Here is a 57,671-nt window from a genome sequence, read left to right as displayed (position 1 = left end):
ATGTCCGAATTGCAGAAACAAAAATATCAGCTCGATATTTTGAGCAGTTCAAATGTGGAGAATCCTCCGTTTAACCGCAATGTGTTATCACATATTCCGAATCTGCGCTTGGCTTCAAAAGCTGAACGTCCGGCTGATCGCGACCGAGAAATCAATGATTTATGGCTGCAACATTTTACCCAATTCACCCAAAAGAAAGAACCGTTTTTTGGCTTTTTGTTTTATGACTCAGCCCACGGATTTGATTATCCGAAAGATTATCCCATCGTTTTTAAACCATCGCTTACCGAGGTCAATTATCTCGAATTGGATGATGATTACAATCCGACCCAGCTGATCAATCGCTACAAAAACTCGCTGCATTATATTGACAGTTTGATTGGTCAAGTGCTGCAACAGCTCGAACAAAGCGGTCAATTGAACAATACGATAGTCGTTATTACCTCAGATCATGGGCAAGAATTTAACGACAACCACAAAGGATATTGGCAACACGGCGGTAACTTTACCGATTACCAAATCAGAACGCCAATGATGATTTTTGATGCTTCCAAAGCACCTCAAAAGCAAACCGCGCAAACGTTGCATTACGATTTAGCACCTACCATCATGCAACATTATTTAGGCGTCAAAAATCCGATTTCAGCGTATAGTTTTGGCTGTGACATGTATCAACCAAAAGTCAGAAAAAGCTTTATCTGTGGTTACAACCAAAGATTTGCAGTCATTCAGCCCAATCAGATTACCAATATTTATCCGTCGGGGTTGTTTGATGTGACCGATAAAAAGCTTCAACCTTTAACCGATGAGCAAATCGATTACGAACTGGTGACCCAAGAAATGAAAAACCTCAATCGATTTTTTAAGAAGAAGTAATTATTTGAACAAAAATTTAAACCATTGTCCAAAATTCTTGAGTGCAATAAAAGTTTTGGTGATTTTTAAATTCGCAGAGCCGGCCATAAAATTCTTGATTTCGGCAATATCATGGGTCGGAAAATAACTGAGTTTCTTCCAACGTTCCGGTTCAATATAATAATAATCGGTCATTTGCTCATAATTGGTTTCGTCAACTTGGATCCATTTATCTAAAAAGTCCGGATTCACATCAACATTGTGCGACCAATTCTCAATTTTGAATCTCAATTCTGATTCCGACCTCGCCACAGATTCATGCAAAACCAAGCTATCTACATAAATAACGCGTTCACTGGTTCTGCGCGCTTGGGTATAATTTGGGTAATTAGTAGCAAAAACGGCCTTTTGCGGCTGATCAACATACAGAATTCCGTTTTGGGTGTATTTGTAAATAATGAGCCAAAAAGCAAAAATCTGAATCTTATTTTTCTCAGGGTTGTCCAGATAATGATCGTATTTTCTGAGGTCGGCCACAAATTTTTTAAAGTCGATAAAATACTCATCAGAATCAACTTGAATCAGCCAATTGCCAATGCCCATTTTTTGTGAAAGCATTGTTCGCTCGCGGGTGTCATTCTCCATGGTGGACAACTCCGGAACATAAAAATCATCTTCGTAAATCTCAATTTTATCATCAACATCAAAAGCTTTGAGCCAATCGTAAAAAGCCGAATCAATTGTAAAGGTTTGACCTTTCCAGGTTCTGAGTTCTTTATCTCGGGCCAAGAAAATTCGATCGGCATCTTGATAAACCGTTGGCAATGATTTTTTGAGCAATTCATAATCATAAGACAACAAAAAACCGACGTGTATTTTCTTCATAATAAAAGACTTAGAAATTAAAATGAACGATTAAAACCATTTGGCCAAACGCTTGATTCTGCGCAAGATAAAATTGGCTTTGATGCGTTTTCCGTTGAACAAACCTTTGCTGATGCCTTGCGGTTGATAATGCTTATAATCAATACCATAACTCTCAAACCAATAACCAAACTTAATAGGATTTTCAGGATTGATGGTCGGAAAAACATAGTCATCATCGGTCAAAATTGTCATCAGTTCTTCATGACTTTTCGGAATCACCGCGCAATCAAGGCTCTCATAAGCCGCCCGCCCAAGCAAAACCACTTTTTTACCGGCAAAAGCTGCCTCAATACCCACCGTTGATGTAAAGACAATAATAATATCGCTTTTGTTTACGAGTTCATAACTGTCAACGGTATCTTCGGGCGGAATAATCTCTAGATTTGAATTCTTGAGTTGGTTATTAATAAAACGGTTTTGTGTATTGTCAATGCCTTTGAGGTTCGGGTGAACACGCATATACACTTTGATGTTCGGATGCGCTTTGAGGCTTTCGCACAACTGCAAAATACCGTCGTTGTCGTTTGGATAAAACTTTGGTCCAAAACCCGACAAACCTTCGTATTCATCTAAAGACGAATTAAAAATCGTGATGATTTTTTTGTCTTTGTTCTGCTCAAAACTCGCCGGAAGCTGTCCGTATTTTTGGTTTTTAGTAAACGAATACCAAGCATCTTCTACCCTTTTGACGCGTTTGTTGTAAAAATGCGCGCCAATCTCATCGCGTTTCGGGTCGTTTCTTTGCCAAAGCGTTTGGATTTCTTCAGCAATGGCTTCAAACGAATGCGGAATCGAATTGAATCGGAACAAAAAGTTTTTCATTTTTCCGCCGCGTTCATGCGTCGCATAGCGAATATTCTTGTGTTCACAAATACGCAACAACGGACGGTTTTCAATAAATCTACCGTTGAATAAAATAACCAAATCGGGTTGGATTTGATCAGTCACCAAATCAAAAGTGTCGTATAAATAGGCGCCGGTCAATAATCCGCGCTGAATAAAATCTTGGTGTTTGCGCAAATCCGGGCGATGGTCACGCGTAAAAGAAACCAGTGATGACATCGTCGCCAAACCATTGTCATAGTTTTTGTATTGATGCGTTTTGAGTGCATCAATTGAATCAAAAGACAAACCATCCGGATAACCTTTCGTTTTAAAATCAGCCAATTTGAGGTAATCGCGATAATGAATAATATGCAAATTCTGATGGTTCTCAATGCTTTGCTTTAAAACGCGAGCGCCTTGATTTACCCGTGAATGACAAACCTGACAATGCATGATTTTGTGCTGCGGATTGTGAAAGCATGTCTGAAAATCGCCTTGACAAATCATCCAATAAATGGTGTTTCCTTGCTCGAGCAAACGCTGCATAATTTCGAGTTCGGTTTCCAAATGTGGCGTCGGGTGATTCGAAGTCTGAAGGAGAATTTTTTGATTTTGGATGCTTTCTATAGACATAAGACTAAGCTATATTTTGGTAAGAATAAGAATATTGTTGGATTTGTTGCGCGTATTCAGGTAAAATACTTTGCGCATCAAATTTGGCATACGATTGCCCAAACATGCTGTTGGTATATTGAATCTGAAACAACAAACGCTCGCCGTGTTCGAGTTCTTTACCTTTGTGAAATCCTCGCGTATCAACAGCCATGATGGTTCCTTTTTTACCGGCCAGTTCCAAAACATTTTCGGCTCCGTACACCGCCGACATTTCTTCGTCTTCAAAACGACCGTCGCGATCAATTGCTGAAGGCAAAGTCTGATGCGAACCTTTAACATAGCAATGAGGTCCGGTATGCGTATCGACATCGGTGAGATAAAAAAAGAATTTGATGAACTTGATTCTGTCTAAATCAAAATGATACATCTGTGCTGCAGCATTCTTGGCTTTACCGCCAAAAGGGGCGCTCCACCAAAAAGCCACAATATCTAAAATGGGTTTGCATCCCAAATATTCCTGGGCAAAAGCCAGTAAAGAAGTGTCAAAAATAAGTTTTTGTAAAGGCGCGCAAGCCAAAACTTGTCGGTCATTGAATTGATAACGAGGTGAAACCGGTTTTTTCGGATCAAATAAAATCTGCTCTTTTGTATAAGCTTGGCCGGAATGATTTACGTCAATATAACTGGCCGGTGTTTGTTGTGCGTAGCGATAAATTTCTTCAATAACCGCTGCATCAAGCTTTTGTTCAAAAATATAAAAACCGTCTTTTTGCATTTGCGCCACCGCTTTTTGAAGCGATTCACCCGTAAAGTTTGCTAAAATTCCATCCAACGAAACCTCAGGATATTTGCCTATTTTTTGGTTGATATCTGCCGAAAGCGCATCGTTGCTTTTTCCGCGGGTGAGCACGAATAACTTTCTGAAAGCCGCATAACCTTTGGGCGTATGAGCCTGATGTTGTATGAAATTCTTGTATTCGCTTGAAAACCTTTTTTGGTATTTAGCCTTTTTGATCCAACGGGCAATAGGTGCTATCATAAATGAGTTCTTTGGTTTAAAAATAAGCTTTTATCCTTCAAATCGATCGCCTTTGTGATAAGAACGCGAGGCTGGTTTGCCGAGATAATCTTTGAGGTATTTCGGATGCATTCCAAAACCCGGGCGCACCGAACGCAAATTTTCCTCCGTAAGCATATCGCCTGCTTTGACCTCTTGTGCAATGTATAGAGAACGACTAAAATCTCTGCCTTTGGCTTGCTTTTCGGTCAATTCATAATCAACGATACCGATGGCTTTTTCGGTCTCGCGGACCGCTTGAACCATCGCAGTAAATTCAGCTTCATTCATCGAAAAAGAAGCATCGGGGCCACCAATCGATCGATCTAAAATAAAGTGTTTCTCAATGATTTTGGCACCAAAAGCCGTGGCTACAATCGGAACCGTGCTGCCCATGGTGTGGTCCGACAAACCAGTAATCACGCCATATCGCTCGGCTAAATCGCGCACCATAACCATATTGGCTTCTTCAATCGGAGCCGGATAACTCGAAGTACATTTGAGCAAAGCAATCTCGTGGTTACCCATTCTGTGGCAAGCATCCAAGGCCAGTTCAATATCTTCTTGACGGGCAATTCCGGTTGAAATGATCACTGGTTTTCCTTTGGATGCCACGTATTCAATCAGCGGAATATCGGTAATTTCAAACGAAGCAATTTTATACGCCGGCGAATGGAGCGATTCAAGCAAATCAACCGCTGTTTTGTCAAAAGGCGAAGAAAAGCACACCAAACCTTCGGCAGTAGCGGCCTCATACAATTGCTTGTGCCATGCCCAAGGCGTGTAGGCTTCTTGATATAATTCGTGTAATTTTCGACCTTCCCAAATGGTTCCTTTGATCAAAAAATCTTCTTGATCAGAATCTAAGGTAATGGTGTCGGCTGTATAGGTTTGCAACTTGATACAATCGGCGCCAGCTCTTTTGGCCGCTTTGATGGTTTCGAGCGCATTTTCAAGACTTCCGTTGTGGTTGGCAGAAAGTTCGGCGATGATAAAAACCGGACTCTGCGCATTGATGTTATGATGGGCTATTCTCATAGACTTTTGGTGTATTGTTCGCTGGGAATTTGCTGATAATCCAGCGTTTTAAACAAACTAAATCCCGCTTTTTGAAAGGCATGTGCCGAGGCCGGATTCGATAATTTTATATAAGCATTGATCACCGCTGACGGATTTTGTTGTAAGAAATAATCGGCAGCTTGGGCAATCATTTTGCTGGCATAACCTTTTGCGCGGTGATGAGCATCAACCGAAATACCAATAACGGCTTGTTGCTCAGGATTGTTTTGAATTCTGACTTGCCCAACGGCTTGCTGTAGATGATTTTCAAAGACCAGCATCAAACAAGTTGGATCGGCGCATTTTTGGGTAAACCAAGCCAAATGGGTTTCCCAATCAATGGTTTGAGATTGATACGAATGTGCTCGAACACTGGCATCATTGGCCCAATCAAAATACAATCGCGCATCAGATTGAGTTGCTCGTCTAAAATGTAAATTTCGGTTGATTTTACCGTGATAAACCACATCATAAAAGCGATTTTCAAACCAACAATGTTCGGGCAAACGCGCTTCTGGCTTAAAACCGCACGATTCTAAAACCGGATACAAATGCGGACGCAAATCAAAAGCGTAGGTAAAAATCTTGTGAAAATTTAATGCTTCAAAAGCCACTTGCTCAATGAGGTTTAGATAATGAGTCCAATAATGAGCAAAATGTTCTTTTTCTAACTCAGTCTTCATGACAAATGAAATCTCAGCGTTCAAATCAATCCAATTGATGTGCACCAATCCGCCATAGCCAATAAACACATCGTTTTCAAAAAAAGAAAAAAGCAATTGCGAAGGCTTTTCTTGCTTAAACAAATCTGCTACAACCGTCGAGAAATAATGCGCTTGTTTTTCGGGCGTTAAAGGTTCGGCCTGACGCAAATGATACAATTGTTCGTTGCGAATGTTCATAATCGCCCGCTGATCTTCATCGCGAATAGGCTCAATATGAAAAGCCTGCGCGCTAAAAATGGATTGATTTAAACATTTGTATGGTCTCATTTTAGGTTCTGATATTTGAGTTCTGCCAATTGCCAATCTGATTCGCTGTCAATATCTTGTGCGTGGTTTTCGTCAATTTCAATAGCGATGGTATTTTCTGTTCTGAGAGATCGGGTTTGTTCAAATCTGGCCACATCAAAAAAGTAAAACATACCTGCATCGTGAAAAGCCGATTCTAAATCTTGGGTTCTGGTTTGTGTATAACCGTCCAAAAGTGAACTTATTTTTCCGGCTGCATCTAACTTTAAAGCTCTTTGAATGGGATGTCCGTAGCGAATCACCGGAAAAACAACATCGGCTTGCTGTTGGGCTAAAACCCTCGAAGCTTGCAGGAGCAAATCAGCGGTGACAAAAGGTGCACACGGATAAATACAGGCTGCTTGTTGCCAAACGATGTGCTGTTTTTTATAGGCATCCAAAACTTCTGATATTACATCGGCTGTAGTTGCGGTATCATTGCTGTTTTGAGCACTGCGTAAAAAAGGAGTCTCTGCTCCGAAATTTCTAGCAATTTCAGCAATTTGTACATCGTCGGTTGACACAATGACTTGGTCAAACAAGCCACTTTCAAGAGCAGCTTCAATGGCATAAGCAATAATGGGTTTTCCGAGAAAATCTCGAATGTTCTTGCGCGGAATTCGTTTGCTTCCGCCACGAGCCGGTATGATGGCCAGTCTAGGCATAAAAATTCTTGATGGATTGAATCACAAAATCCTGTTGCTCATCCGTCAATGTTGGATACATCGGCAAACTAATACAATGTTTGTAATATGTTTCAGCCATTGGCAAATCGCCTTCGTTCCAACCTAAATCACGGTAATAAGGCATCAAATGACACGGAATGTAATGAATCTGCGCAAAAATTTGTTGTTCGCGCAAATAGTTGTACAAACCCAGGCGATTGGGAACCTCAATCACATATAAATGATAAGCATGTCCAGCAACCACACCTGATTGTCCTTGAATGAAGGTTTTATTTTCAAAAGCTTTTTGATAGCGCTCAGCAATGGCGCGACGACGAGCAATTCCCTCATCGGCACGCGATAATTGGCTAATGCCCAGAGCTGCCTGAAAATCGGTAAATCGGTAATTATAACCCAAAGTTTGCATTTCCATATACCAACCCGGAAAAGATGACTGCTCATCAACAGGCTGGCCGGCTGCGAAAGATTTTGAATTTTTGAACTGAGCGGTATCACGCGTGATTCCGTGGGTGCGCAACTCGAGTAATTTGCGGTATAATTTTTCGTCGTTGGTGGTAATCATTCCACCTTCGCCGGTAGCAATATGCTTGACCGGATGAAATGAAAAAATAGCCAAATCAGCAAACTGACCATTGCCGCAATTTTGAGGCTGGCCATTGCCGTCGGTAAAAAAACCGCCGGGCGCATGACAAGCATCTTCAAGCAACCACAATCCGTGCTCGTTGGCTAATTTTCTGAAAGCCTCGAGATCAACAGCATTTCCGGCAAAATCAACCGGAACGATTCCGTGGTATGTTCCGCGCGGAGCAGCTTCTAACAAAGCTTGAACTTTTTTAATGTCGAGCAAATACGTTTTAGGATCAATATCGGCAAACACGACTTCACCACCACAATAACGAATACAATTGGCCGAAGCAGCAAAAGTTATGGGCGAAGTAATGATTTTTTGACCCGGCTGAACATTGAGCGCCAAAGCCGATAAATGCAAAGCGGCTGTTCCGTTGGCAACCGCCACAGCATATGCACAACCAATGTATTTTGAAAAAGCTTGTTCAAATGCCAAAATGGTTGGCCCTTGGGTGAGAAAATCACCTTGAAGCGCCACACTTACCGCGTCAATATCTGCTTGTGTAATATGTTGTTTTCCGTAGGGTATCATAACGATTACTTCGGTTGAAAATCAGGATATAAATGTTCTTTTATTTGGCTGCGCATCGAGTCAACGGTTTCCCATTCGGTGTTGTCCCCCGATGTATAGCTGAATCCTTGCGGTACCAATTGCGCATTGAATTCTTTTTTGTAATCTTCTAAATTCCAATTGGTTACTTGCGGCAAAATCACATAGTACTTTCCTAAATCATAGGTCGTAAACGAGTCTGAAGCGGTAATCATTTCTTCGTGAATTTTCTCGCCCGGACGAATTCCTACCACGCGATGTTCACAGTTGGGAGCAATCGCCTGAGCCACATCTAAAATTTTATACGATGGAATTTTGGGTACAAACAATTCGCCACCCCAAGCCTGATCAAGTGCATGCAAAACCATATCAACACCGCCTTGAAGCGAAATATTAAAACGCGTCATGGTCGGATCGGTAATCGGCAATACGCCTTCATCGCGCTTGGCCATAAAATAAGGAATCACCGAACCATTTGAGCCCATTACATTTCCGTAACGAACTACCGAAAAACGAATATCTTGATGGCCTTTGATGTTGTTGGCCGCAATGAACAATTTGTCTGAAGTAAGTTTGGTCGCACCGTACAAATTGATCGGTGCGCAAGCTTTATCAGTAGACAAAGCCACTACTTTGGTCACATGAGATGAAAGAGCCGCTTTGATCACATTCTCGGCACCTCCGATATTGGTTTTAACACATTCATCCGGATTGTACTCAGCAATGTGCACATGTTTCATGGCTGCTGCGTGAATCACATAATCAATACCGTTGAAAGCGCGTTTGAGGCGTTCTAAATCACGAACATCGCCAATAAAATAACGAATTGCAGCATATTTTGACTCAGGAAATTCTTGAGCCATTTGATATTGTTTTTGTTCATCACGTGAATAAATGACCAATCGCTTTACATCGGGCCATTTTTGCAGTATAGTTTTGGTGAGTTCTTTTCCGAGTGAACCGGTTCCTCCGGTAATGAGAATGGATTTGTTACTGAGCATTTGTTCAATTTTAATGAGCAAATATACTCAAAAGAATCATTTTTTTGGCCTTAAAAAAAACAGCTGTTTATTATCTTTGCACAAATTTTTACTATGGATATCAATACCGAAGTTCACCATGCTTTTGAGGTGATTCAGAATGGCGGAATCATCTTATACCCGACTGATACCGTCTGGGGTTTGGGTTGTGATGCCACCAATGCAGAGGCTGTTCAGAAAATATACCAACTCAAACAACGCGAAGAAACCAAAAGCATGATTTGCCTGATGAACGGAGAACGCATGATGTATCAGGTTTTTAAAGACATTCCGGAAGTAGCTTGGCAAATTTTAGATTTATCTGAAAAACCTACAACACTGATTTTAGACGACCCCAGAAATGTAGCAGCCAATTTAATTGCCTCAGACAAAACCTTGGGCATTAGACTTGTCAAAGAACCGTTTTGCTATAAACTCATGGAACGCATGAAAAAGCCATTGGTTTCAACTTCGGCCAATATATCAGGGCAACCCACGCCACTTTCATTCAAAGAAATTTCACCCGAAATTATCAAGGGTGTTGACTATGTAGTAAATTTGCACCGCGATAAAACAGCGTCAAAGCCGTCAACTATTATCAAACTGACCCAAGATGCACAGGTTAAAATTATTCGCCCGTAAATGAAAGCAAATTACCCCAACGCCTTACAACATCCGATTTTTGAAGTCGTAGCAAAAGCTTCAGAGCAAATGAACCTCAAAAGCTATGTGATTGGTGGTTTTGTACGCGATTTTTTATTGCAAAGAAATTTCAAAAAAGACATCGACATTGTCACGGTGGGCAGCGGCATTGATTTGGCGCTCAAAGTAGCTGAACTTTTACCCAACAAACCCAAAGTTCAGGTTTTTAAAAATTACGGAACAGCCATGTTGCGCTTTGAAGATACCGACATTGAATTTGTGGGTGCGCGCAAAGAAAGTTACTTTTTTGAAAGCCGTAATCCGGTGGTTGAAAACGGGAGTTTAGAAGATGATCAAAATCGACGTGATTTCACCATCAACGCACTGGCAATTTCTTTAAATCCAGATTCTTACGGAGATTTACTTGACCCGTTTAATGGCTTGGAAGATTTGAAAAATAAAATCATTCGAACGCCACTTGATCCGGACATTACCTACTCAGATGATCCGCTCAGAATGCTGCGCGCAATTCGATTTGCCAACCAACTCGGTTTTGAAATTGAAGAAAAATCACTTGAGGCGATAAGCCAAAACAACGAGCGTATCAAAATTATTTCGGGAGAGCGCATTGTTGAAGAACTCAACAAAATTTTATTGACTGATACGCCATCGCTGGGTTTTTTATTGTTGTACAAAACCGGTTTGTTGCCGATTATTCTGCCTGAACTTACCGCGCTGAATCAGGTAGAAGAAATTGAAGGACAAACCCATAAAAACAACTTTTATCACACCCTTGAAGTTGTAGACAACATTTGCCGCAACACCGATAATTTGTGGTTGCGCTGGGCTGCACTGTTACACGATATTGGCAAAGCGCCTACCAAACGCTTCAACAAAAAACAAGGTTGGACTTTTCACGGGCACGAATTTTTAGGCGGAAAAATGGTCAAGAAAATCTTTGAAAGATTACATATGCCGCTGAATCAAAAAATGAAGTTTGTGCAAAAAATGGTCATGATGAGTTCGCGTCCGATTGTGCTTTCGCAAGATTTGGTGACCGATTCAGCGGTGCGCAGATTGGTTTTTGACGCCGGCGAAGATGTGGAATCACTGATGATTTTGTGCGAGGCAGACATCACGACAAAAAACCCGATTAAGTTTAAGAAATATCATAAGAACTTTGAAATCGTGCGCCAAAAAATAGTCGAGGTTGAAGAACGCGACCATGTGCGCAATTTTCAGCCGCCTATTACCGGTGAAGAAATCATGGAGATTTTTAATTTGCCGCCATCGCGCGAGATTGGCACGCTCAAAGAAGCCATTAAAGAAGCGATTCTTGAAGGCGACATTGCCAATGAATACACCGCGGCTTATGAGTTTATGATGCGCAAAGCCGACCAAATGGGTTTAAAAAAAGCAGCTACATAAACCAAACGCTGCTGCCCTAGCCCCGATGATTTGATATTAAGAGGAGGAAGCCCAGTGGGCTTCAGGTATTTTGCTTCAGCAAAACACTTAGAAATCAAACAGCGGGAAATAGCTTCTAAAAAAGCTCAAAAAAAAGAAATCAAACAGTCTCAAATATCATGAAAAAAGCAAACAAATCTGTAATTATCTGGCTGCTCAGCGGCTGTGTTTTGGTGTTTATAATGGTTATTGTGGGTGGTATTACGCGCTTGACCAATTCTGGGCTTTCAATGACCGATTGGCATTTGGTGACCGATACTTTTCCGCCGATGAGCGAGGCCGCTTGGCAACACGCTTTTGCTGAATATCAGAAGTTTCCTGAGTATCAAAAAATCAATATTCACAACCATTTTACGCTGTCTGATTATAAGTTTATTTATTTCTGGGAATGGTTTCACAGGCTTATCGGCCGTGTGATTGGAATGGTTTTCATCATCCCGTTTGCTTATTTCTGGTATAAAAAACAATTCGATAAAAGCACGCTGCAAAAGTGTTTTGTGCTTTTGGGCATGGGCGCTTTACAAGGTTTCTTTGGTTGGTTTATGGTGAAAAGCGGATTGGTAGACAACCCAGACGTAAGCCATTTTAGACTTTCGCTGCATTTAACTTTTGCGTTTTTGACCTTTGCTTACACACTTTGGGTGGCGTTGGATTTGGTTTATCCAGAGCGAAAACTTCCCGTTAGTGAACTCAGAAAAATAGCTCGATGGGCACTGGTTGCCTTGATATTTCAGATTATTTACGGTGGTTTTGTGGCCGGTCTCAATGCCGGACTGATGCACAACCATTGGCCGCTGATGAGCGACGGACAACTCATTCACGACAGCGTTTGGATAGAACAAAAAAGCGTATTGCTCAATCTAACTGAAGGCAAAAGCGGCGTGCAATTCGTACACAGAACTTTTGCTTATATCGTAGCTGGGTTGATAATTTGGCTGCTGGTAAAATCGCGTAAATTTGGTTTAGACGCGCAGCAGCAAAAAGGTATTTATGCCATGAATGTTATGGTGGTTATACAGTTTGCTTTGGGTGTTTTTACGCTTTTGAATTACGTTCCGATTTCGCTCGGATTGCTGCACCAAGTGGGCGCTTTTATCTTGCTGAGCTTTACCGTTTATACGTTGCACAGATTGAGTAAATAACGCCAAAAAAAAGATATAGATAATTTCTATATTGAAAACTTAAATTATTCTTTTCTAGAAAATTAAATATCTAAACTTCATTTCATGAATGAAGTTATTTATCCGATCCAAGTTTTAAAATCTGATACGCGTTCGCGGCTCACAATTACTTCATCTTCGCGATAAGTAGGCAAGATTAATTTGAGTCTTGAATTGGTATAAACCGTGATTTCGCGGATGGCCTTGAGCGGAACAATAAACTTGCGACTTACCCGAAAAAACTGTTGCTGATCCAACTCATTTTCGAGCAAATCAAGCGAGGTTTCAAGCAAGTAACTTCGGTTGTCAAAAGTATGCAAATAAGTGCCTTTGTTCTCGCTGTAAAAACACTCAATATCATCTACCGGAATCACTTTGATCTGTTGCCCAACTTTTACTGTAAAACGCTTTTTAAAACTAGGCTGCTGGGCGCTAAACATCTGCCTGATTTGTTCAAAATCTAAAGTTGATGAAACGGTTTGTTGACGCGATTGATACTTCTGAACCGCGGCTTCAAGTTCTTCTTCATCAATCGGCTTGAGCAAATAATCAATACTGTTGAGTTTAAAAGCCTTGAGCGCATATTGGTCATAAGCCGTGGTAAAAATAATCGCGCTCTTGATTTCAATGGCCTCAAAAATCTCAAACGACAAACCATCTGAAAGCTGAATATCGAGAAAAATCAAATCCGGATGCGGGTTTTGCGCAAACCACACGATCGCTTCTTGCACCGAATGCAGCATGGTACTCACGCCCAAACCGAGCTTTTCAAGCTTTCGTTGCAGCAAACGCGCCGCGGGTTTTTCGTCTTCAATAATTAAGGTTTGCATGTTGTTTATTTGATGATGATTAAAACTCTTTTGTTTTGGGCGTGCCCCTGCGGGTCGCGTTTTACGCAGTGCACGGCACTTAGCTCCAACCGCTCACGCGGGCGGCTGCTTGCTGAATATATCGTTTAATTTTTGAAGCATGGCTGTAAAATAGACACGCTCCGCTTTAGGACAAAAGAGATTGTTGTCATTGAGGCAGATATTTTAGGTTTAGTTCAACAATCAACATTCTTCAATCACTAATCTTTCAGCTGCGTGAGATTTGAAATTAAAAGGAGGAAGTCCAGTGGACTTCAGGTATCTTTTAAAGTTTCATTTTAGATAAATGTCTAAATAATAAACTGTACGCGTGAGGGATGGCAGTGAAAATCCTTTTTTGAGGAACGAAAAAAAAGATTGCAACGAACAGCCCGACAGCGGCGCAGCGCAGCGCAGCCGGTGGCACGCCCTAAAAAGACCAATAAGCTACGCCTTTAGACCGTTGCGCTATACTTCTTAAACATTTCTCTGCTCTTCGCGGCGCATCAATTCTTTGATCTTGTTTTCTTCCCAACGCTTGCCTAAAAACCAATCTTGGCCAAAAACCGAGAACGCATGCATAGCGAGTCCGAAACCCCAAAAGAACACCACCGAGAAATTCTCAAAGCTCCAAAAAGTAAGGTTTTCTTCGGCAGAATCAGGGCTTTGACGAGCAATCATAATGAAAATATTGACGATAATATATACCATTAAATGCGTGTAAAAACTCTTGAGCTTTTTGACTCTTTTGTACGCCCATTGATATTCTGTATCCATCTGATTTTGCTGTGATTTGAGATGATTATTCATGATAGATTTCATTATATTTTTTGCTTTTTTCGAGCTCTTCTTTCATAAACTCACGAATCTTGCGTTCTTCCCAGTCTTTGCCAAAAAATGGGCTGAAATTAAAGACGCGCATGGCATGAAAAGCCAACCCTATGCCCCAACCAATCAAGGGCCAAATAAACCAGATTTGCTCAGGCGACGTGACCAAATTCAGCACGATGAGCCCGGCATTAACCACTATGTATGAAGCCAAATGGCCGTAAAAACCTTTGAGTTCTTCTACTTGCTTTTGAGCGCGTAGGTATTGATCTTGTTGGTTAAAATTTGTTTCCATAACTGTATTATTTCCAAGTTTTATATTGTTGATTTTGATGCATGATTTGTCTGATTTTGCGTTCTTCCCATTGACCTCCGTAACCAAAAACCTTGAAGGCATGCCCAATCAAACCAAAACCCCAGCCGAACAACGAAAACCAAAACCATTGAAATTGAGGCATAAAATAGAGGTTTACGATAATCAAAATAGGTATGACGATGCAATACGAAATGAGATTTCCGTAAAATCCTTTGAGCTCATCTACGCGTTTTTTAGCTCTGTAATAAGCTGTGTTTTGTTGCTGAAGTGATAGTTCCATACCGATGACTTGTTTGGTTAAAATAGGAATGCGTATTGCAAAATGCTCTTGGGTTTGATTGACCAAAACTTTTCTTTGAGTAATGATGCCATAACGGCTGGCTATGTTGTCTAAACCGACACCTTTTCGGTCTTGAAGCACTTCTTTTTTCTGATAATTGTTTTCAACCACCAAATAATCGCCGTCTAAATAAATTTTGATATGCAAAGGTTTTTGCTCGCTTACCACGTTGTGCTTGACGGTATTTTCTAGCAACAATTGCAACGATAACGGAACCACCTTGGCTTCAGGATCAATTTCTTCAATCGGTAACTCATAGAACAAACTGTTTTCAAAACGCATTTTGAGCAGGTTCATATAGGTTTTGGCAAAAGAAAGTTCTTCAGATAAAGGCACGAGTTCTTTGTCTTTTTGCTCGAGCACATAGCGATAGATTTTTGAGAGCGAAGTGGTAAACTTCTGCGCGCTATCGGGGTTTTCTTCAATGAGTGAACTCAAAACGTTGAGGCTATTGAACAAAAAATGCGGATCAATCTGGTTTTTTAAACTTTCAAACTGAGCGTTGGCTGTACCTGCGATGATTTTTTGTTCTTTGACCTTTGAATCTTGATAGGCTTTGTAAAAGTAAAAGGAGTATAAAGACAAAGTCACAATTAAAGTAATCACCACTGATACTATGTAATTCGAGGCGCGTTCTTTGGCCAGGAACTCATTAAAATCTTGTTGATCAACCAAAACGGCTTCCAGAAAATGCAATAAAAAAATAACGATGAGCGTCACCACAAATGACCCTAAAAAACCTACAAACAATCGTTTTTTAGAGAATCTATCGCTTTTAAACCATTTATCTAAAGCGACAAAAATAAAAGCATTGGCAAAATAAAGAGCATAGGTATATAAAACCGTGTATCCAAAATTAATCAACAAACCGCGGTCAAAATGAACTTGATGACCCAACATCATATTGATCATGACCATAACTGCAAACACCAGACAAGCCAGTAAACCAACTCTGAAGGTATGTGAGAATGCTTTCATTTTTTTTGAAATACGGTTTATATCAAATTACTTTTTACAACCTTTTTGTGATTCTAATGCGCGATCCAAGCCCCAATTTGGTGAGAAAGGTGTTTCTGGTTTGAACTTGTTGAAGAGTTCAATTGAACGATCAATCTCAGCGCACATCGGTTTGGTATCGCTGCCAAAATATTTAGCCCCGTTGAGTTCATATTCGGCTTTTCCGAACACAGCACGCGGATTCTCAGGCGATAATGCCTGTGCTTTTCCGTAGGCTTCCATGACTTTTCCGGTGAGTTTCATACCGTTGGTCATCGGATCATAAACCACCCACGCTGTGTAAATCATCGCTTGCATCACCCAAAGTTCTGAGTTGTTTGGATCTTTGGCCAATTCAGTATCAAGGGCGTTTTGTGCTTTTGCAAGTTGAGCGCTCACTTTTTCTTTGTCTTTTTCCATGAATGAAGCCGTGGTGTTGACCAATGAAACATAATAGTTGGGCAACCAGCTTCCTTTTTCGGCTGAGGCAATGCGCTCAAACAAATCTGAGGCTTCTTTGCTTTTTCCTTCGCCCCATAAACCAAAGGCTTTGCCCATTCCTTCTTCAAATTTTCCGGGTTGAGCTTGGACGAATCCAGTAATCAAAATAATTGCGAGTGTGATGATTTTTTTCATGAGTTTGTTTTTATGATTTGTTATTAATTTCTAATTCAAAAGTAGGTTGAGTGTTTTAGCTGTACAATTTTAAACTACCGAACTGTTGATTTTTGAGGATGAATTGCAGCTTATAAATTATTGAGTTGATTGTCTTTTTTATTATCGCTGATGGTCCAGAAAAATCCAACAAAGAAAAATCGGTCAGCCGTGGGTGTAATCGCACGTCTGTTGTAATAACCAGTACTGTTGGGTTGATTGGCATATTCATAACCAAAAACGTTTTGCGTTCCGAGCACGTTAGACACTGAAAAATACAAAATCTTCTGTTGGCTCAGCAAATACGCCCAGCTAAAACTCAAACTGCTGTATGATTTGGTGCGTTGGTTTAAAAATCCGCCTTCATTCAGATTGGTATACGGTCTGCCCGAAGCGAATGATTGCGTTAAGCCCAACTGCGAACGCCATTTTTCAATCCAGTATTTAGTAACAACCGATAAACTGTGGTTGGCTACAAAGCTTGGTGTGGTTTGGATTTTATAATTTTTATAATTGCGCTCGGTGTTGATGTACGAATACGACACCCAATATTCTAAGTTTTTAAAAGTGTAACCATCCCGCCAAAAGCAGTCGATTCCTTTGGCATAACCGCTACCGGCATTGCTGAATCTTGCATCGTATTGAATTTGATCAGTATCGTATTTAATTAGATTCTGATAATCTTTATAATAACCTTCTAAACGCAACGTCTTTTTGTTTTTGGCGTATTGAAAATTCAAGATATAATGTGCTGCTTGCTCGTTCTCAAAGCGGTGATATTTAGAAAACTTTAGATAAGCTTGCCCGGGCGTTTGCTCAAAAGTTCCGTAGGCCAGTGAAAACTGCGATGATTTATTGAATTTATAAGCCACCGAAACCCGCGGCGTAAGCGCTGAAGTTTTAAGCAAATCATTATAAGACCAACGAACACCGATTTTGGCTCCGAGTTGTTTCGACAAAAATAATTCACCTTCAGTATAACCGGCAAAAATGCCCGAATGATAATCTAAAAAGTTGGTATCTGCTTGATAAGCTTGATAGGATTCAGAGAATCGCGTCAAGAAGTAATCACCGCCAAACGACAACTTAAATCGATCCGAAAAACCTTTGCGCAGTTTGAGTTTTAAGTGCGATGTATGCTCATCATTACGCACCTGGTTTTGATCAATGTAAATCAAATTATGCGCATAACCATAACCCAAGCCAGTGGTGAGTTGCCATTGCCCTGAATAATTGGCTTTGTAGGATGAATTCAGATAAAAATTGTTGTTTTCAAGATTGAATCTGATTGGGTTGATTGAATTGATACTTTCTTGATTGATGTCAAAACGCGCGGCATCAAAGGCGGCGTAGAGTTTAAAAATTCCACGCTCGGTATTGTATCGGTAAACGGTTTCGCCCGATAAGGATTGATACGGTCGATTCCAATCAACATCTTGCGGAATCAAAAGCTGATAAGGCGCTAAATCGATATAAGCCGTGTTGAAGCTGAGTGAACTTTTCTTCCATTTTTGCGTATGTCCAACACCCAAACCAACGGTCATCAGTGAAACATCAGTTTTGTTCTGATCGGCCTGATCTTGCGTGTTGAGCAATAAAACACTTGATAAAGCTTCACCGTATTCTGCCGAATAACCTCCGGTTGAGAATGAAATTCCGCTAAACAAAAACGGTGAAAATCTACCGCGTGTTGGCACATTGTTGGCCGAAGCTCCGTAGGGTTGCCCCACGCGAATTCCATCCACAAAGGTTTGGGTTTCATCGGCCTCGCCACCGCGTACAAACAAACGACCATCCTCGCCTACGCTTTGCGTTCCGGGTAAAGTTTGCAAAGCTGAAATGATGTTTCCAGCCGAACCAGCGGTGGTGACAATATCGAGTGGCTTGAGCACCGAAACACGCGCTTTTTCACCAGTTTCCATAGTTCCGGCGGTAACAACAACTGCATCTAATGAATTGACGCTTTCGCGCATTTTGATGGTTTTTTCTTTAAAATCAGCCACATTAATCATGAGTGTAGTGGTTTCAAAAGTCAAGAAACTTACCACCAAAGTTTGATTTCCTGTGGTGGTTGTGGTGAATGAGAAATGGCCTTTTTCATCGCTCGAAGCACCGTCATAGGTTCCGTCTAAATAAATATTGGCGCCGGCAATCGGTTTTGATTTGTTGTCCGTAACCGTTCCTGAAATGGTTTGTTGTGCCCAGATGGTTGTTCCTAAAAACAATAAACAAAAAGTAATAAAGGTTTTCATGTTATAAGTTTAGTGCTCCAAAAGTATAGTGCTTCTGCTCAGAAAAAAATTATTCGCTACCGAATTGTCATTTTTTGAGGATGAATTGTTTCTACCCTATAATAATTGCTATTTTTGATACCGACACAAACCAAAAAAACATGAACACCCGCGATATCGATTTGCTCAATGTTATACTAATTATTGTATCCTTATTTTTAGCGTTCCATGTTCCGTACGAAATGTTTTTATTCTCATATGCTTTTCTGGGTCCGTTGCATTATTTAACTGAAATTAATTGGCTTAAAGAAAAAAACTACTTTTCAAAAAACACGAAATGGATTTGGTTATTTGTGGGTTTATCATTGGTAGTTTCACTTCCGTTTTTACAACGGATAGACGCCTTTAGTTGGGCAAAAGCAAGTGCTGCAAAAAGTTTTTTTGATTGGATTGTTGCATCAACCGATGAGATATTATTGATTTCTCTGTTGTTTGCCATCGGGCTTATTCACTTTAAAAACATGAAATACTTGTGGCTCTTTTTAGCCGGAAGTACCGCAGTGGCCATACCAACGATGTACTTTTTACCTCATTTTTCACTAGGAGTATTGATTTTTGTACCTACTTTGATTCACGTTTATCTTTTTACTTTTTTGTTCATGATATACGGAACCATGAATTCTAAAAGCCAACCCGGAATCATCGCTATTGTCTTGATGTTTTTAGTTCCGGTGATTATTTGGATGAGCAAAATCAATCCGGTTGAATATTACAATTTATCCGATAAAAATTTACAGTCTTTTCAAGACAGTGGATTCGCTGTAGTCGGTGGAACTTTGAGTGATTTTATCAACGGACAAAAATCAACTCAGTATGCATATATGTCAGTTATGGGCATCAAAATACAAATCTTTATCGCTTTTGCTTATACCTATCATTATCTGAATTGGTTTTCAAAAACATCTATTATTGGTTGGGGGAAAAACCTAAACGGAAACAAGCTCAAAACTATTTTAGCCATCTGGGCTATTAGCTGCGGGCTTTACATATACAACTTTAAAATTGGTTTTATTGCTTTGAGTTTTTTGAGTTTGGCACATGTTTTCTTAGAATTCCCACTCAATATTACATCTATTAAAGGCATTTGGCTCAAACTCAAACCAAGTCGCTAAAACCAATTCTTCTTTTTAAAGTAAAATACCATTCCTAGCACAATCATAAGCATACCTCCTAAAACCATAAAATAGGCAGGTTTGTAATGCAGTTCAGGCATAAATTCAAAATTCATCCCGTAAACACCTACGATAAAAGTCAGTGGCATAAAGATGACTGAAACGGCGGTAAGCAATTTCATGATTTGGTTCATTCGGTGGCTTTGTGCCGAAAAATAAAAGTTGGATGCGCTGTCTAGCGTGTTCATGTCGTACTCAATTTGCTCAAGAATTTCAAGAGATTTCTGGTGCAAGCGAGCAAAGAAAACATGATTACTGTGCGCAATCGCTTTGATATCATTGGTGCTGTGCTCGCTTTTGAGATTGAGTAACGCATCGCGCAACGGAAGCAACGATCGCTTGAGATAATTGAGCTCGTCACGTGTTTTTTCAATGCGCACCAAAACATCTTGATTTTCGTTGGTTTTTGATTCAGTTACCAAGACATCAATCAAACCTTCATAATATTCTAAAGTGATGTAGAAGTTTTCCATCACAGCGTCAAGCAACAAATAAAGCAGATAATCATTGCCCTTTTTACGTACAATTCCACTGTGGGTTTTGATGCGTTCGCGAATGTGCACAAAAAAATCGCTCTTTTTTTCTTGAAATGAAACCAGTAAATTATCTTTTAAAACAAAACTTAATTGCTCAACACGCAGCTTCTTATCGCGATCTGGTAAAATTGATTTGATACTGAAAAACAAAATCTCGTCGAGTTCTTCCATTTTCGGACGACGAGTAACATTGAGAATATCGCTCACCACAAAAGGTTCTAATTGTATAATTTGTCCAATTTCTTGAATCTTTTCAACCTGATGTAGCCCGTGAATATTGAGCCATTTCACATCATGAAGCTGATTATCATCTTGAATTTCTTTTTGAATACGATCTACCGAAACATGGTCATACTGTTCATAACCTGTATCATTATATACAAACATTTGCATATCAACCGGATCAGAATTATGCATACCTGTGTAAACAAAATACTCAGGTTGTACTTTTCTGACCTTGTCGTATTGAACTTTTTTCATTGAGAATTATTTGTGACTAAATATAGGAGTTTTTAAATTTCAATTTACATTTACCAAAAAAACCAAATGCTCACACTTATCATAAACATCCGGGAACTTTTGCAAATCAGAGATGCTAAAGTTTTAAAAGTTTCTGGCGCTGAAATGGCGCAATTGCCATCCATCAAAAATGCCTATTTACTGATTGAAAATGATTTGATCAAAGATTTCGGCCTGATGGAAAATTGCCCAAAACATGACACTGCCAAAGTTATTGATGCCCGCGGAAAAACGGTTTTACCTGCTTGGTGTGACAGCCATACCCATATTGTTTATGCCGGAAATCGTTCGCAAGAATTTGTTGATCGAATCAACGGACTTACTTATGAACAAATTGCCGAACGCGGAGGCGGAATTTTGAATTCGGCGGCCAAATTACAGCAAACCTCTGAGGATGAATTATTCATGGAGTCAAAAGCTAGACTTGAAGAAGTGATGCGCCTGGGAACCGGAGCCGTTGAGATTAAATCAGGTTATGGGCTCACACCAGCAAACGAAATCAAAATGTTACGGGTCATTAAGCGATTAAAAGATAACTATCCAATAGCCATCAAAGCCACTTTTTTGGGAGCACATGCCTATCCAACTGAATTTAAAAACAATCACCAAGGTTATATCGATCAAATCATCAACGAGATGATTCCACGCATTGCTCAAGAAAATTTAGCCCAATACATCGATGCCTTTTGCGAAAGTGGCTACTTTTCTACTGAAGAAACCGAGCAAATTCTACAAGCCGGGCAAAAACACGGATTGATTCCGAAAATTCACGTTAACCAATTCAATGTGATTGGCGGCGTGGCATTGGGCGTGCAATACAACGCTTTATCGGTTGATCATTTAGAATTGGTGAGCGATAACGATATTGAAGCTTTGAAAAATTCCAATACGATGCCTGTTGCTTTGCCTTCTTGTTCCTACTTTTTGAGCATTCCGTATACACCGGCCAGAAAAATGCTTCAGGCAGGTTTACCCTTGGCTTTGGCTACTGATTTTAATCCGGGTTCAACACCTTCGGGCAATATGAATTTTGTAGTGGCAACAGCTTGTATCAAAATGAAGATGACGCCCGAGGAAGCCATCAATGCAGCCACCCTCAATGGTGCTTATGCTATGGGCATATCAAAAACACACGGAAGCATTACTGTTGGAAAAAAAGCCAATTTAATTATTACCCAACCCATACCGTCATTCTATCAATTACCCTATGCATTTGGCAGCAATTTGATTGATCAGATTATCCTAAACGGTAAAGTATTTGCATAAAAAAAGGGAATCTTAATCGGATTCCCTTTTAATTTTATAGTGATTGAATATTATCTCAAACTAAAGCTTGATTTTGAAACGAGTTCGCCTTTGTCAAATACATTCACAAAATAAGTTCCTTTTTCGAAGCTTTTACCGGCTAAATCTTGAGAAACATTTACCGATTTATTTTCATACTTAACCGTAGTTTGGAAGCTGTATGTCAGCGAATTATCTCCAAAATTCTCAGTTTGTTTTTCACCTAAAACATTGTTTTTACTGTCAATGACTTGAATGTAATAGGTTTTATCACCCTGTTTAGCTACTTTATTCTCGGCAATGGTAAAACTAATTTTCAAGATGTCAGCTCTACGCGCTTTATCAGTCTCTATTTGTTTTCCTGAACTTCTGAGTTTGTAGGCAGCTGTTTTTAAATTGCTGATGGTTAATTTCTGAGCAATTTCAACTGTTTTTGACAATTCTTCATTTTGTCCAACTAAAACTTCGTTGTATTTGCGCGCTTCGCCTAAAACGGTTACGGTACTATCACGTTGGGTGGTTAACTTAGCGTTGTCTTTTTTGAGCGCTTCATTCTCGGCCATGAGTGTTTTCATTTTGCCTTCAAGCTCATTGTACATTTTTTTGTACTTGGCCATCGAAGCTGCATCGCCTTTAGATTTTTTCAAATCAGCCATCAAATTAACTACTTTTTCACGCTCAGCGATTAATTCGTCTGACATTGAAGTGTTTTCAGCTATTGCTGCATCGTATCTGGCTTTAAGTTCTTCTAAATCTTTCATTACCGAAGCTTTATCAGATTTAGTTTCAGTCAGTTCGGTTTGCAAAGCTTTGGCATCTGAAGTCATCTTAAAGATGTATACAAGACTCCCTACCAAAAGCAAAGCCAACACAGCTATAACAGCTTTTAAATTTGAATTGCTTTTTTGATTTTCCATAATTTTACATTTAATTTGAACAAAAGTAACAATATTTGGGTTTATAACGTAAGTTTGCCAGAATATATTTTCAGGGATAAAAAAGTTTTTATGGATAAACTCATACCGTTTAGCAACCTAGATTTGGCGCGGGTTACCAACCATCGAATAGGCGAAATTAAGTTTGGAGAAAAGATGCAAGTGGTTCCCAAAGGCACAAAATCAATAGCAACTTTTTTACAACAATCATCTGCTCGTTACGTGCTCTTGGGCATCCCTGAAGATATCGGTATAAGAGCCAATTTTGGACGCCAAGGTGCACATTCTGCATGGGAAAGTGCCATCAAAAGCATCGCCAATATTCAATTCAATAAATTCTGCAAAGGAAGTGAGCTTTTGGTCTTAGGTCATATAGATGTTACTGAAGAGATGTCTGAGGCCTCAACCCTAAACTACCACAACATAACCGATCGCAAAAAATTCAGCGATTTGGTCATGCGTATTGACAAAGAAGTATCGCATATCATTTCGCTCATTGTTAAAGCCGATAAAATTCCGATTGTTATTGGCGGTGGTCACAACAATGCCTACGGAAACATTAAAGGAACAGCATTGGCCAAAGGAAAACCTATCAATGCGGTTAATTTTGACGCACATACAGATTTTAGAATTCTAGAAGGGCGTCACAGCGGAAACGGTTTTTCATATGCTTACGAAGAAGGTTTTTTAAACAAATATTTTATTTTTGGAATTCACGAAAATTATACTTCTAAAAAAGTCCTCACGCGCATTAAGAAAATAAATTCACGTGTGCGATTTAATACCTATGACGAAATAGCTGTTCGTGGAGCCAAGAATTTTCAGAACGAACTGCAAGTAGCACAAAACTTCATCAAAGACAACACCTACGGAATTGAAATTGATTTGGATGCAATTCCGGGTATTGCCAGCAGCGCTATGACTTTGAGTGGATTTTCGGTTGAGCAAGCACGACAATTTATTCATTTTTTTGCCGGTCATCAAAACGCGGCTTATTTGCATATTTGTGAAGGCGCTCCTGAACTAGGAGAAGAAAAAAACAGTCATTTGGTGGGTAAACTCATTGGTTATTTGATTACTGATTTTATGAAAGCCAATGACCCAAAACCACAAATGATTGCCAAAATGGAAGTGAACTTTACCGAAGTAAAATCTGCTTCAATTAAATAACCTATCTTTGCACGGCTCTGAACAAACTAAGTATCAAAGCCAAACTTATATGTTATTTGAAGATTTACTCATCTCTAAAAGTATACTGACCGCAGTTACTGAACAAGGATATACCCAACCAACACCTATACAAGAACAAGCGATTCCCGTAATCTTAGACGGTCGTGACTTAGTTGGCTGTGCACAAACAGGCACCGGAAAAACAGCCGCTTTTGCCATTCCGATCATACATCACTTACACCGAATTGTCGGATCAAACAAAAAAAGAAAGCTCATCCGTGCGCTCATTGTTACGCCTACCCGAGAATTGGCGCTGCAAATTGGTGAAAATTTTGACGCCTACGGAACATACACCAACGTAACCCAACTGACCATTTTTGGCGGAGTTTCACAGAATCCGCAAGTGGAAAAACTCAAAAAAGGAGTTGATGTTTTGATTGCAACTCCCGGCCGTTTGCTTGATTTGCACAAACAAGGCTTTATTGACTTAGACCATTTACATACTTTGGTTTTGGACGAAGCCGATCAGATGCTCGATATGGGTTTTGTAAATGATGTAAAAAAGATTGTAAAACTTACTCCTGATAATAGACAAACACTTTTGTTCTCAGCCACCATGCCGCTTCCGATTCGCGAACTGGCCGAAATGTTTTTGACCGATCCGGCTACTGTAACGGTAACTCCGGTTTCATCAACAGCTGAAAAAGTTGAACAGCGCATTTATTTTGTTGAGAAAACTGAAAAAAGAAATTTGTTGTATCATTTAATTCGCAATGAAAACTTAGCCAACGTATTGGTGTTTTCAAGAACCAAACACGGCGCCGACAACATTGTTCGTTCTTTGCGCAAACGCGGTGTCGCTTCTGAAGCCATTCACGGCGATAAAACCCAAACTTCGCGTCAGCGCGTGCTTGATGCTTTTAAAAACAAAGAAGTGAATGTGCTTGTGGCTACTGACATTGCAGCGCGTGGAATTGACATAGAACAGCTTCCGTATGTCATTAATTTTGATTTGCCTAATATTCCTGAAACCTATGTACACCGAATTGGCAGGACTGGTCGAGCAGGTAATGGCGGCTTAGCGATTTCATTTTGTTCAAAAGACGAAGCACCTTATTGGAAAGACATTCAGCGACTCATTAAAGTAGATGTCAAAACCATCGCCGACCATCCTTATCCTTGGAAAGAAGAAGAAAAACCAGTTCAAAATCGTTCGGGTGCCACACAGCCGGAAGCCAAGGGCCAACAACGCAGCGGAAAAAGCAATAATTCCAGAAAATCTTCGGGTTCTAAAAAGAATAAAAAACGCTGGTATTAATTTACTTCAATTAACTGTTTTTGAATGACTTCAAATAATTGATTTGCCTCAAATGGTTTAATCATGATATCGTTCATTCCGCTGGCATATACTTCTGATTTAACCTCGTCTTTATCAAAAGCTGTCAGCGCAATGATGGGCGTTTTTATACCTATAGCTCGCAGTCTTTTGGTCGTTTCGTAACCGTTCATGCCGGGCATATTGATGTCCATCAAAATCACATCGTAACTACGTGTTTCAACTATTTTCAAGGCTTCAAAACCATCGGCTACGATATCACATTGCATATGGTGTTTGTCCATGATTTTTTGGGTTACCAACTGATTGATTTTATTGTCTTCAACTATGAGGATTTTGTTGTGAACTAAGTCAGAATATGATGTCTGAGTTGGAGTTACAAGAATTTCTTGCTCAGATTTTTCAAAACCAATGCAAAAAGTAAAAGTAGTTCCTTTGCCCAAACTGCTTTCTAAATGAATATGGCCACCAAAAAGGGTTACCAACTTCTGAACAATAGCTAAACCCAAACCGGTTCCTTGATAATCTTCATCGCTGCGACCCACTTGCACAAACATGTCAAAAATCTTGCTCTGATCATTAGGCGAGATCCCCACACCATTGTCTTGAACTGAAAACTGAATTTCATATACAGAACCTCTGACATCTTTAAGTTTTGCCTCAACTTTCACCCAACCATCTCGGGTAAATTTGAGCGCATTTGAAGTCAAATTCATGATGATTTGTGACAAACGCAACTTATCGCCTAAAAGTCGGGCAGGAATATTTTGATCGATGTTGATGATCAACTCATTGTTGTTGTTGGTGGCGATATATTGTACCGAATTTCGGATAATCTCTATCTCATCAGTCAAAACAAAAGGCACTTTTTCAAGATTAATTTTCTTTTCTTCTATCTTGTTGAGTTGCAAAATATCATTGACCAGTGAAAGTAGATATCGCGCTGAAAATTTGAGCGAATTCAGGTGTGAACTGTCTTTGAGTTCCGGATGCTCATCGGCCAACATATCAGTAATACCGACAACCCCGTACAAGGGTGTTCTAAGTTCGTGGGTAATGGTCGATACGAATTGTGTTTTGAGCTGTGATGCCTCTTCGGCTTTTTCTTTGGCGGCTTTAAGTTCTTGGTTGGCCAAGAGTAAATCAGCGTTGGCTTTTTGACGAAAACGATTGGTTCTGTAAAGCGTAAAAACCAATATCAACAAGGCCAATCCCAACACTAAACCCAACCACAAAACCGTTTTGGATTCTTGCAGTTTTTGAAGTTGCTTTTCATTTTCGAGCTCAATTCTGTCAAGCTGAATTTTGTATTCATCCATTTGAATTTGCGTTGCCGATTGATTGAGCATCGCTTTTTCTTCTTGTGAATACAACTCATTTCTGAGCGCTTTTGATTTGGCTCTATATTGTTTTTCTAAATCAAATTGCTCATATACTTTATAATGTTCCGCAATGTTGTCATAAGCATTGACCAAAAATGATTCAAGCTTGTATTTTTCGGCAATAGCTACCGCCTGATCATATAATTTGAGCGCCAGTTCAGGTTTTTCTATATGTGTATTGTAAATGCCCGAAAGCGAAGTAAAAGTAAACCGCATTTCGGGTATACCGCGACGTTTGACAAAACTTTCAGAATCTTTTAAATACGCAACGCCATTTTTAAAATCATTAATTGAGATATAGGCACTAGCCAAATTGAGTTTGCCAAAGGTAATTTGGGTACTATCGTTGATTTTTTGGGCATAAACGAGTGCTTTTTTGTAGTAATCAATGCCTTTTTTGACATCAATTTTATTGAAATAATAAACACTACCTAAATTACTGTATATCCAATCTTTAAGCGAATCATTTTCAATCTTAAGCGCATGTTCGAGTGCTTTATTGTAAAAAGACAAAGCATATTTAGCTTCTGAAAACTCATCATACACAACACCAATAGCATTGTAAGCGTGGGCCAAACAATAATCGTCATTGATTTTGTACGAACGCTTGAGGGCCACTTTTGACATCTCGAGCGCTCGTGCATAATCACCTTGATTGAAATAATTTCCGGCTTTGTTGATTTGTTCTTCGATGCTTTTTCGTTCTGAAACCTGCTGCGCATAACCCAGCAACGGAAGCAAAAGCATCCAAACCAAAATCTTCTTCAAATCGCTCATGTAATTTGCTCTATATGAATTTGAATCAGATTAATTGCGGATGAGTTTTCTGTATTTGATGCGTTTAGGAGTTAAATCGCCACCCAAACGTTTTTTCTTGTTTTCTTCGTAATCTGAGAATCCGCCTTCAAAGAAATACACTTCAGAGTTTCCTTCAAAAGCCAAAATGTGGGTACAAATTCTATCTAAAAACCAACGGTCGTGCGAAATAATCACCGCGCAGCCGGCAAAGTTTTCAAGTCCTTCTTCAAGCGCACGCAGGGTGTTGATGTCTAAATCATTGGTAGGTTCATCAAGCAATAAAACGTTGCCTTCTTCTTTGAGCGTCATGGCCAAATGCAAACGGTTGCGCTCACCACCTGATAAAGCGGATACTTTTTTGTTTTGATCGCTTCCGCCAAAGTTGAATCTTGACAAATAAGCGCGCGAATTGACTTGTCGTCCGCCCATCATGATGAGTTCTTGACCATCGCAGAAGTTTTCCCAAATGGTTTTGTTCGGATCAATGTTACTATGCGACTGATCTACATAAGCAATCTTTACGGTATCGCCAATCGTAAAACTTCCTGAATCAGGTTGCTCTTGCCCCATAATCATTTTGAAAATGGTTGATTTACCAGCGCCATTCGGACCAATAATACCCACAATTCCCGCTTGCGGAAGCGTGAAGTTAAGGTTGTCATAAAGCAATTTATCGCCAAAAGCTTTGGCAACAGTGTTGGCTTCAATAACGTTGGTTCCTAAACGCGGACCATTCGGAATGTAGATTTCGAGTTTTTCTTCGAGTTGTTTTTGATCTTCGTTGAGCAATTTATCGTAGTTCTGCAAACGCGCTTTTTGCTTGGTCTGACGCCCTTTGGCACCTTGACGAACCCAATCTAACTCGCGCTCTAAAGTCTTGCGGCGTTTTGAAGCCACTTTTTCTTCTTGCTCTAAACGTTTTGATTTTTGATCGAGCCATGATGAGTAGTTTCCTTTCCACGGGATACCTTCGCCTCTATCGAGCTCTAAAATCCAACCGGCCACATTGTCTAAGAAATAACGGTCGTGCGTTACGGCAATGACGGTTCCGGCATATTGTGCCAAGTGTTGCTCTAACCACAAAACGCTTTCGGCATCGAGGTGGTTGGTGGGCTCATCGAGCAATAAAACATCGGGTTGTTGCAACAATAAACGGCACAAAGCCACGCGACGACGCTCACCGCCCGATAGATTTTTAATCGGTGCATCGCCTTCCGGTGTGCGGAGTGCATCCATAGCGATTTCAAGTTTGGTATCAATTTCCCAGGCACCCAAAGCATCAATTTTGTCTTGCAATTCAGCTTGACGATCCATGAGTTTTTGCATCTTATCGGCATCTTCATAAACCTCAGGCAAACCAAACATATCGTTGATTTTGTTGAATTCATCCAAAACAGCCATCGTCTCAGCTACGCCTTCACGGACAATTTCAATCACGGTTTTGCTATCATCTAGTTGCGGTTCTTGCTCTAAATAACCAACGGTATAACCCGGGGCAAATACCACATCGCCTTGGTAGCTTTTATCAACTCCGGCAATGATTTTGAGCAAAGATGATTTACCTGATCCGTTCAGACCGAGGATTCCGATTTTAGCTCCGTAAAAAAAGCTTAAGTAAATATTTTTGAGGACTTGCTTGTCACTTCCTTGATAAGCCTTACTGACTTTTTGCATCGAGAATATGACTTTCTTATCGTCTGACATAACTGTATTGTGATTTAATTAATGTGAATTTTATAGAACAATGTCTGCAAAGATAATTGATAATAAAAAGAATACAAGCGATGAAAATAGAATTCTGAGCATAAAAAAACGCTCCAGAAATATGAAGCGTTTGTAAAATATTTTGCAGTTGATTTTAATCGATGAGGATGATTTTACTTTCAGAAGAATGTTCAGCAGATACTTTGACAATGTAGCTTCCCTTTTTCAAATCAGAAACATCGTACTGATTTTGCTGATTGAATGATTTAACCAATTGCCCAAGCATCGAATAAACCTCAACTTTTTGAATGGGCGCAACAGCTGATAATTCAAACTGACGATGAACCGGATTGGGATAAAGTTGGATATTAGATGCATTTAAAGTTATTTCATCTACAGATAGATTGGTGTTGTCTAATTTGGTCAAAAACATTTCTGTGGTTGAAGTATTGCTTCCTTGATTGACCAATAATGCAGAACCAAAAGTCAGAGATTCACTCACAAAATTACCTATTACGTGACAATTACCCGACGGGCCCAAAGCAATACGAGTTCCGTAATCATCCAAAGAGTTTCCTACTGAAAGAGCCCAAACTGCAGTTCCGCTGTTGTTATATTTAGCAATGTAAACATCTCGGTTCCCTACATTGGCTAAAGTGTTGGTTCCAAAAAGGATGTTAGCCGTTGAAAAAGCCCCGGTAATATAGCTATTCCCGCTGTTATCAATAGCCAAACCAGCGCGACTCAATGTAGCAACGCCACCTGTCGGACGAGTCACCCAATTCACATTTGCATTGGTATCATACTTGACCAAAAACGGAGTATATATTGAAGATCCGGCATTATTGATATTGGTAGTTCCCAAAGTTAAGGTCGGACTATTAAAGCAACCTAAAACATAAAAATTCCCGTTAGCATCAACCTTGGCTGACGATGGAGAAACATCATTGGTATTACCAACCAATTTAGTCCATGACAAAGTTCCCGCTGCATTGTATTTGGCCAAAAACATATCTACACCGCTAACATTGGTGAGTGTTGTTGTCCCTAAGGTAATTGAACTACTGTCAAAAGTCCCGGCTACATATATATTTCCTGAGGAATCAACCGAGATATTATCGGCCTGATCAGTTCCGGTTCCTCCGGCACTTTTGGTCCAAAGTACGGCTCCGTTGGGCGATACTTTATCAATAAAAATATTTCGCGAACCAGAAACCGAGTCATAATATCCTCCAGCCAAATATATATTCCCCGAAGCATCCACATCGAGATCAAAAATATAATCGTTTCCAAATGCTGTCGGATACCATTTAGCTCCCCAAAGCGCATTACCAGAAGCGTTGAGCTTGATCAAAAAACTGTCTTGATAAGTGGTTGAAGCATCGGAGTTGGTTAACGTAGTTCCGGCAAACGTAAAAGACGAAGCATAAAATGAGCCTGCTAAATATATGTTTCCGCTCGCATCAACTTTTAAAGAACTACTGGCAATTCTATCATCGTTTTGCGCTGATTTGGCCCAAAGAACGTTTCCATTAGAATCATATTTTACTAAGAACATTCCGCTACCTGTTCCTGCATCGAATGTATAAGATCCAAAAGTGACAATTCTGTTGAAGACCCCGGTGATGTAGCTGTTACCGCTCACATCAACAGCCACAGCCGAAACCGAAACGCCCCAAACCGTATTGCTTTTTTTGGCCCAAACAAAATTGGGTGCTTGTGCTTTTGCCTGATGTGCTACTGAAAGCAAAGTCAGTATAAAAATTGAGTAGAGTATTTTTTTCATTTTCATCATCTATAATCGGCTAATTTACCATTAATTATCCAAAAAGAAAGTTTGAGCAGATAAGTGTGCATCAATCTAACTTAACCGCATTAAATCTTTTGATAACTGATTAAAAAAACCGGCCAGAATTGCTTCAAAGCCGGTTGGGTGGTTATGTGGTAGGTTATAATTTTAAAAAGTCACTGTATTGACCGTAGCTGATGCCGAAGATGTAAAGGTTTTCTTGAGTGTGGCTCCGGTGAGCGAATAACTTCCGCCGGTATACAAGCCCCAGCCGGTGGTTCCGCCTACGTAACTTCCGCCGGTATAAGAACCGCCAAAATAAATATTGTAGCCCGTGTTTTGTGTCAGTTCAGGTCTTGAGAAATGGAAATAATACACCGCATTTTTAGGTTTAAAAGTGATTACTTCATTCCCCGCATTATCGCGAATATGCAACAATGATGTGGCTGCTAATTGCCCCGAAGATTTAATGTACATGCTCACTTGGGTTGATGTATTGGCCATGGCTTTAGTCATATTTGAATTTGATCCTGCTGAAATCAACAAACCGCCGTTCATCAAAAATGTTCCGTTAAAATCTAAACCTTCTTCAGGCGAGCTCGTTGGGCCGTTGACAATGGTAGTTCCGCCGGTAATGGTAATATTTCCGTTGCTGTCAATCGCATCTTTTCCGGCCACAATGACAATTCCACCGGTAATATACAAATGGCTGTTGTCATTCGATTCGGTTCCGCCGGCCACCGTTCCGAAGGTAGCATTGATTCCGTCGTTTGAAGAAGTAATATTGGTGACCCCGCCATTGAAACGAATAATCGGAGCCTCAACGCCTTCGCCCATTCCTTGCGTGGTTGAATTGGCATTCACCACAATATTACCGCCATTCACTACTACTGTAGCATCTGAGTGAATTCCGTCGTCTGAAGAATTGATCGTGATGTTTCCGTTGTTGATGGTGAGTGCGCCAACACTTACCAAAGTTTTCGGGTGGTTGTAATCAGAACCTGATACGGTAAATCTGTTGCCTGTAGTAGTAATGCTAATCGTCGGATTGCCCGTATCAGAACCAATCGTAATGGTTCCGTCTGATTTTAAACCTTTTCCGCCGTTGCCAGAACAACTGGTGGTCACAGTTCCGCCGGTAATATTCAAACCGGTATCGGCCGAGAAAGCAGCCGAACTGTATGAATCAACTGCATTGGATGCATTGGTAAAAGTAGCTCCGGTGCCCGAAGAGGTAACATTTACAATACCGCCAATCATGTTGATGTTGTTGGCCGAAACGCCTTTAAAAGCAGCCCCGGTTCCTGAAATAGTTACGTTGGTTCCGGCTAAATTGATGTTGGTATCTGATTTGAGTCCGGCGCAATAGGATGGAATATTTCCGGTTCCTGAAGTTTCTAAAGCCACTCCTCCGGTAGCAGTAATGTTGATGGTTCCACCGCCAAGGTTCATATCGCCTACTGATTTCAATGCTTTTGATTGATTTCCGCCCACCGTACAACCGATGGTTCCGCCATTGACATGAATGGTTGCATCTGAATCAATACAAACGCTGTTTTGATTGGCTACTGAAAGCGTCAACTGACCATTAACTATATTTACTCCGGTGGTTCCTTTGATACATTTAGGCGTTACATAATTGGCGGTTGCCGAATTGTTCGTGCCCGATACCAAAAATCTCGAAGCAGTGTTGGCGATGGTCATATTGGGTCCTGTGGATACGTTTCCGATGTTGACCAAAGTATCGGCTGAAATTCCTTTTCCACCGGCGCCTGAAATGTTCAGATTGAATGTTCCTCCATCAACTGATATAGCAGCATCTGAACTAAAACAAGTTACTGAATAAGCATCGACCGCACCAGTCGCGTTGGTGTATGTAGCGGCACCTCCGGCAGCAGTCATAGTAAAATTACCTCCGCTGATGTTGATGCCTGTAGCGCCAGAAAAACCTTTGGCTCCGTTGGCAGTTGCAGCCAAGGTAACATTAAAAGTTCCGTTAGCAATATTGATGTTGGCATCGGTTTTAAAAGCAGTAGCATATGATGGATTGAATCCGCTTGCTTCAGCTACTAAAACCGCGGCACCTGATATATTCACGGTAAAGCTTCCACCGCTAATGTTGATATCGCCTTTGGCACTCACCGCTTTTGATTGTGCTCCGGAAACATTCAGCGTAAAAGTTCCACCGTCGATATTAATGACATTGGTTCCGGTTTTAATGGCTTTCACATCTGCAGAAGTCGAAGTAATAGTTATTGTTCCGCCATGAAAAGCCACAAGTGCATTTCCTGCATCAATGCCATCGCCCAATGAAGTAATGTTGAGCGTTCCTGAATTCATCAAGAAACCTTCGCAGTGTATGCCATCGGTCACCGCCGAAGCAATGGTAATATTGGCATTATCAACCGAAAAAGTTGATGAAGTATTAATACCGTGCTTGACAAATCCATTAATGACCAATGAACCTGTGTTGCCTACAGTAACCGCGCCATCTGAGGTAATCACACCATTACGAGCACTCGAAACTCCATCTTTTAGTGTATTGGTGGTTCCGGGTGTCAAGATGATATGAGCCGTATGTCCGCCCAAAATATCAAAAGCAGCTCCGCTCGGGTTGGTCAAAGTAAGGTTGTTCAACACCAATTGAACATCGGTATCTGAGGTAAGTGTTAGGCTTCCGTTATCGGTTGCACCCAAAATATTGTATTCAAGATTGGCGATGCCTGAAGTTGCATTGACCACCACCGTTCCGGCATTGGTAGTAATATTGACGCCTTGCGTTGCATACGGATTGATGATGGTGGCGTTGTCAGCACCATTATAAATAATGTAAATTTTATCCAAAACCACATTACTTGTTGTAAAAGTCAAGCTGTCAATCACCGCTTTTTGCAGGTTTAAAACTGTCGGGGCAGCTGAAAGTTTGAACTTGGCATAAGTGTTATCGAGTTTGATGCTATCCACCGAAGTGATTTCTTTGGCATACATCACATTGCCTGAGTTGTGCACTCTGATTTTTTGTTGTGCCGATAAGGAAACCATCAGCAACAAAGCGACTAAAGTAACATAGAACTTGCTCATTTTTTGCTGAATTTAAGGGTTACACCATTGATTTTAAAAAAATACAAACCCGAAGTCAAGCCAGAAACATCAATGCTTTGGTTGGGCTGATATTCGCCTTGCATCACCAATTGTCCGGTGAGCGTGTAGATTTGCGTTTTGAGTGGTTGCTCTACAATTGAGCTAATACGCACTTCTTGTGCACCCGGATTCGGATACAAAGCCAAGCTGTTGGCGGCTTCAAAAGTTTCATGGGCCAAGTTGCTGCCAAAAGTAATTTTTCTAATCAGCGCTACCGGAAGGGTCGTCGGTGTAACCACAGCTGCATCAGTTTTAATCAATACATTGGCTGCGTCAAAATAGAGTTTTCCGCTCGTGGCCACGTTAAAGTTTTGCACGTTGCCATCGTAATAGGTTACCGTCACTGCGGTCTGCGCATGGGTATACGCAGTGAGCAAGAGCAATAACCCACCAATAGTTTTTGTCATTTTAATCATAGTTTTTTTGGGTTTAGAGGGTCAATATTAGCATAGTTTGGTGGTCTATTCAAAAAATTGAGGTAAACCACTTGATAACGTCGGTTAAAAAAAAGCTACCCAAACATTAACAATTAGCATAAAAAAAGCCCCACTAAAGGAGCTTAAAAGTTATCAACAATAGGCAGAATATCAGACTCTTCCTTTGAGCGCATTGAATACCCATGCATTGGCCAAAAATCCTACGCCGACGGTTCCAAAGCCCCAACCGGCTACTTCATTGTATTTAAAAACGCCCATGCCTATGAGGATTAACCCCATAATGACCATGATTAAGGTGGCCCAGCCCAAGACGGTATTTTTGTTCATCATTTTCATGTTTAGAATTTTAGTGGTGGTTATAGCAGCGCCAAAGATACAAAGTCAGCGGTCATGAGAAAATCGTCACCAACATTTCTTTGAGCAAATCGTGCGTAGGCAATGCATTCGCGCCCACGCCTTTGCTTTTTACATCAATGTCGCGCAGTTTGGCCACAATGCTACTCACTTTTTTCATCGGATAATGGCGCAAAGCCACATCGTAATCTTTTAAAAAATACGGATTCACCTTGAGCACCGAAGCTACATTTTTGGGGTTTCTATCCTTCAAACCGTGGTATTGCAACAAGCTCACAAAAAAAGAAAACACTTGCGCCGTAGTCAAAACCATCGGATTGTCTTTGGGGTTATCGGCAAAATACTTCGCAATTTGATACGCCTTGAGTTGGTTCTTCTCACCAATGGCTTTGCGCAACTCAAAAACGTTGAAATCTTTACTAAAGCCAATGTTCTCCTCAATATGTTGCGCGCTGATGGTCGTTCCTTTTGGTAAAACAATTTGCAACTTCTCAAGTTCATTGTTTATTTTACTCAAATCAGTACCCAAAAACTCCACCAACATAGCCGCAGCTTTGGGTTCAATCCCGTAGTTTTTGCCTTGCAAGACGCGTTTGATCCAATCGCCTACTTGATTTTCATACAGCTTTTTACTTTCATACACCAAACCGTTTTTCTCAATCAACTTGGTTACTTTTTTGCGTTTGTCAAGCGTTTTGTATTTATAACCAAAAACCAAAACCGTTGTAGGTGTGGGTTGTTCGGCATAAGCTTCAAACTTGTCTATATACCGAGACAAATCTTGCGCTTCTTTTACAATAATCACTTGGCGCTCGGCCATCATCGGATAGCGTTTGGCGGCTGAAATCACCTCTTCCATACTCACATCGCGGCCATACATCACCGTTTGGTTAAAACCTTTCTCGTCTTCAGTGAGCACATTTTCTTCAATAAAATCGCTGAGTTTATCAATATAATACGGCTCCTCGCCCATCAAAAAATAAATGGGTTTGATGTTTCCGGCTTTGATGTCGTTGACTATTTTAACTACTTCGTCCAAGGTTTTTATTTTATTTTTGTAGCAAATTCCCGCTGTCCTTCCAAATCTTTTGCGCTCAAGAACGCTGCAAAAGGATTTTCCCTCCCATCGGGGCTGGGCTTTAAGTTTGCTGATGCGCCGGTTTTTAAATCAAATTCAGCGTCAATGAACAATTTATTTATCTTTGCCGCATGCAAAAACTCAATTTTCCGGCTTATCGGTTTCGGCTCAAAAATAGTGAAAATAAAACAGCTATTTTTGATGAAATTCGCAAAAAGTTTGTGATCCTCACCCCCGAAGAATGGGTGCGTCAACACGCCGTTCAATGGTTATTGCAAGAAAAAAAATACCCGATTTCACACCTCAATGTCGAGAAATCACTCAAAGTAAATGGCCTGATTAAACGCTACGACGCTTTGGTTTTTAAGCCCGACGGAAGTATTTTTTTGTTGGTTGAATGCAAAGCGCCTGAGGTAAAAATCACCCAAGATGTTTTTGATCAAATTGCGCGCTACAATCTGACCCTTGATGCCCAATATCTCATGGTCACCAATGGTTTGAATCACTACTTTTGTCAAATGGATGTTCAAAACCAGCGCTATCAATTTTTGGCCGATTTACCCACGCAAAACCAACGTTTATGAATCAACCTTCAGTTGCTGTTGTTATCCTGAACTGGAACGGATGCCCATTGCTTGAACAATTTTTGCCTTCGGTCATACAATATTCGCCTGAAGCTAATATTTATGTGGCCGACAATGCATCTACCGATGATTCCATTGTTTGGGTTCAATCAAATCACCCCGAAGTAAAAATCATTCAAAACACAAAAAATTGGGGTTTTGCTGGTGGATACAATCAGGCTTTACAACACGTAAACGAACCTATTTTAGCCTTGGTCAATTCTGATATTGAAGTTACCCAGCATTGGCTCAAACCTATTTTAGAACAATTCAATACGCAACCGCAAACGGCCATTGTTCAACCCAAAATACTTGACTTTAAAAACAAATCCAAATTTGAATATGCCGGAGCCGCCGGTGGTTATATCGACCGATTTGGTTTTCCGTTTTGCCGCGGACGCATGTTTGATACGCTTGAAGATGATTACGGCCAATACGACCAAACCACTGAAATTTTCTGGGCATCGGGCGCTTGTTTGTTCATTAGAAAAGAAGTTTTTGAAAAGCTCGGCGGTTTTGATATTGACTTTTTTGCGCATCAAGAAGAAATTGATTTGTGTTGGCGCGCCTACAATCTAGGCTACAAAGCCACTTACGAACCCAAATCAACAGTTTATCATGTTGGCGGCGCTACTTTGCAACAAGGCCATCCGCAGAAAACCTTTTTGAACTTCAGAAATTCATTATACATGCTCACCAAAAATTTGCCGACTGCTCAATTGTTTCCGGTGCTTTTTATCCGACTGTCGTTAGATGGCATTGCCGGTGTGCAATTTATATTCAAAGCGCAACCCAAACATTGTTGGGCCATTTTGCGATCACATTTTTGGTTTTATCTCATGCTCATCAAGAACTGTCGCAAAAGAACCGGACGATATACCCATAAATATTATCTGACTACCAGCATTGTTTATCAATATTTTGTGCGCCAAAAAAAGCACTTTCAAGATATTTTTTAACATTAGTTTATAGTATGATGTTGGCTTCTATGCGTTTATTACTTTATTTTTGCCAACGTAACAAACAAAGCCTTTTATTATGAAGAGAATCGTTTTAGCCCTATCCGTTCTTGGTTTGCTATCCACTTCATGTGGTACCAAAAAGAAAATTGCCGAACTCGAGCAAAAAAACAAAGAATGTCAAGATTTGTTGAACTCGACTACCGTGAAACTCAATATGTGTTTGAGCGAGAAAGAATCACTTTCAAGCCAAATTGATTTCTTGAAAAAGAACAATGCTGATTTGATCAACAATGTCGGCAACATGACTACGCTTACGCATCAAGGTGCGCAAAACATTGAAAAAGCATTAGAAACCATCAAAGAAAAAGATTTGAAGATTTCAAGAATGCAAGATGCTTTAACCAAAAAAGACAGCATCACCTTGGCTTTGGTCACCAGCCTGAAAAGTTCGGTAGGAATCTCTGATCCGGATATAGAAGTAAATGTTGAAAAAGGCGTAGTATTCATCTCTATTGCTGATAAATTACTCTTCAAAAGCGGAAGTTACTTAGTGAGCGACCGCGCCAAAGAAGTTCTGGCCAAAGTAGCCAAAGTCATCAACGACAAACCTACTTTTGAATGTATGGTTGAAGGCCACACCGACAACGTTCCGTTTACCGGAAACGCTGTATTGCTCGACAACTGGGATTTGAGCGTAAAACGCGCCACAGCCATTGTTCGCGTATTGACCAAAGATTTAAAAGTAAACCCTGCGCAACTTATTGCTGCCGGTCGTAGCGAGTATATTCCGCTGGTTGCCAACAACACGGCTGACAATCGCTCTAAAAACCGCAGAACGCGCATTGTGGTGATGCCAAAAATCGATGAGTTCTACGAAATGATCGAAAAAGAAATGAAAAAACCGGCAAAATAATTTGCTCATTCTATAAAACAAAAACGCTCAGCAAACACTGAGTGTTTTTTTATGGTTAAAAAGAAGTTTAAAAGGGTTGAGAGGTTTAAAAAGTTTAAGAGGTTTATCGGAAACATTTCTGTTTGCAGAAAGTATCATATCTATATCCCGCAGGGCGTGTCTGTAGCGCAGCATGTCTGTAATGAAACGTGTCTAAAAAATATCCACTTCGCCTTTTCCTTCGCGCACCACCACAGGTTCATAGCCCGACAAATCAATAATGGTTGAACCCATATTGTCACCATAACCGCCGTCAATGACCAAATCAACCAGATTTTGCCATTTTTCAAAAATAAGTTCCGGATCGGTTGAATATTCTAAAACCTCATCTTCATCATGAATTGAAGTCGATACAATTGGGTTGCCCAAAACACGCACAATCTCACGCGCAATGTTGTTATCAGGCACGCGGATTCCGACAGTGTTTTTCTTTTTAAACTCTTTGGGCAAATTGTTGTTGCCCGGCAAAATAAAAGTATACGGCCCGGGCAAAGCGCGTTTGAGCAATTTAAAAGTCGAGGTATCAATCTGGCGCACATAATCAGATAAGTTGCTCAAATCATAACACACAAACGAGAAATTGGCTTTCTCAAGCTTGATGCCTTTAATTTTGGCAATGCGCTCGAGCGCGCGACTGTTGGTAATATCACAGCCCAACCCGTAAACGGTATCGGTTGGATAAATCACCAAACCGCCATTTCTGAGCACCTCAGCCACTTTTTTGATCGCGGCTTCGCTGGGTTTGTCTTCGTAGATTTTAATAAATTCGGCCATATTTTAATTGCGCGTTGTGTGCAGAAAAGATTCCGGTTTACAGATGTTTCAACTAAACCTCTTCAACCATTTACACTTCATAAACTTACTCAGTATTGTGTTTGTCTGTGCAAAATAACGAATAAACAAATCAAAGCAAGAACAATTCAACCGTTTATTTCTAGGGCGTGCCCCTGCGGGTCGCGTTTTACGCAGTGCGCGGCACTTAGCTCCAACCGCTCACGCGGGCAGTTGTTTCCGCAGAAAGTATATTATTATACAGAAGCTTCAGTATTTTTTTGAGACACGCTGCGCTGTAGACACGAAACAATCATCAATCAAAAATCAAAAATCCTCAATCGTTAATCATCAATCCCACCTCCGCGTGAAGGATGGCAACGGATAGCCCGCAGCCCAAACGAATGTTCTGAAATAACTTTGTGTTTTATAAAAAGAATCTGCCCGCCAAAAACTCGGAATGCTGCGGCGAGGACTAGCAGTGAACAGCCTGACCCGTAGGGGCACGCCCAAATCAAAAATCTTAAATCGTTAATCTTCAATCGTTCATCAAACTTACCCAATGATGTCGAGCTTGGCAAAGCGCAAGAGCAATTTTTTGATGCCGCCTACTTCAAACTTGATTTCGGCTTTTTTGTCGGCACCGGCACCTTCAAGAGCTAGCACCTGTCCTTTTCCGAAACGCTCGTGCATGACGATGTTGCCCACCGCAAGCTGACCCTCAAACAAATTTTGATTTTGACTCGGCGCTTGACTGCTCATCGGTTTGAGTTTGCGAATGTTGGCGGCCGGTGGTGGCGAAGGTATTTTGGGTGGCGATCCGCTGACGGGTTTGGCCAAACGCAATTTTGATTTATCGATTTCACCAAAGATGTCATTGTCAATCATAGGTTTGTAGCGATACGCGTTTTCTTCGGGCGTTAAATATTCTAGATACTGCGGATCAATTTCTTCAATAAAACGCGAAGGTTCGCCATCGGTGAGTTTGCCCCAACGATAACGCGATTGTGCATAGGTTAAATAGGCTTGCTTTTCGGCACGTGTGAGCGCTACATAAAACAAACGGCGTTCTTCTTCGAGTTCGCTGCGTGAGCTCATACTCATGGCACTCGGGAATAAATCTTCTTCCATACCCACAATAAACACCGTCGGAAATTCAAGTCCTTTGGCCAAGTGAATGGTCATGAGGGCTACGCGGTCATCATCGCCGGTATCTTTGTCAAGGTCGGTGGCCAGGGCTACATCTTCTAAGAATTCAGACAAAGCTCCGCGCGCACCATCCACTTCTTTTTGGCCTTCGGTAAAATCTTTGATCCCGTTGAGTAATTCTTCAATATTCTCAATGCGCTGAATACCTTCGGGCGTTGGATCTTTTCTGAGTTCTTGCACCAATCCGGTTTTTTTGGCTACGTGATCGGCCAAGAAAAAAGCGTCTTGGGTTTCGTTGAGTACTTGAAAACTCTTGATCATCGTCACAAAATCTTGCAACTTGTTTTTGGTGCCTGCGTTGAGTTTTAAATCAATGCGCTCAATGTTTTCCATGACTTCAAAAATAGAACGCTGATAATGGTTGGCCGCTACGGTGAGTTTCTCAACGGTGGTATCGCCAATACCGCGCGCCGGATAATTGATCACGCGCACCAAGGCTTCTTCATCTTTTGGATTGATCACCAATCGCAAATAGCACAACACATCTTTGATTTCTTTGCGCTGATAAAACGACAAGCCTCCGTAAATGCGGTACGGAATATCGCGTTTGCGCAAAGCGTCTTCCATAGCACGCGATTGGGCATTGGTTCGGTACAAAATAGCAAACTGGTTGTTGTTCATTTGGTATTGCATTTTTTGCTCCCAAATGGTTCCGGCCACAAAACGACCTTCTTCACCGTCGGTAATACTGCGGTGCACTTTGATGCGGTTGCCTTGTTCGTTGGCCGTCCAGACCACTTTGTCAAGTTTGTATTTATTTTTTTCAATGATGGAATTGGCCGCTTCTACAATGTTGGATGTGGAGCGATAATTTTGCTCCAATCGGTACATTTTGGCTTGCTCGTAATCTTTCTGAAAGTTCAGGATGTTGTTGATGTTGGCTCCGCGAAACGCATAAATACTCTGCGCATCATCGCCCACCACGCAAATATTCTGAAATCGATCAGACAAAGCGCGCACAATTAAATACTGTGAATGGTTGGTATCTTGGTACTCATCAACCATGATGTATCTAAATCGGTCCTGGTATTTGGCCAATACATCCGGAAAACGGTTGAGCAATTCGTTGGTGCGCAAAAGCAAATCGTCAAAATCCATCGCGCCCGATTTAAAACAACGCTCTACATATTCTTGATAAATCTCGCCCATGCGCGGCTTTTTGCTCATGGCATCGGCTTCTTGCAACTCAGGATTGTTGTAATACGCTTTTACGGTTATCAAACTATTTTTAAATGACGAAATGCGTCCTAAAACTTGCTTGGGTTTATAAATGTCTTTATCGAGTTGCTTTTCTTTAATAATCGCTGATATCAACCGAACACTGTCTTGTGTATCATAAATGGTAAAGTTGGACGGATAACCCAGTTTATCAGCTTCGGCGCGTAAGATTCTGGCAAATACTGAGTGAAAGGTGCCCATCCATAAATTCTTGGCTTCACCGCTGCCGACAATTTGCGCAATACGGGTTTTCATTTCACGCGCTGCTTTGTTGGTAAAAGTAAGCGCCAAGATATTGAACGCATCAACACCTTGACTCATCAAATAGGCAATACGCACGGTAAGCACACGTGTTTTTCCGGAACCGGCACCGGCAATGATAATCATCGGGCCATCTTTGTGCAGCACGGGTGCTTGCTGGGCCTCGTTGAGTTGTTGGATGTATTTTTGCATTTCTTGAGTTACAATGTTTTGGTGTCTTTGAGACGGATGCCAAAAATACGGATTTCGTGTTGAAGAATAAAGCGTATTTTGGGCTTAAATTATTCTGATTTGGGCGCTGTTACAGCTTCTTTTTCTAGGGAAGAAATGACTTTTTCTTCTTCAGCCGTGAGCACAATCGCATTGTTTTTTTGCCAAAATTTATCGGTGTAGTGCGTAGGTTTGTCGTAGAGTCGTTTTTTCTTAAATACAGATTTCTTATCGTAAGGTTTGTCTTTTTCAAAATCAGTTACAATCAAATCGCTGCGCCATTCTTCAATATAATTGAGTTTTTTGTTCCAAATTCTGACCTTGCCATACCGATTGCTGTAATACATGAGGTAATTGCTATTGGCCAACTTAAAAGCAACTTTGTACTTAATGTCTACAATAGAAGCTTTGCCAATCAAGAAATTAATGGTTCGGGCATATTGCTGATGCGACGGCGCCATAAAAGTCTCAATTTCATATATCAATTTGGTTTTGGGGTCAAAGGTAACCCAGCCTTTGTTGAGTGGTTTCTCAATGCTAGCGATGGGTTCAAAGTAAATCGTATACAATTCTGCTCCGGAGTTATCTTTCTTTGACTTGAGCATAAACTCATAATCTTCGTAATGATCATCATCAAGCAAGGTTTCAATAAAATATCCAAAATCATAACTTCTGGAAATGGCTGTTTGAATATTCACCAACGAACGCGAGTCTTCATCGTCTTCATCGCTGGATAAAAAGAACGAACGGTTTTGTGGTATGACCAAATCAGACTTGGTTTTTTTGGTGGTTCCGCTCACGTGATAATCAAGCAATCCGTCAGAGAATTTTACGTGCTTTCCGTTTGATTTTACAAACTCACGGTAATACGTATGCAACAAAATAGGCTTGTTGAAACGCGCTTTTGAAACTTTAAAAACATCCAACAAATATTCATGCAACGGAGTTTTGGTTACAATTACTTCTTCGAGTTTTTCTTCGCTGGGCTCCAAGGCAATATTTTGAACTTCTTGGGTAAATTCTGATACCGGAATCGCAGTGGTTTTATAGCCTAAGTACGTAATGACAATGACCGATGATTTGGGTGCCGAAAGCTGAAACAAACCTTCTTCATTGGTGATGGTTCCCAAACCTGAATTTTGCACGCCCACTGATGCTGCCAAAAGTGGCTCTTTGGTTTGCGCGTCTTTAATGCTTCCGCGAATGGCTATATTTTGTGCAAAAGTCAAGCTGCCAAAAAGCAATACAAAGGCATAGAGAATTTTCATCATTTTTATTTTTTGTTTCCTGCTAAAATAAGGCAAATTGGTCAATCCAAAGCAATTGTTAATTTCTTTCAAACAAAAATTCAACTTAGTAAACTATTATTTTATTTTTGTCGCGAAAAAAAGCAAAAACCATGGAAAATAAACTGTTTGAAATTCTGAGTTACACTTTGCCTTCGCTCGTAACCGGAGGCGTTGCTTATTACTTTTTTACCGCTTATTTCAAAGACCAACGCAACACGCGTCGTTGGTTGGTTCAACGCGAATTACAAAAAGAATCTCTTCCGCTCAGATTGCAAGCCTTTGAACGTATGGCTTTGTTTTTAGAGCGCATCAATCCGAGTAAATTGCTGTTGCGTGTAGCGCCGATTTCTGAAGAGAAAAAACACTACGAAAACTACTTAGTGGAACTCATCGAACAAGAATTTGAGCACAACATGACCCAACAAATCTATATGTCTGACGAATGTTGGACGGCGATTGTCATGGCCAAAAATGCTACGGTTCAAATCATCCGCAAATCAGCTTTGAATGAAAAAGTAACAAGTGCCGACGGGTTGCGCGAGGCCATCTTAACCGAAATGGTCGACCGAAGCGCCCCGAGCAACACCGCACTGGCTTACTTGAAAAAAGAGCTCAAAAATTATATGTAATTAGCGCGAATAATTCGGTGCTTCTTTGGTAATGGTCACATTGTGCGGATGACTTTCGGCAATACCGCTTGAGGTGATGCGCACAAATTTTGCCTTTTGCTGTAAAGTCGCAATATCTTGGGCTCCGCAATAACCCATTCCGGCGCGCAAACCGCCAATAAATTGTTGCATGCTCTCGTTGAGTTCACCTTTATATGGAACACGCCCGACAATACCTTCGGGAACGAGTTTCTTGACATCGTCTTCCACATCCTGAAAATACCGATCTTTAGAACCTTCTTGCATGGCCTCAACTGAGCCCATTCCGCGGTATGATTTGAATTTTCTACCTTCAAAAATAATGGTCTCTCCCGGAGATTCTTTGGTTCCGGCCAAGAGCGAACCGAGCATCACGCAATCAGCGCCTGCAGCCAAAGCTTTCGGAATATCGCCCGTATAGCGAATACCACCATCAGCAATCACCGGCACACCACTGCCTTTTATGGCTGCGGCTACTTCAAGCACGGCAGAAAACTGCGGAAACCCTACCCCGGCCACCACACGCGTCGTGCAAATCGAGCCCGGACCAATACCTACTTTTACGCCATCGGCACCCGCAGCTACTAAATATTGAGCGGCCGCGGCGGTAGCTATATTGCCCACCACCACATCAAGTAATGGAAATTCTTTTTTGATTTCTTTGAGTACATTCACCACGCCTAAAGTATGTCCGTGGGCGGTATCGATCACAATCGCATCCACACCGGCTTGCACCAAAGCGCGCGCGCGATCAACCGCATCAGGCGTAACACCAACCGCAGCGGCCACGCGTAAACGGCCGTAACTGTCTTTGTTGGCAATCGGTTTTTGGCTGAGTTTGGTGATGTCGCGAAAAGTAATCAAACCCACCAATTTATTTTGGGCATTCACCACCGGAAGTTTCTCAATTTTATTTCCTTGCAAAACTACCTCGGCTTGTTCGAGTGAGGTTCCCTCAGCCACAGTTACGAGCGGTTGCGCGGTCATGACTTCGGTAATCGGACGTTTGAGGTTGCGCTCAAATCGCAAGTCGCGGTTGGTCACAATGCCTTTAAGAGTTTGCTGCTCATCTACAATCGGAATACCGCCAATGCCGTATTCGCGCATGGCAGCTTGCGCATCGGCCACCGTAGCCGTGAGCGGTAAAGTAACCGGATCGATGATCATGCCTGACTCAGCGCGTTTAACTTTGCGCACCTCAGCGGCTTGCTGGGTGATGGTCATGTTTTTGTGCAAAATACCCATACCGCCTTCGCGCGCCATAGCCACAGCCATCGCACTTTCGGTAACGGTATCCATCGCGGCCGAAACCACCGGAACATTGAGCGTTATGTTTTTTGAAAATCGCGAGCGGATACTCACTTCGCGGGGTAAAACGTCTGAATAATCAGGAACGAGTAAAACATCGTCGTAGGTCAAGCCTTCACCGACAATTTTGGATGCATGTGCATTCATGGCAATTTAGTTGTTGTTGTTAAATTGCAGGCAAATATAGTTATTTTTTGGACACGCTGCACTAGAGACACGGCTGCGCCTCAAGACACGTTTCACTATAGACACGCTGCGCTACAGACCGCTGCGCTTTAGGACAAAAGAGATTGTTTGAGAAAGTTGAAGAAGTTTATAAAAGTTTAGGAAGTTTAGTTTGAAACGTAATTCGTAATTCGTAATTCGTAATTCATATTTATTTTCTCATCAATTCAAAAATCAACAATCAACATTCTTCAATCACTAATCTTTCAGCTGCGTGAGATTTAGCTTCGCTCAGTTCGGCTAAAGCCTCGGGTGACTCGAGCGGAGCGAACAGGCGAAGCAAATTAAGAGGAGACTAGAGCTTGCGACTGTATGGAGCGATAGCGGAATAAAAGTCCGGTGGACTTCAGATTTGATATTAAGAGGAGACCCGAGACCGCAGGTCGAACTGTATGGAGCGATAGCGGAATAAAAGTCCTGTGGACTTCAGATTTGATATTAAGAGGAGCAAGTCCAGTGGACTTGAGGTATCTTTTAAAGTTTCATTTTAGATAAATGTCTAAATAATAAACTGTACGCGTGAGGGATGGCAGTGAAAATCCTTTTTTGAGGAACGAAAAAAAAGATTGCAACGAACAGCCCGACAGCGGCGCAGCGCAGCGGAGCCGGTGGCACGCCCTGAAAATGATTTAATGAAACTCACCAAACAACTTTAAAGCCTCGTTATAGCTGCTTTCAAATGAGGTTGGATTGAGTCCGGTTGGGGCTTTTTGTGCCGTAAAATACGAGAGTAATTTTTCGGTGGGCATGTTGCCGGTCAAATCGTCTTTGGCCATTGGGCAACCGCCAAATCCTTTGATGGCGCCGTCATAGCGCGTGCAACCTGCCTGATAAGCCGCGTGCACTTTTTCATACCAACTATCGGGCGTAGTGTGCAAGTGCGCACCAAATTCAATGTGCGGATATTTCGGAATCAAGTTTGAAAACAAATAGCTGATTACCTCGGGTGTTGAGCTGCCAATGGTGTCTGATAATGACAAAATGCGCACGCCCATTTGCGCGAGTTTTTCGGTCCACTCGCCAACGATTTCAACATTCCACGGGTCGCCATACGGATTGCCAAAACCCATAGATAAGTAAGCCACGACTTCTTTGTTTTTAGCCGAAGCTATGTCTAAAATCTCTTGTAACGTAATCAATGATTCGGCAATGGTTTTGTGCGTATTGCGCATTTGGAAGTTCTCTGAAATCGAGAACGGAAAACCCAAATACTGAATCTCTGAGTACTCGGCTGCCGAAACCGCTCCTTGTGTATTGGCAATAATGGCCAAGAGTTTACTGGTGGTTTGCGATAAATCAAGCCCAGCGAGTACCTCAGCGGTATCTTGCATTTGCGGAATGGCCTTGGGCGAAACAAAACTGCCAAAATCAATCGTATCAAAACCCACGCGCAACAACGATTGTATGTAGGCAATCTTGCGCTGGGTAGGAATAAACGGTTTGATGCCTTGCATGGCATCGCGCGGACATTCGATGATTTTGAGCTTGTTCATAGAGCGCCAAATATAATAAAGAATTTTGGGCTACGAAATCGTTTTCAAGGCTTATTTTATGATGCATTTGAGGCATATTTTAAAATATGCTATAAAATGGTAATAAATTAAAATATTACATAAATTGGTAATAATTAAATTTATTTTATACTTTAGCAGTGTAATTCAATTTGTTATGATAGCCATTATTACCGGAGATATGATCAATTCGCGCAAGCCAACCGATTTAAATTGGCTTGAAGGATTAAAAAAAATACTCGGCAAATACGGACAGTCGCCTGCTCAGTGGGAAATTTACCGCGGAGATCAGTTTCAACTTGAAGTGGCCGTGCCCGAAGAAGCTTTGCACACCGCTTTTCTGATTAAAGCCTATTTAAAAACACGCAAACTCGACGCGCGCATGAGTATTGGTTTGGGCGAAAAAATCTACACCGCCGATAAAATCTCCGAAAGCAACGGCAGTGCTTTTGTGCGCTCAGGCGATTTGTTTGAAACGCTCAAAAAACAAAAACTCACTTTGGCGGTACAAACTGGAGATATTGCTTTTGATACGGAACTCAACCTGATGCTGCGTTTAGGGCTAACCTTTATGAACCATTGGCTCGCGCAACCTGCCGAATATGTAGTAGCCGCTTTAGAACATCCGAAGTTTTCACAAGAAGAAATCGGTCAACAACTGGGTATTAGTCAAGCCGCCGTAAGCCGCCGACGCAAACGCGCAGAATTTGACCTTTTGCTCGAACTTGATTTATATTACCGCAATCGTCTTCAAACCATTACGCTATGATTTTGTTTGTACAATTACTGCTGGCCCACTTAATAGGTGATTTTGTACTGCAACCCAATGCTTGGGTAGCCAATAAAATGCAGCATAAGCACAAAAGTGTTTATTTGTATGCACACATTTTATTACATGGCATACTCGCTTGGTTGTTTTCATGGTCGTGGTCATTTGCAGGATATGCCTTGCTGTTGGCTTTGCTACACGGGCTGATTGATTTGCTCAAACTTTATTTACAAAAACCCCAAACCCAACGCTATTGGTTATTAGGCGATCAGTTATTGCATCTGATTTCAATCGGCGCGATGGTACTGTTGTATGAAAAAACGAATCTGAATTTATATACCCTAGACCAACGCGTTTGGCTCTATACCACCGGTGTTTTGTTTTTGACTACACCGGCATCCATCATCATTAAAAACATCATCTCAATCTGGACGCCCGCCCAACCCAATCAACCCGATGAACCGACCGATTTGCAAAACGCAGGCAAATACATCGGCATCCTCGAACGCTTGTTTGTATACTTTTTTGTGGTAGCCGGAAACTTTGCCTCGATTGGTTTTTTAATGGCAGCTAAATCGATTTTTCGATTTGGCGATTTAACGCAAGCCAAAGACCGACACCTCACCGAATATGTGCTCATCGGAACACTCATCAGTTTTGGAATGGCCATTGCCGTGGGTTATCTAACGTTGTGCTGCTTACCCTATTTTTTCTAAAATAGCCTGATTGATTTGCTTGACCAGCGCCGGGCCTTCATAGATGAATCCGGTGTATAACTGAACCAAACTGGCTCCCGCCTCGAGCTTATCAAGCGCATCTTGTGCCGAATGTATCCCGCCCACACCTATAATCGGGAAAGCACCGCCACTGTTTTGGGCCAAAAAACGAATGACTTCGGTAGCACGCGCCGTAAGTGGTTTGCCCGACAAGCCTCCGGTTTCAGATTGATGCACTGATTGTAATCCTTCGCGCGATAAGGTGGTATTGGTGGCAATCACACCCGCAATTTGGGTGGTTTTGACAATATCAATAATATCGAGCAATTGTTCGTTGGTTAAATCAGGAGCTATTTTGAGTAAAATAGGTTTGGCTTTTACCTGCGCTCGGTTTAAATCTTGTAAGGTTTGCAGCAAAGCCGTGAGCGGTTCTTTGTCTTGCAAAGCGCGTAAATTGGGCGTATTGGGCGAACTCACATTGACCACAAAATAATCAACTACGCTGTATAATGCTTGAAAACTATACACATAATCATCAGTAGCCGACTCATTGGGTGTGTTTTTGTTTTTGCCGATGTTACCGCCCACAAGCACGCCTTTGTTTTTTTGCAAACGCAACGCCGCCGCATCAACACCTTGGTTGTTAAAACCCATGCGGTTGATAATGGCCGAATCTTCAAGCAAACGAAACAAGCGTTTTTTGGGGTTTCCGTCTTGCGGTTTGGGTGTGAGCGTGCCTACTTCGATAAAGCCAAAACCCAGACAAGATAATTCGTGGTACAGCAAAGCATCTTTGTCAAAACCGGCCGCTAAACCTACCGGATTTTTAAACTTGAGCCCAAAAACTTCGCGCTCCAAACGCGTATCAGTAAGTTCATAAGTGCGTTTGAGCAGCCTTTTCACGCCGGGTATTTGGGCCGCAAAACGCAAAGCCGAAAAGGTAAAATGATGGACTTTTTCAGGGTCAAACCCAAAAAGAATCGGGCGAATGAGTTGTTTGTACATGGTTGTGTTGTTGTGCGGCAAAGGTAAGGCACAAAGCTGAATGTGGCAAATAGTGTTGCGCTTTAAGACACGCTGCGCTTGAGACACGGCTGCGCCTTGAGACACGCTGCGCTACAGACCACTGCGCTTTTGGACAAAAGGGATGGTATGAGAAAGTTTAAGAAGTTTATAAAAGTTTAGGAAGTTTAGTTTGAAACGTAATTCGTAATTCGTAATTCGTAATTCGTAATTCGTAATTCGTAATTCGTATTTATTTTCTCTTCAATTCAAAAATCAACAATCAACATTCTTCAATCACTAATCTTTTGGCTGCGTGAGATTTAGCTTCGCTCAGTTCGGCTAAAGCCTCGAGTGAAATTAATAAGGAGACCCGAGACCGCAGGTCGAACAGTATGGAGCGATAGCGGAATAAAAGTCCAGTGGACTTGAGGTATCTTTTAAAGTTTCATTTTAGATAAATGCCCAAATAATAAACTGTACGCGTGAGGGATGGCAGCGGTTAGCCCACAGCGAGGCACGAGCGAGGACTATGAGCGAACAGCCCGACAGCGGCGCAGCGCAGCGGAGCCGGTGGCACGCCCAACTTTTAAGACTCGGCTACACCTTAAGACAAGCTGCGCTTTGGACACGTTTCACTATAGACACGCTGTGCTACAGACGCGGCTGCGCCTTGAGACTTGCAGGTTCGATTGAAATTGTTAGCGATTTTTTTATGGGTTGGCTTTTGAAAATAAAAATAGGCATCATGAAGATTAAATTTTTATTTTTACAACCGTATACGCCTAAAATTTTTACACGCCATGAAATGGAACGCCCGCCCACTGGTGCATCGCGCCGAATACAGAATCTTGGTAGCCACCGACGATTTTGAAACTTCACAATGGATCAAAACTTTTACTGATGCGCGCTGGAGCCACACGCACCGCGGTTGGCATGTGCCTGATACTGAGCGCAACCGAGCCGTTTTTCGACTGGCGCCGAAAATAGATAAAAGCCCCGATAAATCAATCGTGCAGCAAGTGGCGCGGTTTAAACTTTGGCTGCAATCGCGGCGATACAGCGAAAATACCGTAAAAACCTATGCCGATGCGCTGATTTGTTTTTTGACTTTTTTTGTGCACAAAACCGTGGACGAGATTGATATTGACGATTTGATTTTGTTTAACAATGAATATATTTTGGAACAGAAATTATCGGCTTCCTATCAGAACCAGATTGTCAATGCCGTGAAGTTGTATTTTGCGCAAATTCAGCATCGCAAACTGGATGTTGAACTGATTCACCGGCCCAAACGTCAGAAACTTTTGCCTAATGTGCTCAGTAAAGCCGAAGTTAAAATGCTCCTGGAAGCTCATGTCAACTTTAAACACAAAGTAATGCTGTGCATGATTTATAGTTGCGGGCTGCGCAGCAGTGAACTGGTTGGGCTCAAACCGACCGATATTCAATCAGACCGCAATGTGGTGGTGATTCGGCAAGCCAAAGGAAAAAAAGACCGGATTGTTCCGCTATCGCCGTTGATTCTTGACATGCTCAGACAATATTATACCGGCTACAAACCCAAAGTTTGGTTGTTTGAGGGTAACCAACCCGGCGCACCTTTCTCGGCCAAAAGCCTTCAGTTTGTACTTAAAGAAGCGGTGCGCAAAACCCAAATACAAAAACCCGTTACCTTGCACTGGCTGCGCCATAGCTATGCCACACACCTACTAGAAAGCGGCACCGACTTGCGCTATATTCAGGAACTCTTGGGCCACAACAGCAGTAAAACCACCGAAATTTATACCCACGTGAGTACACAAAGCATACAAATGATTAAAAGTCCGTTTGACGATTTATAAATTTTTATATCTTCGCTATGAACGGATATATTGCGACCTATTCCATTAGAAATGGATGTTTTTGGATGGTTTTTTGGGGGATATATCAGAGTTGTGCGATATGCGGCCAAAAGTTGCGGAAAAACTACTAGCAATAAAAATCACTAACTATTTTTCATAGATTTGCAACAAACAAAATAAATTACGATTGTAAGTGAGTAAAATTGACGAAATACCAGTAATTATTGACATTCCGAAAAGCGAATTAGACAAGTTTGATGCTCTTATCAAACAGTATAGAACTAAGTATATTCGTACTTCACAAGAAATTGTTGAATTTGCTCTTACTCAAAACAAAGAATATCTAAAACAAATAAAATCAAAACACGTAAGCAAATGTATATCAGAGCTTCGTGAAATTGTTTGGCAAGAATATCTCTTGGACGAGGTGAATTTCAATGCTATCTTAATGCGTGATTTACATAAAATTATAGAAACACCTAAAGAGATTTTAGAAGTTTTACTTTACAAAAACATCACTGATAAAAAAGGAGAAGAACTTGTTGAAACTATAAAAGAAATTTGTGGTGAATATGCAGGACGTGTTTTTCCTTATATTTATAGACTTTCTTTAAGCAATACACAATCAAGACGTTCAAGAGCTGGAAAAAGTTTTGAAGCAATCATCTATAAAATATATGAAAATCTTGGCTATGAATATGATAGCCAAAGTAAAGTTGGTCGTAAAACATTTGACAGTTTAGGTTTAGGAAAAAAAGTAGATAGCATTTTGCCAAATATAAAGTGTTATTCTGAAAGACGAAATAAAACTATCATTGGTACAATGAAAACTTCATTGCGAGAACGTTGGCAAGAAGTTGCTGAGGAAATTGAGCGCACTAAAATACCAGAGATACATCTTTTAACTGCTGACGAAAGTATACCCAAAAGTAAAGCCCAAGAAATGGCAAATCACAATATTATTGTGGTTACTTATGATTGGGTTGCTAATTCTGAATCTTTAAAATCAATGAAAAATATCATTAGTTTTGAAGAGTATTTATTTGAAGAAATTCCTAACATTTTAAAATTTTGGAATGAAAACAAATGACAAAATAAAAATCATTGACCTTTTCGCTGGAATTGGCGGCATCAGACTTGGTTTTGAAATTGCATCAAAAAACAATATTGAATGCGTTTTTACAAGCGAGTGGAATAAATATTCTGTTGCAACATATACAGCCAATTTTAATGACTTGATTGTACACGGAGATATTACACAAATTAATGAAGAGTTAGTTCCTGAACATGATATTTTATTGGCTGGTTTTCCATGTCAACCATTTTCCCAAGCAGGCTTAAAAAAAGGGTTTTCAGACACTAGAGGAACTTTATTTTTTGACATTGAACGAATATTAATTGCAAAAAAACCTCAAGCTTTTTTACTTGAAAATGTGAAGCAGTTAAAAGGACATGACAAAGGAAGGACATTAGCTACCATAATTGAGCATTTAAAAAATATCGGTTATGAAAATGTTCAATATGAAATTTTGAAAGCAAGAGATTTTGGTCTTCCTCAAAATAGAGAAAGAATCTATATTGTTGGATTTTTAGATAACTCTGTTAAGTTTAAATTTCCAAAACCAACTAAATTACCAACTAAAGTTGGTGATATTTTAGAGAAAAATGTAGATGAAAAATATACAATTTCCGATAAACTTTGGGAAGGACATCAAAGAAGAAAAATATCCAATAAAGAAAAAGGAAAAGGTTTTGGATTTGGTATTGTAAATGAAAATTCTGAGTATACAAATACAATCTCTGCGAGATATTATAAAGACGGAAGCGAGATTTTAGTTGAACAAAAAGGTAAAAACCCAAGAAAACTAACTCCAAGAGAAGCTGGTCGCTTACAAGGTTTTCCTGATGATTTTATAATTCCAGTTTCAGACAATCAAGCATATCAGCAATTTGGAAATAGTGTTGCAGTAAACGTGATTGAAAAAGTAGCTGAACAAATGCTAAAACATATTAAACCAAAAACTGAAAATAAGAAGCACATCGCACAACAGCACCTACCCGCAATGTCTTGATTTTCTTCGCTTCACGCTTATTTTTCACGTAGAATTTCTATCTTAGCGGAGCGTACGCTGCTCGCTTTTCCGCCACAAGACATGGCCGCAAAACGTTAGCTGCCAGCGCATTTTCGAGTCGTAAAATAAAGAACTTTTCAAAATCAATTTGTCAAAATTTTAACCGAAACTTGAATTTTGGCTTCTCGCCTATTTTGTCTAAAAACTTTGCGGAATTTGATTGCGTAAAACGTTGCGTGAAAAACAGAACGCAAACTTTGAGCATAAATGAGCGCCAACCAGCTAACAGCGCATCAAGCGCCATTGCTGCTTTTTTTAAACTTAATATTCAGTTTTCACGTTTTTTGTTTAGCTTAGCGGAGCATACGCTTTTCGCTGTTCCGCAACGTTCGCCTATGCGCAACACGTTAGGTGACATTTCAAATCGACGCGATAAAAAATCATTCAAAAAATTTGCATTTGTTATCTTTTAAGATAACTTTGCCACATGACAAGAACAATTATATTTTACGAAAATCACTTTATAAAATTTTATCAAGATCAAAATGATAAAGTGAAAGGTAAAATTCAACAAGTTCTTGAATTGATTAAACAAGTCGATCGTGTTCCTGAGAAATTTTTAAAACATTTATCCGGAACTGATGGATTGTATGAAATAAGAGTAGAATATCAATCAAATATTTATAGAATATTCTGCTGCTTTGACGAAGGTAAATTGGTAATTCTTTTTAATGGTTTTCAAAAGAAAACTCAAAAGACGCCAAAGAATGAATTAGATAAAGCGATTGAATTAAAGAAAGAATATTTTACACAAAAAAAGTAATCATGGGAAAGTACGATAACATTAAAAATTTTGACGAACTAATTGATTTAGAACACGGAAAAATCGGAACCGAAACCAGAAATAAATACGAAGAAAATTCACAGATGTTTATCATAAGTGAAATGCTCAAAGAAGCGCGTAAAGATGCGAATCTAACTCAAGAACAATTAGCCGAAAGAGCTGGAACAAAAAAAAGCTATATTTCAAAAATTGAAAATGCTAAAGGCAATATTCAACTTTCAACTTTAATCAGAATTTTTGAAATTGGTTTGAATAAAAGGGTTGGCCTAACTTTCTTGTAAACAGAAACGTCACCTAACCGCGGTCATAACTCATGGCTTGATTTTCTTGGCCTCTAGCCTATTTTTCACAAACAAAATTCTATATTAGCGGAGCGTGCGCGGCTCGCTTTTCCGCCACGAGATATGGCCGCAAACCGTTATGCCGCATTGCATTGAGCTCGAAACTAAATTTGGTGGTTCAAAAATAAATACTTACTTTTGACGTTAGTAAATACGTAAAGCGTGATTAAAAGTTTTAATAGTAAAGAAACTGAGAAAATTTGGGAAGGAATTCAGTCAAAAAAACTTCCAGCCGATATACAGAATGTCGCTCGAAGAAAATTGAGAATGATCAATAACTCTCAAAATATAAATGATTTAAGAATTCCGCCGGCAAATCATTTAGAAAAGTTAAGTGGAAATCTTGCTGGATTTTATAGCATACGTATTAATAAACAATGGCGTATAATTTTCAAATGGGAAAATGACAACGCTTTAGAAGTAGAAATTGTTGATTATCATTAAATAGAAACAAAATGGAAAAGCTTAAAAACATTCATCCTGGAGAAATCTTGAAAGAAGAGTTTCTTGAACCTTTGGAAATAAGCGCATATAGGCTTTCCAAAGAAACATTTATTCCACAAACTAGAGTAAGCGAAATCCTTAAAGGTAATCGGAGAATTACTGCTGACACTGCTTTACGCCTAGCAAAATTTTTCGGAACTTCTGCTAAATTCTGGCTCGGCTTACAAGATGATTATGATATTGAAGAAGAACAAAATTCTAAAAATTCAGTATTCGAAAACATAAAGCAAATTAATAGCAACGCAGCATAACCGCGGTCATAACTCATGGCTTGATTTTCTTTGCCGGAAGTTTGTTTTTCACGTAGAAATTATATCTTAGCGGAGCGTACGCGGCTCGCTTTTTCGCCACGAGATATGGCCGCAAACCGTTATAAGTCAGCGCATTTTACGAGCCGCAAAAAACAAACTTCCGCAATTGCCAATCTGACTTTTTAAATCGCGCTGTTGAATTTTGCTCAACTTTGTCGGCAATTTTTGAAGCAATTTTCCTAGCGGAAATTTCGCTGCTTTTTGGAAAATAATCTGGACAAACTTTGTGTGAAAACTTGACGAAAACCAAACGCAAACGAAACCTAAACGTTACGTGAAAAACAAGACGAAAACGAAATCTAAACTTTGTGTGCCAACAGCGCTTATTTTATTTCGGCTGCGCCGACAAGTTTTCTTTTTTTCAAGCTTTACGTTGAGGCAATTCCGGCTAAACAATTCTTTGTGTAAAAAACTTTGCGCAAACTTTGTCCATATTAAGCGCCGAACTTATAACAGCGCATAAACGCCATTGCTTGATTTTGTTGGCTTTATGTTTGGTTTTCACGTAAAAATTTTATCTTAGCGGAGCATACGCTGTTCGCTTTTCCGCAACACGCGTCTATGCGCAGACCGTTATGCGAAATTTTAGAGAACATTCAAAATATTCAAACAATTAAATCATGGTTAGACAAAAAAAATCAAATTCTCCAGATTGGTTTGATAAATTTGAAAATACAATTCAGTTTATTTATGATAAGAAATTATGGATTTTTGCTGGAGGATTATTTATAACATCTATAACTTTTATAATAAATATATTTTGGCAAATATCAGCAACCAATGCTAATATTAATGAATATAATGCTTTAAATCATCAAAACGAGATGACTAAAAGGAAAGTCGAAGTTATTAGCAAAGGAATGAAAATGACAATGGAGAAAACTAATGATGCCATAAATTATTATCAAATGGTAGTATATACAATTAGGGATAAAAAATATCCAATTGATACTATTTTAAAAGTTGGAAGACATTTTATTAATGAGTCTCAAATCGTATTAGATGCACAATTATCAGTATTATCTTCAATATATTTTTCAGAGAAAGAATATGATAAATATACACAAGACTTTGTAAATGATCTAAATACTATTGATGACTTACTAATTAAAATGGATATTTTTTTTGAAGATTCTTTTGGAAAAAACGAAGAACAAATTCTTAAGTATTATAGAGAAACAAATAAGAGAGATGCGAGAAAATTACTGCGAACTTTAAATAATATTGAAATTAGACAACATGCATTCAAAAGCGTATTTGAACGCTCTAATGAAATCAGGAAAGCTGAGTTAGAAAAACTTAAAGCACCAATTGATTTGTTTGGTATAAAAGCATCTTATATTCTAGGAATAGCTGCAGCATATTGTGGTTTTTTTATATACTTTGTGATTAAGAAATTTAGAAGAACATACAAATAAAAACTTCGCATAACCGCGGTCATGACTTATGGCTTTATTTTCTTAGCTTCTCGCCTATTTTTCACGTAGAAATTCTATCTTAGCGGAGCGTACGCGGCTCGCTTTTCCGCCACAAGACATGGCCGCAAACCGTTGTGCGCAATTGCTCAGCAAAAACGTTGATAAATATTGGCCGCTTTTTTTGCTTTGCGGTGGAAAAGATTGTTTGATTTTCCAGCTCAAGCTTTTGGCTATGAGATAGCTGAAAATTGCATTTT

Annotated in this window: 52 protein-coding genes (1 of these 52 running past the window's edge); 22 read left to right on the top strand and 30 right to left on the bottom strand. The window is 40.4% G+C overall.

Translation table 11 applies throughout. From position 1 onward, the window contains the following. Window positions 1-876, top strand: partial view of a DUF3413 domain-containing protein gene (locus tag KIH23_RS11515; protein WP_213213642.1) — the end only. Its footprint begins 975 nt before the window's first position; only the last 876 of its 1,851 coding nucleotides appear in the window; its start codon lies beyond the left edge, outside the window; the stop codon is at window positions 874-876. Here KIH23_RS11515 and KIH23_RS11510 read toward each other — a convergent pair whose 3' ends face one another. From KIH23_RS11510 to pseB, 8 genes are read right to left on the bottom strand one after another with little or no spacing between them, the layout of a single operon-like run. Next, on the bottom strand, window positions 877-1,740 hold the full coding sequence (locus tag KIH23_RS11510; RefSeq protein WP_213213641.1) for a hypothetical protein: 864 nt from the start codon (window positions 1,738-1,740) through the stop codon (window positions 877-879). It abuts the gene before it with no gap. Between the two features lie 30 nt (window positions 1,741-1,770). Next, window positions 1,771-3,240, bottom strand: coding sequence for a hypothetical protein (locus KIH23_RS11505; protein WP_213213640.1), 1,470 nt, complete (start codon window positions 3,238-3,240; stop codon window positions 1,771-1,773). Between the two features lie 4 nt (window positions 3,241-3,244). After that, entirely contained in the window at window positions 3,245-4,261 is a 1,017-nt protein-coding gene (locus tag KIH23_RS11500) for a phytanoyl-CoA dioxygenase family protein (RefSeq protein WP_213213639.1), read from the bottom strand. Window positions 4,262-4,291: 30 nt separating this feature from the next. Beyond that, a complete protein-coding gene (gene pseI, locus KIH23_RS11495; protein ID WP_213213638.1) occupies window positions 4,292-5,317 on the bottom strand; it encodes a pseudaminic acid synthase in 1,026 nt (341 codons plus the stop codon). Further along, the gene (locus KIH23_RS11490) at window positions 5,314-6,330 is read right to left on the bottom strand and encodes a GNAT family N-acetyltransferase (RefSeq protein ID WP_213213637.1); all 1,017 of its coding nucleotides are present in this window, start codon (window positions 6,328-6,330) and stop codon (window positions 5,314-5,316) included. Before KIH23_RS11490 ends, pseI begins: the two co-directional genes overlap by 4 nt. Next, a complete protein-coding gene (gene pseF, locus KIH23_RS11485) occupies window positions 6,327-7,013 on the bottom strand; it encodes a pseudaminic acid cytidylyltransferase (protein WP_213213636.1) in 687 nt (228 codons plus the stop codon). Before pseF ends, KIH23_RS11490 begins: the two co-directional genes overlap by 4 nt. Next, entirely contained in the window at window positions 7,006-8,193 is a 1,188-nt protein-coding gene (gene pseC / locus KIH23_RS11480) for a UDP-4-amino-4,6-dideoxy-N-acetyl-beta-L-altrosamine transaminase (RefSeq protein ID WP_213213635.1), read from the bottom strand. The genes pseF and pseC overlap by 8 nt, the downstream gene beginning before the upstream one ends. Before the next feature lie 5 nt (window positions 8,194-8,198). Next, complete coding sequence (gene pseB / locus KIH23_RS11475) at window positions 8,199-9,212, bottom strand: UDP-N-acetylglucosamine 4,6-dehydratase (inverting) (protein WP_213213634.1); 1,014 nt, start codon at window positions 9,210-9,212, stop codon at window positions 8,199-8,201. Window positions 9,213-9,305: 93 nt separating this feature from the next. Here pseB and KIH23_RS11470 point away from each other — a divergent pair, with 93 nt between their 5' ends. The 3 genes from KIH23_RS11470 (at window position 9,306) to KIH23_RS11460 (ending at window position 12,481) form a co-directional block, all read left to right on the top strand. Continuing rightward, entirely contained in the window at window positions 9,306-9,872 is a 567-nt protein-coding gene (locus tag KIH23_RS11470) for an L-threonylcarbamoyladenylate synthase (RefSeq protein WP_213213633.1), read from the top strand. Beyond that, window positions 9,873-11,300 (top strand): CCA tRNA nucleotidyltransferase, encoded by a 1,428-nt coding sequence (locus KIH23_RS11465; RefSeq protein ID WP_213213632.1) that lies wholly within the window; start codon window positions 9,873-9,875, stop codon window positions 11,298-11,300. 158 nt (window positions 11,301-11,458) lie between these two features. Continuing rightward, window positions 11,459-12,481, top strand: coding sequence for a COX15/CtaA family protein (locus tag KIH23_RS11460; RefSeq protein WP_213213631.1), 1,023 nt, complete (start codon window positions 11,459-11,461; stop codon window positions 12,479-12,481). Between the two features lie 98 nt (window positions 12,482-12,579). Here KIH23_RS11460 and KIH23_RS11455 read toward each other — a convergent pair whose 3' ends face one another. From KIH23_RS11455 to KIH23_RS11430, 6 genes are all read right to left on the bottom strand, one after another. Further along, window positions 12,580-13,329, bottom strand: coding sequence for a LytR/AlgR family response regulator transcription factor (locus KIH23_RS11455; RefSeq protein WP_213213630.1), 750 nt, complete (start codon window positions 13,327-13,329; stop codon window positions 12,580-12,582). A 495-nt stretch (window positions 13,330-13,824) separates the two neighbouring features. Continuing rightward, window positions 13,825-14,157 carry a 2TM domain-containing protein gene (locus KIH23_RS11450; RefSeq protein ID WP_249684900.1) on the bottom strand — a complete coding sequence of 111 codons (333 nt, stop codon included), beginning with the start codon at window positions 14,155-14,157 and terminating at the stop codon, window positions 13,825-13,827. Next, window positions 14,150-14,470: a 2TM domain-containing protein gene (locus KIH23_RS11445; RefSeq protein WP_213213629.1), complete on the bottom strand. Its 321-nt coding sequence runs from the start codon at window positions 14,468-14,470 to the stop codon at window positions 14,150-14,152. The genes KIH23_RS11450 and KIH23_RS11445 overlap by 8 nt, the downstream gene beginning before the upstream one ends. 7 nt (window positions 14,471-14,477) lie before the next feature. Then, window positions 14,478-15,809, bottom strand: a complete 1,332-nt coding sequence (locus KIH23_RS11440) for a histidine kinase (RefSeq protein WP_213213628.1) — start codon at window positions 15,807-15,809, stop codon at window positions 14,478-14,480. A gap of 27 nt (window positions 15,810-15,836) precedes the next feature. Continuing rightward, entirely contained in the window at window positions 15,837-16,463 is a 627-nt protein-coding gene (locus KIH23_RS11435; RefSeq protein ID WP_213213627.1) for a tetratricopeptide repeat protein, read from the bottom strand. Window positions 16,464-16,573: 110 nt separating this feature from the next. After that, window positions 16,574-18,733, bottom strand: a complete 2,160-nt coding sequence (locus KIH23_RS11430; RefSeq protein WP_213213626.1) for a TonB-dependent receptor — start codon at window positions 18,731-18,733, stop codon at window positions 16,574-16,576. A gap of 140 nt (window positions 18,734-18,873) precedes the next feature. Here KIH23_RS11430 and KIH23_RS11425 point away from each other — a divergent pair, with 140 nt between their 5' ends. After that, window positions 18,874-19,884: a hypothetical protein gene (locus KIH23_RS11425; protein ID WP_213213625.1), complete on the top strand. Its 1,011-nt coding sequence runs from the start codon at window positions 18,874-18,876 to the stop codon at window positions 19,882-19,884. Here the strand turns inward: KIH23_RS11425 and corA are convergent. After that, window positions 19,881-20,960: a magnesium/cobalt transporter CorA gene (gene corA, locus KIH23_RS11420; RefSeq protein ID WP_213213624.1), complete on the bottom strand. Its 1,080-nt coding sequence runs from the start codon at window positions 20,958-20,960 to the stop codon at window positions 19,881-19,883. The two genes, KIH23_RS11425 and corA, sit on opposite strands and share 4 nt — an antisense overlap. A 66-nt stretch (window positions 20,961-21,026) precedes the next feature. On the opposite strand from corA, the gene hutI reads away from it, so the two are divergent. Beyond that, window positions 21,027-22,265, top strand: coding sequence for an imidazolonepropionase (gene hutI / locus KIH23_RS11415; RefSeq protein WP_213213623.1), 1,239 nt, complete (start codon window positions 21,027-21,029; stop codon window positions 22,263-22,265). A gap of 50 nt (window positions 22,266-22,315) precedes the next feature. Here hutI and KIH23_RS11410 read toward each other — a convergent pair whose 3' ends face one another. After that, window positions 22,316-23,200 carry a hypothetical protein gene (locus tag KIH23_RS11410; protein ID WP_213213622.1) on the bottom strand — a complete coding sequence of 295 codons (885 nt, stop codon included), beginning with the start codon at window positions 23,198-23,200 and terminating at the stop codon, window positions 22,316-22,318. A 90-nt stretch (window positions 23,201-23,290) separates the two neighbouring features. Here KIH23_RS11410 and KIH23_RS11405 point away from each other — a divergent pair, with 90 nt between their 5' ends. Together KIH23_RS11405 and KIH23_RS11400 are read left to right on the top strand one after the other, a co-directional pair. After that, complete coding sequence (locus KIH23_RS11405) at window positions 23,291-24,388, top strand: formimidoylglutamase (protein WP_213213621.1); 1,098 nt, start codon at window positions 23,291-23,293, stop codon at window positions 24,386-24,388. 49 nt (window positions 24,389-24,437) lie between these two features. Next, the gene (locus KIH23_RS11400) at window positions 24,438-25,706 is read left to right on the top strand and encodes a DEAD/DEAH box helicase (protein WP_213213620.1); all 1,269 of its coding nucleotides are present in this window, start codon (window positions 24,438-24,440) and stop codon (window positions 25,704-25,706) included. Here KIH23_RS11400 and KIH23_RS11395 read toward each other — a convergent pair. The 8 genes from KIH23_RS11395 to KIH23_RS11360 all read right to left on the bottom strand — a co-directional run bounded on the left by KIH23_RS11395 (window position 25,703) and on the right by KIH23_RS11360 (window position 36,544). Then, the gene (locus KIH23_RS11395; RefSeq protein WP_213213619.1) at window positions 25,703-27,883 is read right to left on the bottom strand and encodes a response regulator; all 2,181 of its coding nucleotides are present in this window, start codon (window positions 27,881-27,883) and stop codon (window positions 25,703-25,705) included. The genes KIH23_RS11400 and KIH23_RS11395 overlap by 4 nt on opposite strands. 30 nt (window positions 27,884-27,913) lie before the next feature. Beyond that, window positions 27,914-29,608: an energy-dependent translational throttle protein EttA gene (gene ettA, locus KIH23_RS11390; RefSeq protein WP_213213618.1), complete on the bottom strand. Its 1,695-nt coding sequence runs from the start codon at window positions 29,606-29,608 to the stop codon at window positions 27,914-27,916. A gap of 154 nt (window positions 29,609-29,762) precedes the next feature. Further along, entirely contained in the window at window positions 29,763-31,394 is a 1,632-nt protein-coding gene (locus KIH23_RS11385; RefSeq protein WP_213213617.1) for a T9SS type A sorting domain-containing protein, read from the bottom strand. 171 nt (window positions 31,395-31,565) lie between these two features. Further along, on the bottom strand, window positions 31,566-34,478 hold the full coding sequence (locus KIH23_RS11380; protein ID WP_213213616.1) for a carbohydrate-binding domain-containing protein: 2,913 nt from the start codon (window positions 34,476-34,478) through the stop codon (window positions 31,566-31,568). Further along, window positions 34,475-34,945 (bottom strand): T9SS type A sorting domain-containing protein, encoded by a 471-nt coding sequence (locus tag KIH23_RS11375; RefSeq protein WP_213213615.1) that lies wholly within the window; start codon window positions 34,943-34,945, stop codon window positions 34,475-34,477. Before KIH23_RS11375 ends, KIH23_RS11380 begins: the two co-directional genes overlap by 4 nt. Before the next feature lie 180 nt (window positions 34,946-35,125). After that, window positions 35,126-35,302, bottom strand: a complete 177-nt coding sequence (locus KIH23_RS11370; RefSeq protein ID WP_249684905.1) for a CAL67264 family membrane protein — start codon at window positions 35,300-35,302, stop codon at window positions 35,126-35,128. Between the two features lie 61 nt (window positions 35,303-35,363). Further along, window positions 35,364-36,368, bottom strand: coding sequence for a DNA polymerase III subunit delta (gene holA, locus KIH23_RS11365; RefSeq protein ID WP_213213614.1), 1,005 nt, complete (start codon window positions 36,366-36,368; stop codon window positions 35,364-35,366). Between the two features lie 5 nt (window positions 36,369-36,373). Further along, on the bottom strand, window positions 36,374-36,544 hold the full coding sequence (locus tag KIH23_RS11360) for a hypothetical protein (protein ID WP_213213613.1): 171 nt from the start codon (window positions 36,542-36,544) through the stop codon (window positions 36,374-36,376). Here KIH23_RS11360 and KIH23_RS11355 point away from each other — a divergent pair. The 3 genes from KIH23_RS11355 to KIH23_RS11345 all read left to right on the top strand — a co-directional run bounded on the left by KIH23_RS11355 (window position 36,539) and on the right by KIH23_RS11345 (window position 38,905). Beyond that, window positions 36,539-36,991: a type I restriction enzyme HsdR N-terminal domain-containing protein gene (locus KIH23_RS11355; protein WP_213213612.1), complete on the top strand. Its 453-nt coding sequence runs from the start codon at window positions 36,539-36,541 to the stop codon at window positions 36,989-36,991. The genes KIH23_RS11360 and KIH23_RS11355 overlap by 6 nt on opposite strands. Then, window positions 36,988-37,989, top strand: coding sequence for a glycosyltransferase family 2 protein (locus tag KIH23_RS11350; protein ID WP_213213611.1), 1,002 nt, complete (start codon window positions 36,988-36,990; stop codon window positions 37,987-37,989). The genes KIH23_RS11355 and KIH23_RS11350 overlap by 4 nt, the downstream gene beginning before the upstream one ends. A 79-nt stretch (window positions 37,990-38,068) precedes the next feature. Further along, window positions 38,069-38,905: a flagellar motor protein MotB gene (locus KIH23_RS11345; RefSeq protein WP_213213610.1), complete on the top strand. Its 837-nt coding sequence runs from the start codon at window positions 38,069-38,071 to the stop codon at window positions 38,903-38,905. A gap of 192 nt (window positions 38,906-39,097) precedes the next feature. Here KIH23_RS11345 and KIH23_RS11340 read toward each other — a convergent pair whose 3' ends face one another. From KIH23_RS11340 to KIH23_RS11330, 3 genes are all read right to left on the bottom strand, one after another. Next, entirely contained in the window at window positions 39,098-39,718 is a 621-nt protein-coding gene (locus tag KIH23_RS11340; protein WP_213213609.1) for an L-threonylcarbamoyladenylate synthase, read from the bottom strand. Window positions 39,719-40,270: 552 nt separating this feature from the next. Next, window positions 40,271-42,595 (bottom strand): ATP-dependent helicase, encoded by a 2,325-nt coding sequence (locus tag KIH23_RS11335; protein WP_213213608.1) that lies wholly within the window; start codon window positions 42,593-42,595, stop codon window positions 40,271-40,273. 89 nt (window positions 42,596-42,684) lie between these two features. Continuing rightward, window positions 42,685-43,884 carry a carboxypeptidase-like regulatory domain-containing protein gene (locus tag KIH23_RS11330; RefSeq protein WP_213213607.1) on the bottom strand — a complete coding sequence of 400 codons (1,200 nt, stop codon included), beginning with the start codon at window positions 43,882-43,884 and terminating at the stop codon, window positions 42,685-42,687. Window positions 43,885-44,012: 128 nt separating this feature from the next. Here KIH23_RS11330 and KIH23_RS11325 point away from each other — a divergent pair, with 128 nt between their 5' ends. Then, the gene (locus KIH23_RS11325) at window positions 44,013-44,531 is read left to right on the top strand and encodes a hypothetical protein (RefSeq protein ID WP_213213606.1); all 519 of its coding nucleotides are present in this window, start codon (window positions 44,013-44,015) and stop codon (window positions 44,529-44,531) included. Here KIH23_RS11325 and guaB read toward each other — a convergent pair whose 3' ends face one another. Next, window positions 44,532-46,004 carry an IMP dehydrogenase gene (guaB, locus tag KIH23_RS11320; RefSeq protein ID WP_213213605.1) on the bottom strand — a complete coding sequence of 491 codons (1,473 nt, stop codon included), beginning with the start codon at window positions 46,002-46,004 and terminating at the stop codon, window positions 44,532-44,534. A 707-nt stretch (window positions 46,005-46,711) separates the two neighbouring features. Then, window positions 46,712-47,575 carry a hydroxymethylglutaryl-CoA lyase gene (locus tag KIH23_RS11315; protein ID WP_213213604.1) on the bottom strand — a complete coding sequence of 288 codons (864 nt, stop codon included), beginning with the start codon at window positions 47,573-47,575 and terminating at the stop codon, window positions 46,712-46,714. 175 nt (window positions 47,576-47,750) lie between these two features. On the opposite strand from KIH23_RS11315, the gene KIH23_RS11310 reads away from it, so the two are divergent. Beyond that, the gene (locus tag KIH23_RS11310; RefSeq protein WP_213213603.1) at window positions 47,751-48,362 is read left to right on the top strand and encodes a SatD family protein; all 612 of its coding nucleotides are present in this window, start codon (window positions 47,751-47,753) and stop codon (window positions 48,360-48,362) included. Beyond that, window positions 48,359-49,078 (top strand): DUF3307 domain-containing protein, encoded by a 720-nt coding sequence (locus KIH23_RS11305; protein ID WP_213213602.1) that lies wholly within the window; start codon window positions 48,359-48,361, stop codon window positions 49,076-49,078. Before KIH23_RS11310 ends, KIH23_RS11305 begins: the two co-directional genes overlap by 4 nt. On the opposite strand, the gene KIH23_RS11300 is transcribed toward KIH23_RS11305, so the two are convergent. Then, on the bottom strand, window positions 49,061-50,083 hold the full coding sequence (locus tag KIH23_RS11300) for a quinone-dependent dihydroorotate dehydrogenase (protein ID WP_213213601.1): 1,023 nt from the start codon (window positions 50,081-50,083) through the stop codon (window positions 49,061-49,063). The two genes, KIH23_RS11305 and KIH23_RS11300, sit on opposite strands and share 18 nt — an antisense overlap. Before the next feature lie 800 nt (window positions 50,084-50,883). On the opposite strand from KIH23_RS11300, the gene KIH23_RS11295 reads away from it, so the two are divergent. The 8 genes from KIH23_RS11295 to KIH23_RS11260 all read left to right on the top strand — a co-directional run bounded on the left by KIH23_RS11295 (window position 50,884) and on the right by KIH23_RS11260 (window position 57,414). Beyond that, window positions 50,884-51,924 (top strand): tyrosine-type recombinase/integrase, encoded by a 1,041-nt coding sequence (locus KIH23_RS11295; RefSeq protein ID WP_213213600.1) that lies wholly within the window; start codon window positions 50,884-50,886, stop codon window positions 51,922-51,924. A 193-nt stretch (window positions 51,925-52,117) separates the two neighbouring features. Next, complete coding sequence (locus tag KIH23_RS11290) at window positions 52,118-53,014, top strand: type II restriction endonuclease (protein ID WP_213213599.1); 897 nt, start codon at window positions 52,118-52,120, stop codon at window positions 53,012-53,014. Continuing rightward, window positions 53,001-53,996, top strand: a complete 996-nt coding sequence (locus KIH23_RS11285) for a DNA cytosine methyltransferase (protein ID WP_213213598.1) — start codon at window positions 53,001-53,003, stop codon at window positions 53,994-53,996. Before KIH23_RS11290 ends, KIH23_RS11285 begins: the two co-directional genes overlap by 14 nt. A gap of 487 nt (window positions 53,997-54,483) precedes the next feature. Then, the gene (locus KIH23_RS11280; protein ID WP_213213597.1) at window positions 54,484-54,819 is read left to right on the top strand and encodes a type II toxin-antitoxin system RelE/ParE family toxin; all 336 of its coding nucleotides are present in this window, start codon (window positions 54,484-54,486) and stop codon (window positions 54,817-54,819) included. 2 nt (window positions 54,820-54,821) lie between these two features. Continuing rightward, window positions 54,822-55,121 (top strand): helix-turn-helix domain-containing protein, encoded by a 300-nt coding sequence (locus KIH23_RS11275; protein ID WP_213213596.1) that lies wholly within the window; start codon window positions 54,822-54,824, stop codon window positions 55,119-55,121. Between the two features lie 222 nt (window positions 55,122-55,343). After that, a complete protein-coding gene (locus tag KIH23_RS11270; protein ID WP_213213595.1) occupies window positions 55,344-55,625 on the top strand; it encodes a type II toxin-antitoxin system RelE/ParE family toxin in 282 nt (93 codons plus the stop codon). Between the two features lie 11 nt (window positions 55,626-55,636). Continuing rightward, complete coding sequence (locus tag KIH23_RS11265) at window positions 55,637-55,936, top strand: HigA family addiction module antitoxin (protein WP_213213594.1); 300 nt, start codon at window positions 55,637-55,639, stop codon at window positions 55,934-55,936. 680 nt (window positions 55,937-56,616) lie between these two features. Beyond that, window positions 56,617-57,414 (top strand): hypothetical protein, encoded by a 798-nt coding sequence (locus KIH23_RS11260; protein WP_213213593.1) that lies wholly within the window; start codon window positions 56,617-56,619, stop codon window positions 57,412-57,414. Window positions 57,415-57,671 lie beyond the last annotated feature (257 nt).

This window comes from Flavobacterium sp. CYK-55 (assembly GCF_018413465.1).
Taxonomy (GTDB): domain Bacteria; phylum Bacteroidota; class Bacteroidia; order Flavobacteriales; family Flavobacteriaceae; genus Flavobacterium.
Note: the sequence above shows the minus strand (reverse complement) of the source record. Positions and strands in the feature narration are given on the sequence as shown.

Coding starts and splice junctions, on each gene's coding strand:
- KIH23_RS11510 (WP_213213641.1), bottom strand. CDS start 1,740: ATGAAGAAAATACACGTCGGTTTTTTGTTGTCTTATGATTATGAATTG.
- KIH23_RS11505 (WP_213213640.1), bottom strand. CDS start 3,240: ATGTCTATAGAAAGCATCCAAAATCAAAAAATTCTCCTTCAGACTTCG.
- KIH23_RS11500 (WP_213213639.1), bottom strand. CDS start 4,261: ATGATAGCACCTATTGCCCGTTGGATCAAAAAGGCTAAATACCAAAAA.
- pseI (WP_213213638.1), bottom strand. CDS start 5,317: ATGAGAATAGCCCATCATAACATCAATGCGCAGAGTCCGGTTTTTATC.
- KIH23_RS11490 (WP_213213637.1), bottom strand. CDS start 6,330: ATGAGACCATACAAATGTTTAAATCAATCCATTTTTAGCGCGCAGGCT.
- pseF (WP_213213636.1), bottom strand. CDS start 7,013: ATGCCTAGACTGGCCATCATACCGGCTCGTGGCGGAAGCAAACGAATT.
- pseC (WP_213213635.1), bottom strand. CDS start 8,193: ATGATACCCTACGGAAAACAACATATTACACAAGCAGATATTGACGCG.
- pseB (WP_213213634.1), bottom strand. CDS start 9,212: ATGCTCAGTAACAAATCCATTCTCATTACCGGAGGAACCGGTTCACTC.
- KIH23_RS11470 (WP_213213633.1), top strand. CDS start 9,306: ATGGATATCAATACCGAAGTTCACCATGCTTTTGAGGTGATTCAGAAT.
- KIH23_RS11465 (WP_213213632.1), top strand. CDS start 9,873: ATGAAAGCAAATTACCCCAACGCCTTACAACATCCGATTTTTGAAGTC.
- KIH23_RS11460 (WP_213213631.1), top strand. CDS start 11,459: ATGAAAAAAGCAAACAAATCTGTAATTATCTGGCTGCTCAGCGGCTGT.
- KIH23_RS11455 (WP_213213630.1), bottom strand. CDS start 13,329: ATGCAAACCTTAATTATTGAAGACGAAAAACCCGCGGCGCGTTTGCTG.
- KIH23_RS11450 (WP_249684900.1), bottom strand. CDS start 14,157: ATGAATAATCATCTCAAATCACAGCAAAATCAGATGGATACAGAATAT.
- KIH23_RS11445 (WP_213213629.1), bottom strand. CDS start 14,470: ATGGAAACAAATTTTAACCAACAAGATCAATACCTACGCGCTCAAAAG.
- KIH23_RS11440 (WP_213213628.1), bottom strand. CDS start 15,809: ATGAAAGCATTCTCACATACCTTCAGAGTTGGTTTACTGGCTTGTCTG.
- KIH23_RS11435 (WP_213213627.1), bottom strand. CDS start 16,463: ATGAAAAAAATCATCACACTCGCAATTATTTTGATTACTGGATTCGTC.
- KIH23_RS11430 (WP_213213626.1), bottom strand. CDS start 18,733: ATGAAAACCTTTATTACTTTTTGTTTATTGTTTTTAGGAACAACCATC.
- KIH23_RS11425 (WP_213213625.1), top strand. CDS start 18,874: ATGAACACCCGCGATATCGATTTGCTCAATGTTATACTAATTATTGTA.
- corA (WP_213213624.1), bottom strand. CDS start 20,960: ATGAAAAAAGTTCAATACGACAAGGTCAGAAAAGTACAACCTGAGTAT.
- hutI (WP_213213623.1), top strand. CDS start 21,027: ATGCTCACACTTATCATAAACATCCGGGAACTTTTGCAAATCAGAGAT.
- KIH23_RS11410 (WP_213213622.1), bottom strand. CDS start 23,200: ATGGAAAATCAAAAAAGCAATTCAAATTTAAAAGCTGTTATAGCTGTG.
- KIH23_RS11405 (WP_213213621.1), top strand. CDS start 23,291: ATGGATAAACTCATACCGTTTAGCAACCTAGATTTGGCGCGGGTTACC.
- KIH23_RS11400 (WP_213213620.1), top strand. CDS start 24,438: ATGTTATTTGAAGATTTACTCATCTCTAAAAGTATACTGACCGCAGTT.
- KIH23_RS11395 (WP_213213619.1), bottom strand. CDS start 27,883: ATGAGCGATTTGAAGAAGATTTTGGTTTGGATGCTTTTGCTTCCGTTG.
- ettA (WP_213213618.1), bottom strand. CDS start 29,608: ATGTCAGACGATAAGAAAGTCATATTCTCGATGCAAAAAGTCAGTAAG.
- KIH23_RS11385 (WP_213213617.1), bottom strand. CDS start 31,394: ATGAAAAAAATACTCTACTCAATTTTTATACTGACTTTGCTTTCAGTA.
- KIH23_RS11380 (WP_213213616.1), bottom strand. CDS start 34,478: ATGAGCAAGTTCTATGTTACTTTAGTCGCTTTGTTGCTGATGGTTTCC.
- KIH23_RS11375 (WP_213213615.1), bottom strand. CDS start 34,945: ATGACAAAAACTATTGGTGGGTTATTGCTCTTGCTCACTGCGTATACC.
- KIH23_RS11370 (WP_249684905.1), bottom strand. CDS start 35,302: ATGAACAAAAATACCGTCTTGGGCTGGGCCACCTTAATCATGGTCATT.
- KIH23_RS11355 (WP_213213612.1), top strand. CDS start 36,539: ATGCAAAAACTCAATTTTCCGGCTTATCGGTTTCGGCTCAAAAATAGT.
- KIH23_RS11350 (WP_213213611.1), top strand. CDS start 36,988: ATGAATCAACCTTCAGTTGCTGTTGTTATCCTGAACTGGAACGGATGC.
- KIH23_RS11345 (WP_213213610.1), top strand. CDS start 38,069: ATGAAGAGAATCGTTTTAGCCCTATCCGTTCTTGGTTTGCTATCCACT.
- KIH23_RS11340 (WP_213213609.1), bottom strand. CDS start 39,718: ATGGCCGAATTTATTAAAATCTACGAAGACAAACCCAGCGAAGCCGCG.
- KIH23_RS11335 (WP_213213608.1), bottom strand. CDS start 42,595: ATGCAAAAATACATCCAACAACTCAACGAGGCCCAGCAAGCACCCGTG.
- KIH23_RS11330 (WP_213213607.1), bottom strand. CDS start 43,884: ATGATGAAAATTCTCTATGCCTTTGTATTGCTTTTTGGCAGCTTGACT.
- KIH23_RS11325 (WP_213213606.1), top strand. CDS start 44,013: ATGGAAAATAAACTGTTTGAAATTCTGAGTTACACTTTGCCTTCGCTC.
- guaB (WP_213213605.1), bottom strand. CDS start 46,004: ATGAATGCACATGCATCCAAAATTGTCGGTGAAGGCTTGACCTACGAC.
- KIH23_RS11315 (WP_213213604.1), bottom strand. CDS start 47,575: ATGAACAAGCTCAAAATCATCGAATGTCCGCGCGATGCCATGCAAGGC.
- KIH23_RS11310 (WP_213213603.1), top strand. CDS start 47,751: ATGATAGCCATTATTACCGGAGATATGATCAATTCGCGCAAGCCAACC.
- KIH23_RS11305 (WP_213213602.1), top strand. CDS start 48,359: ATGATTTTGTTTGTACAATTACTGCTGGCCCACTTAATAGGTGATTTT.
- KIH23_RS11300 (WP_213213601.1), bottom strand. CDS start 50,083: ATGTACAAACAACTCATTCGCCCGATTCTTTTTGGGTTTGACCCTGAA.
- KIH23_RS11295 (WP_213213600.1), top strand. CDS start 50,884: ATGAAATGGAACGCCCGCCCACTGGTGCATCGCGCCGAATACAGAATC.
- KIH23_RS11285 (WP_213213598.1), top strand. CDS start 53,001: ATGAAAACAAATGACAAAATAAAAATCATTGACCTTTTCGCTGGAATT.
- KIH23_RS11280 (WP_213213597.1), top strand. CDS start 54,484: ATGACAAGAACAATTATATTTTACGAAAATCACTTTATAAAATTTTAT.
- KIH23_RS11275 (WP_213213596.1), top strand. CDS start 54,822: ATGGGAAAGTACGATAACATTAAAAATTTTGACGAACTAATTGATTTA.
- KIH23_RS11265 (WP_213213594.1), top strand. CDS start 55,637: ATGGAAAAGCTTAAAAACATTCATCCTGGAGAAATCTTGAAAGAAGAG.
- KIH23_RS11260 (WP_213213593.1), top strand. CDS start 56,617: ATGGTTAGACAAAAAAAATCAAATTCTCCAGATTGGTTTGATAAATTT.